The following is a 56807-nucleotide window of genomic DNA, read 5'->3' as shown; positions in this document are numbered from 1 at the left end:
ACCGTCGCGCCGCGCTCCTGGCCGCGACATCGTTCTGCCTGATCACCGCCGCAAGCGCCGCCCATTCACAAGACGCCACGACGTCCAGCGACAAGGCCAAGGCTCCGACGCCTTACAGAGAGACCGCCGGCGGCCAAAGCTGGGTCAGCGAGGTCCTCATCACTGGCCAGCGGCAGGGTTACGGCGCGCCGGTCGCCGCCTCGGGTGAATTCGGCGGCTATGTCGCTGCGGGGCGGCGCCTTTTCAACCGTGAACCCCACCCGCCGTTCAACGCCGGATCGATGCAGACGGCGCCGCCGGAGGTGAAGGCGCCCATGCTCAAGATGATGGTCGAGTTCAAAAACAAGGCCGAGGCCTTGGCGCGCGTCTCGCAAGCGCGAAGCTGAAGGTTCCTCTTGCCTCATGGCGTCTCGAACACATGACCACGTTGATCCCACATCTCCGCCAGGTGGGCGCAAGCCTGTTGGTGCGGTCGTGAGTTGCGTTTTCGCAAGGGTTCTCGGCCAACCCATCGCCCGCGCGGCCTCGGGAGTTCCATTGGCGAAATGACCGCCTTGATCCCCATGCTTGCTCGACTCCTGGCGCGAACGGCTTTCGTTCTGACGTGCCTGGCGCTGGCCGTGCGGATCCTGGCGCCGCCGGGGTTCATGATCGCGCCGACGGCCCAGACCGGCGCCATGTCGCCGATCGTGCTGTGCTCTGGCCAAGGACCGGTCACCAGGTTCATCGCCGCCGACGGTCGACTGGTGGATGGGCCTGCTCACAATCCCAAGGACGATGGCGAGACGCGCCATGGCGCGCACTGCGGCTTCTCCGCGACCGCGACGGGGCCGCTGCCGCCAAGCGCGCTTGGCGTGGCGCGGTGCGTCGTAATCGGCGCGACCGACAAGACGCCGCCACCAACAGGCTTGAGGCCGGGCCTTGGGCTCTGCGCGCCACCACCGCCCGCCACCGGTCCGCCTCTGACGCTCTGATCGCCTTCGCCGCGCCGGCGTCGCATTTTCGCGCGCTCGCGCCTGTCGTCAGACTTCATGCGGACGTTTTCCATGTCATCGCCATCCACGACCCCAGCACCCCCTCCCCTGCTTCACGTCCACCTGTCCCCCAGCCGCTCGCTGACACGTCAAGGCCAAGCCGTCGCCATCGGCGTGTTCGGCGCGGCCTCGCTCGCCGTCTCGCTGCTGTTCATCAGTCAGGGTTACTGGCCGATCGCCCCATTCCTGGCGCTCGATGCGGGTCTTCTCGCCTTCGCCTTCTTCGTCATCGCCCGCCGCGGCCGAGCCTATGAGGAGGTCGTCGTCGAACCCGACACCATCCGGATCCTGCGCGCCGACGGCATCTCGCAGATCGTCGAGGATCGCATTCCCACCGCCTGGACCCGACTGGAGCGCGATGATGATCCAGACTTCGGCTGCCAGGCCTTGCGCCTACGCCATCGGCGGCGCTCGGCCACCATCGCCGACATGCTCTCCCCGGCCGAACGCGACAACGTAGCGGCCCTGCTCGCCGAAGCCCTGGCGCGGGCACACCGTGGCGGCCTGGCCGCCCGCCAGCCCGTTCTCGTCCCCGCCGCCCTGTCTCCCTTCCCGTCACACACGCCTTTCAGGAGGATCCCATGATCCGCGTCCGTCTCCTCGCCGCCGCCTTCGCGGTCCTCCTTGGAACGATCATCGCGCTGGCCCTGCCCCTGCCTCGGAGCCAGGCCACGGCGGCGGCGGCGGCCCCAATCGCGACCAAGGCCTGCGTTTGTCCCGGCGCGGGTCGCGCTTCGAGCGCCTCCGTCACCGCGTTCCTGAACCACCGCGCCTAACGCCGATCTCCTGCTTCACACCTCAAAGGACCCTACCAATGAAGATCACCTCTGTTTTCTGCATCGCCGTCGCCGGAGCGATGGTCATCGCTCCCGCCTTCGCCGCGCAAAAGACGGCATCGCCCCTCGAGATCTCTCACCCCTGGAGCCGGGCGACCCCGCCCGGCGCGACGACGGGGGCGGGCTATCTGGCCATCACCAACCCCGGCAAGACGCCCGACCGTCTGGTCGGCGGTTCGACGCCCGTCGCCGCCAAGCTGGAAATCCACGAAATGTCGATGACCGGGGGCGTCATGCGCATGCGTCCCGTGGCCGGGGGCCTTGTGATCGGCGCGGGTCAGACCGTGACCCTGAAGCCCGGCGGCTATCACCTGATGCTGATCGGTCTCAAACGCCCTCTCAAGGCCGGTGAGCAGGTGCCGGTCACCCTGACCTTCGAACGCGCGGGCCCGGTCAAGACCGCCCTGGACGTGCAGGCGACCGGCGCCGCGCCGGCCGCGCCTTCCCATCACGACATGCCCGGGATGAAGATGTGAACCGGACCACAAAAGTCACCCTGGGGCTGACGGCGATCGGCGTGCTGGTCGTCGCCTTGCTGATCTTCTGGACAATGCGGCCACAGGGTTTGGCGCCGTCGTCGATCGGCGGCGCCTTCAGCCTGGTCGATCAGGACGGACGCGCCGTCACCGACAAGGATCTGCTGGGCAAGCCGACGGCGATCTTCTTCGGCTTCACCTATTGCCCCGAGGTCTGCCCCACCACCCTGGCCCAGATGACCCAGTGGCTGCAGGCCCTGGGTCCCAAGGCCGACAAGCTCAACGTGGTCTTCGTCTCGGTCGATCCCGGTCGAGACACCCCGGCGGTGATGAAGGAATATCTGTCCAACTTCGATCCGCACATCCGCGGGTTTTCGGGCACGCCCCAGCAGGTCGCCCAGGCCGCCAAGGCCTACCGCGTCTACTACGAGAAGGTGCCGATCGAGGGCGGCGGTTACACCATGGACCATAGCTCGGCGATCTATCTGTTCGACGCCAAGGGCCGCTTCGTCTCGCCCATAGGCTACGGCGGCCCGCCTGAAGTCGGCCTCAACGCGTTGAAGGCCCTGATACCCCCCTAGCTGTCCAGTCCCGTGGCGGCCTTCAGGGCGCGCCGGAGGGACGGGTCGACGCGGTAGTCGGCTGGAGACCGATGGCTATGTCTCCGGTCTGATCGGATCGGGGCGCTGGCGGGTCAATCCGCGCCGATCGCCGCCCCTGGCGCATGCGCGGAAACGCGTCGCTCACGGGGTCAACGCTTTGAGCTCTGCTTGGAAAGATCCGCGCCACGCAGAGCGACCAGCGCGAAAACCGCGTCGGTTTGAAGAATGCTCGCCCCCATCGACAGTAAGGCCCTGACGCCAACGTCGTCGCCCAAGACCAGACGCTGGTCGGCGTCGCCCAGGCTGTTCAGCCAGACGCGCGGACCGAGTCGCGCGATAGCGTCGCGGGCTTCAGGCGTCAGGCTTTCGGGATCAGCGTGAACCACTTGCGCCGGTCCAGTGATCCGCAGCAGGTCGGCCAAAGGCAGATCCGTGGAGAACCGAACCATCAGGCGCGCCGCGGGGTCCAGGGCCCGCACGCTGGCGAGAATGGCGGGATCGCTGTCGAAGTAGAGGCTGGTGGCGCGCATACCGGAGGCATTGACCGTCTCAACGATCGGCCTCAGACGATCGCTCTTCAGATCGAGATCGACCAGGATACGCCCGCAGGCCACCGCGAGCGCTTGCGCCAAGGTCGGCGGCGCCGCGTCGGCGGCGCGGCCATCGCGCTGTTTCAGCCGGAGCGCGGCGACCTCCGACGCGGTCTTGTCCTCGACCACGCCCTCGCCGGTCGTGGTCCGGTCGACCTTCCGGTCGTGCATCAGCACGGGTGTCCCGTCCTTGGTCACGGCGACATCGATCTCGACGATCTCGACCCCCGCCGCGATGGCGTCCTCGATCGCCGCCAAGCTGTTCTCGGGCGCGCGGCTGTGCGCGCCGCGGTGCGCGGCGATCATCAGTCCAGCGTCCGGCCTGGCGAGACGCGAGAGCGCCATCGCCATGGCCGGCGTCTGCGCGCAACGCTCCGGGGCCGTCGGCTCGGCCGCTCGCGCGGCGCTGGCCATGCCAAGGGCGAGCATGCCTAGAAGTGCGAGGCCACGGATCATGGCGCGCGCTTCAGGTCGAGTTCGGCGCTCTTCGGCGCCAGATCGATCAGTCGAGCGGGCTTGCCTGGCGCCGACTTGCTCAGGCGGAAGGCGTCGTAGAGCACGCCTGTGGCGGTGTAGGCCCTGTAGGTCAGCTCGGCGCCGTCGACACCAATCGCCTGGAGCAGCTGCACGCCGGTCGCCTTGCGCGAAGCCCAGTCGCGTTCGCCGCCGACATACTGCTTGGGGCCAGCCACCGACACCACATAGACCGGCGCGCCCTTGCGCCCCCGGGCATAGGTGTGGTCGTGGCCCTGGAGCACCAGATCGACGCCGTACTTCTGGAGCACGGGCTCGAGCGCCGAACGCAGCTCGGCGTTGTCGCGCCCCTTGGCGGTCGAATAGATCGGATAGTGCAGGAAGACGACCGTCCAGAGGTTCGGATTGTCGGTCAATCGCGCCTCCAGCCACTTCAGAGTCGCGTCGGCGAGGTCAGGAAAATCGGAGATGGCGTCGGCGTCGAGCGACAGGAACCGCACGCCCTGGTAATCGACCTGGTAGACGGTTTCCGACAGCGCCGCGACGCCCGGCGGACCGTTGCGCGGCAGGGTGAACTGCTGTCTCCACTGCGGGGCCAGACTCGGACGGCCTTCGATCTGCGGGCCATATTCATGATTGCCCGGGCTGGGCAGGGTCAGAAGCTCAGCGTGCAGGTCCGGCGCCATGTCGAACCACTCGCCCCATTCTCGATCGGCGTCCGAGCGGTTGATCAGGTCGCCGGCGTAAAGCGCCAAGGCCGCGTCCGGCGCCAGACGGCGCGCCATGCGCATGACCCGCGATCCGTGGCTCTCGACCTCGTTCTGCACGTCGCCGAAATAGAGGAAGCTGAACGGCTTGGCGGTCGCCGCCGCCGTGCGGATCTGCCGCCAGGCGCTGAAGGTCCGTCCATCGCCCACGCGATAGACGTAAAGCGTTTCCGGCTTCAGGCCCTGGACGACGGCGCTGTGGGCGGTCGCCGAGACCGGCCCGCCGTTGCGAGGGACGTACTGCATCACCTCGCTGTCGGCCATGACGGTCTGAACGGCGTCCTCGAAGGCGGGTCCGGGCGTCGCCTCGGCGTATTCGACCAGACCCTTGCCGGCCCAGGCCTCCATGCGCCAGGTCAGCGCGAAGCCGCGCGACGGATCCTCGGTCGGATTGACGATCAACCGCTGCGGCTTGCCGCCGGCGATCACCGGCTCGGCCGCGGGTCTCGCCTTGGCCGGCGCCTGGGCGGTCGCCGGCGCGGCGAGCGACAGAGCCGCCAGGGCGACGCCGCAAACGAGGGCCGCCGCCCGCTGGAACGACGCGCCAGGGGCGCGGGGCGGATTGAAACTCTGGGTCACGGTCGACCTCGCATCAAGCGTTCAGGGAAATTGGGGTCGGCGCGGCCAAGGGGAGCCGCGCCGACGTGGCGCGCCTGGGGCGGACCAGGCGCGCCGGCGCCGAAAGACCGCACGGAGGCGATCCGCCGGCGTAGCGGTCAGAGCTTCCAGTCGAAGCTGAGGCTGATGTAGCGGCCGTTCTCGATGTAGTCGCGAATGCCGCCCTTGGCCTTGCCGAACGTGTACCAGTAGGTGTGGCTGTCCAAGGCGTTCTGCACCTTGAAGGTCGCGGCCATCCGGTCGTTGAAATGGCGGCGGACCATCAGGTCGACGAACCTGTAGTCCTGCTCGTAGGGATCGTTGCCGTAGTCCTCGATGTCTTCGAGCGATTCCGACTGGTAGCTGTACGAGACATAGGCCTCCCAGCCGTTGCGCTCCCAGAAGACTTCCAGATTGGCCAGTCGAGCGGGCGTCTCCATCAGCGGCAGTTCCAGGCCCGCCGGGTGCCAGCTGATGCCGGTGACGGCGCGGGCGCGCTGGAAGGTCATGTTGGCCGCGACGCCGAGGCCGTCGAACGGGGCTGGCAGCCAGTGCAGGATCTGGCGGGCGTTGACTTCCACGCCGGTCACCTTGGCGGACTTGCCGTTCATCGGCGTCGAGATGTCGACGCCCGTCCCGTCCGTGTAGTTTTCCGTCGTGCCGTCCTGGATGACGCTGGACGAGGAGCGGAACAGGAAGTTGCGGATGTCCTTGTGGAACAGACCGATCGAATAGGCGCCGGTCTTGCCATTGTACCATTCCAGCGAGGCGTCGTAGTTCACCGCCTTCATCGGTTTCAGGTCGGGATTGCCCGTGGTGACGCTCTCGAGGATCCACTTGTCCTTGGGATCGGTCTTGCCGTCGCCGTTCGGATCGGTGTTGTAGCCGTAGGACTTGGCCGAACTCATGCGGTTGATGTCCGGACGCGAGAAGCTGGTCCAGACCGCGCCACGCAGGACCAGGTCGTCCCTGAACTTGTAGTTCGTGTGGATCGACGGCAGCACGTTGACGAAGTTGGACTTGTCGCGCGTGAAGGTGTCGCCCTTGAGCGGGTCTTCCAGCCAAGCCTGGATGTCGTTCTGGGTGCGCTCGACGCGAACCCCGGTGATGACCTCGGCCTTACCGAACTGGGCCTTGCCCATCGCGTAGCCGGCGAGGACGGTCTCCTTGTAGTTCCAGGTGTCTTCGTTGGAGACCTCCGCCGCGTCCGGCGACGTCGCCAGGCCGCTGAAGAAGGTGGACTTTCCGTCCTGGGCCTTGCGCAGCTCGGCCATCATGTTGTCGGTGTCGATCGTGACGCCCAGCCGATACTGACCCGAATAGACGCCGAACAGGCTGTCGACGGACTTGCCAAAGTACGGGGAGAAGTCGGCCATCGTGCCGCTGCGGGTCAGGTCGATGAAGCTGCCGCCCGTCTTGCGGCGCTCCGAGACGGACATCTTCAGGCCCGTCTTTAGCTCGCGCAGCCAGTCGCTGGACGGCGCGTAGGCGAGGTTGAACTGGGCCTGCTTGAGCGTCTCCTCGTTGTCGCCGAAGCCGGCCGTCATGCCCGAATACTTGAAAGCGGCCGGGTCCTGGACGGCGGCCATGCCGGCGGCGTTCAGCACCCACTTCGGAAAGCGCGGGTCGCCAGCGGTCGAGACGAACACGCCCTTGTTGCCCAGCCAGTCATAGGCGTCGGTGCGGAACTGCAGCTCGAACTCGTCTTTGATGTTGTCGCGCGAGTTGGAGTACGAGAAATCGTAGTCGACGGTCAGGTCGCCGAACCGGCTCTTGCCGCCCAGAGTCGCCGAGCCCAGCACGCCTTCGGTCGAGCCCCCTTCCCAATAGCGGCGCAGCCGAAAGCCTTGCGGGTCCCACAGGCCCGAAGCCCCGTCCAGACTGTAGAAGCTCTTGGTCTTGCGGTCGGCGTCGGTGATCCGCCCGTCCTTGTTCTGATCGACGATGTCGTTGACCGAATAGCCGTAGACGCGCGCGCCGTTCTCGACGCCGATGACCGCCTTGTCGGGCGTCATCAGGTCTGTGCGGGACTTGTCCTTCTGGACCAGGCGCTCGGAAATGCGGTCGGCGTAGTTGCGAAAGTTGAGCCGATTGCGGAATTCCGTCTCGTCATAGACGTTGTACTGTCCACGCAGGTGGACCTCGTGGTCGGCGCTTCGCCAATCCAGCGATGCGTTGACGCCCTTGCGCTCGACCTTGGTCTCGCCCGCCGAGAGCTCGACCCCAAGGGTCTGGAAGGTCGAGGTGTCGAAGTCGCGCGACTTGTTGGTGACGAACCAGCGCTGGGGCATGTCGTCGCCCGACCCGCCGACTTGCTCGAACTGTGAATTGCGGCGTGAAAAGCTGGCGGTGACGAACAGGCCAAGGTGCTCGTTGAACTGGCGGCCGAACGACAGCTGCGCCTCGCCCGACTTTTTCCGGTCGCGCTTGTCCAGCATCGTGCCTTCGAGCGACACCGCCAGGTGCGTGGGATCGAAGTCGAACGCGGTCGGCGTGCGGATCTCGACCGAGCCGCCCAGGGCGTCGCCGTCCATGTTGGGCAGGATCGACTTGAACACGGTGATCGAGTCGACGCCGGCGGCGGGCAGGAAGCTCAGCCGCACGCCGCGATAGAAGTTGTCGCCGGGCGAGCCCATGCCGCCCAGACGCACGCCGTTGACCGAATAGGTGTTGTACTCCGTGGCCAGGCCCCGGATCGAAATCCGATCGCCCTCGCCGGTCGTGTGGTTTCGCACGGCCGACACGCCGGGCAGGCGCGAAACCGCCTCGGTCAGGTTGGACGAGGGCAGCTTGCCCATGTCGTTGGCGCTGACCACGTCGGTGATCATGTCGGCGTCGCGCTTGGCGTCGAGCGACTTGCGCAGGCCGGCGGCGTAGCCGACGACGATCAACTCGTCGACCTCATCGGCGACGACCAAAGGGCGTTCACGCAGCACGACGGCCCCGTTGATGACCTCGACGGTAAGCGGCGCGGCCGACAGCATTTGCTTCAGCGCCGCCTCGGCCCGCAAGCGCCCGTCGACCGCCACCGACTGGCGGCCTCGCGTCAGCGCCGGATCGACCGAAATGGCGACGCCGGAAATCCGCGAGAACACCATCAGCGCCGCGCCAAGATCCTGCGCGGGTATGTCGAAGCGGGCTTCCACGGCCAGCGGCGCGGAAGAACCGGGTTCGGCCAGGGCCGCGCCGGCCCCCGCCGCCACCGAAAACGCCGCCACCGCGGCGAGAAGTCGAGATTTGTAACGCATCAAACGCCCCCAGAACCTTGAGCCCTTTTTCCGGGCCTCGAACGGGGTAGACGGAGCCATCGGCAATATCAGACAGGCGTCGCAAAACTTTTATTTTTCTAGTCCTTCAAGCCATCGCTCCACGCATCGGAAATATATCTCTCTATACTGATGATATACTTCCAATCCGATCCTCGTATGGAGATCAGATGATTTCTGACCGCCGCGCAGTCCTTCACAAAACTGCCGTACAGTTCGGCTAACGCCGCCGCTCATCGAGCCGCCTTCGGGGCGCGGCGAGGCCTGGAATCCGGGAATGGCGCAGAACGAACCCGTGCCGGTCTTCGAGACCGTGCGCGCGCACGAGACCCGGTTGAAGGCCTATGCGCGGCGACGCGGCGCGGACGGCCACGAAGCCGAAGACCTGTTCCAGGAAACCGTGCTCCGACTACTGCAGCGAGCGCGCCGAGCGCCCTTGCTCAATCCGCTAGCCTATGCGTTCCGCGTGCTCGACAACCTGATGCGCGATCACCGCCAGGAGCCAAGCTTCGAGGCGCTGGACGAAAGCGAACCGTGCGAGCAGCCGGGTCCGAGCGCCCTTCTTGAGGGACGCGAGCTGGCCGAGGCGTTCTCTCGCGCGATTGCCGCCATGCCCAGGCTTCGTCGGGAGGTTTATCTGCGACGCCGCCTGGACGGCCAGAACTACGACCGCATCGCTCTTGACCTCCGCCTGACGCCCGAGGCCGTCCAGAAGCATTACAGCCGCGCGTCGGCGGCCCTGCGCAAGGTCCATCAGGATGGATTTTCCGCGTTGGGCGAAGGATAGGCCGCATGCGCGATACGCATCTCGACAGGACCGACGATCATCTGGCGGCGCTTTGGGCCGACCGCCTTGCGACCGTCCCGCTGCCTCGCCACGACGCGCGGGAGCTCGAGGAATGGCTGGCGGCGGATCCGCGCCGCGAAGCCTTGTTGGCCGCGCACCGCGATCTGATCGCCTCGGCGTCCCTGCGCCGGGCCTTGATCGGCGCTCGCGCGGCGGCTCGTCCTGGGGCCAAGTCGCGCGGGCTGGGAATGCCGTCGTGGGCGCTGGCCGCCGCGGCCGTCGCCGCCACGGTCTTGGCCTGGCCCCGCCCCGCGCTGGAACTGAAGACCCCCCAGGGCCGGCAGCAGGTCCAGGTGCTGGCCGACGGCTCCAGGCTGACCTTGAACGGCGACTCCCAGGCCCGCGTGGCCTTGGCGCGACGGAAGCGGGACGTACGCCTGGACCGCGGCGAGGCCTTCTTCAAGGTCGCCCACGATCCGTCCCGCCCCTTCACCGTCCATGCGCGCGACGCCTCGGTCACCGCTCTGGGCACCGCCTTCAACGTCAATCGCCTGGCCGACGCAACCGAGGTCACCGTGCGCGAGGGCAAGGTCAGGGTCGTCGCCGCCATGGCCCCCGACCGGCCAGTCGTCGTCGTCGCCGGCGAGAGCGTCCGGGTTTCCGCACGGGGGATCGAGGGACGCATCCGCTTCAACCCCGCCGCCGCCGATGACTGGCGCAGCGGCTGGATCGAGCTGAACAACGGCCGGCTGGGCGACCTGGTGACCGAACTGAACCGCGCCAACGCCACGCGGCCGTTGAAGCTTGGCGGGACCGCCCTGGCCGACCTTCGCTTGACCGGACGCTTCCGCGCGACGGCGCCGCGCGAGACGGCGGAGCTCGTGGCGGCGACGCACGGCCTAGCTCTCCGCGAAGCCCCCGATGCGATCGTCCTGGCCCCGGGCCTCCAGGCCACAGACCCATGAACGGGCCGCCGCCTACAGAGGTTCAGGGATCAGCCTCGAGCGCTGTTCCGCGGGCGCGTTTTCGGCCCAGAGCAAGAGCGCGTCCAACGCCGGACATAGGGACTGCCCCCAATCGGTGAGATGATACTCGACCTTCGGCGGCGCTTGCGGGTGAACGATCCGGGTCACGACACCATCAGCCTCGAGTTGTCGCAGCTGCTGGATCAGCATCTTCTGAGACACGCCAGGGATAGCGCGCTCCAGGTCAGAGAACCGCTGCACTCGGCCCCCGAATAGCTGAAACAGGATTACCAGCTTCCACCGCCCCTCCAGAACCCGGATGACATTCTGGATGCTCAGAGACGCCGAGTCCGCCGTATAGGCCACACGCTTACTTTCGGGTGCGTGCCTTACTTTTTCGTCCGTTCTTGTCATTTCGGGAGGGTGTTCACAGGTTGTGGCGGACAGCAACCTTATGCCGGAGACCATCGGTGTCCACCAACCTCCCCCGCCCTATCGCCGACTATGTCGAGGCCAATGCCCGCCTTGACGTGGACGACATGCTTGCCGCCTTCGCCGCCGACGCCGTCGTGAAGGACGAAGCGCGCGAGCATCGCGGCCATGCCGAGATTAAGCCCTGGATTGAGTCAGCGACCATAGCCGCTCGCGCGATCTTCACGCCGAACGCCTGGCGCGAGGACGACGGCGCCGTCATCGTCGACGGGATCACCGTTGGCGACTTCCCGGGAAGCCCGCTTCCGTTCGCCTTCCGCTTCAGGCTGAACGGCGGGGCCATTTCGGCCCTGGAGATCGTCTGATGTCCGGCGAGCAACGTGAATTCGAAGGCGTCCGCGCCGTGGTCACCGCCGGCACCAAGGGCGCCGGCCGCGCGACGGTCGAACGCCTGCTGCGCGGCGGCGCCAGCGTCGTCACCGCGGCCCGGAGCGCCGCCAACGCCCCTGTCGGCGCCCATGTCGTGGAAGTCGACCTGACCAAGCCGGAAGGCGCCGAACAGCTGGCGCGGGCCGCGATCGAACACCTCGGCGGCGTCGATGTCCTGGTCCACGTCCTGGGCGGCTCGTCATCGCCCGGCGGCGGCTTCGCCGCGCTCACCGACACGCACTGGGCCGCGGAGTTGGATCTCAACCTGATGACGGCGGTGCGTCTAGACCGGGCGCTGCTGCCGCAGATGCTGGAACGCGGACGCGGCGCGGTCGTCCACGTCTCGTCCATCCAGCGGACGCTGCCGCTGCCGGAGTCCACGACGGCCTACGCCGCGGCCAAGGCCGCCCTCACCACCTACAGCAAGTCCCTGTCCAAAGAGATCGGCCCCAAGGGCGTGCGCGTAAACGTCGTGTCGCCGGGATGGATTCATACCGAGGCGGCCGACGATCTGATGCGCCGGATCGCCGACAACACGGGCGGAACGCTCGAAGAAGCGAGACAAAGCATCCTGGACGCGCTCGGCGGCATTCCGCTCGGCCGGCCGGCGAGGCCCGAAGAGGTGGCCGAATTGATCGCCTTCCTGGTCTCGGACCGCGCCTCGGCCATCCACGGCGCCGAATACGTCATCGACGGCGGCACGATACCCACCGTCTAACCTGGCGACGGTCTCCTACTCCCCGCGTAGCGCCGACCAGGAGAAAATACATATCGCGATAATTTTTCCCTGGACACACGATCGGCTCGCGACTACAAAATGATTATCGCAATAATCTTTATCGCAGAAATCACTAAACAGCCTTTGGGAGAACCCTATGATCCGCCAAGCTCGCAACATTCTCATCGCCGCCGCCCTGACCGGCCTGGCCGGCGCCGCCCATGCCCAGCCCGACGCTTCGCCGGCCGCGAGCGCTCCAGCGGTCCGCAACGTTGTCCTGGTCCACGGCGCCTTCGCCGACGGCTCGGGCTGGCGGGGTGTCTATGACCGACTGACCGCCAAGGGTTACAAGGTCAGCATCGTTCAGAACCCGCTGACCTCGCTGGCCGACGACGTCGCCGCCACCCGTCGTGTGCTAGCCCGCCAGGACGGCCCCGCGATCCTGGTCGGCCACTCGTACGGCGGCACGGTGATCACCGAGGCCGGCAATGATCCGAAGGTCGCGGGCCTGGTCTATGTCGCCGCCCTGGCGCCCGACACCGGTGAGTCCACCGGCGACCAGTTCGCCGAGATCCCCGCCCCTCCCGGCTTCGTGATCGAGCCGCAGTCCGACGGCTTCGGCTTCGTCAATCTCGCCAAGTTCAAGGCCGGCTTCGCTGGCGACATCAACGACGCCGACGCCGCCTTCATGCGCGACTCGCAGGTGCCGATCGCCATGTCGGCCTTTGGCGAAAAGGTCACCCGCGCCGCCTGGCGCGCCAAGCCCAGTTGGTTCGTCGTGGCGACCGAGGACGGCGCCATCGATCCGAAGCTGCTGCGCAAGACCGCCGCGCGCATCGGCGCCGAGACGGTGGAGGTGAAGGGCAGCCACGTCGTCTTCCTCAGCCAACCTGGAGCGGTGGCCGACGTGATCGACCAGGCCGCCAAGACCGCCCCGCGTAAGGCGAAGTAAGACCACGACAGACGCCAGATGGGCCGGCCGCCGACACGCCATGCGCGTCGGCGGTCGCATCGATTTTGTCCAACACGCCTGGGATGGTTCCGACGCCGACGATGCGATCACCGCGGCGCTCAAATCGCAGCGACTATTACCGCTGAAACCGCCCTTTGATTGCGGCGCCGCCCCGCAACGACGACACTCGGCCTCAAGAAAGCGCCGCTCTTTCGCCCCGCCGAGCATCGGGGCCAAGGCGCGCAAGGCGCTCGCCTTTCGTCCCATCCCCCCGACCTTAAGGGACATACCTTCGACGTGGCGTACTCCCCCCAACGCGCGTCCTTCCGGCCCAACCGGCGCGATCACGTCCCCCAAAGGCGCGCGCCTTGGTTTCCGGCGTCAGCCAGCCGAACGGCGGCGGGTCTGCAAACCCGCCGCCGGCCTTTCAGATCTTTTCCGGGCTCTCCGCATGCGCGCGGGTAAGAGCCGCTTCGGCCGCTTCGAGACGCGATCGGACGGCGGGGGATTTGAGCGGCTCGACCGAAACGATCACGACACCCCGCGCGTCCAGCACCTGGATCTTCAGCGGCGTCTCGAACCGGCTCGAGAGCTCACGCCAAGCCATGAGTTCGGCGAAGTCCTCGCCGGCCGATGCGGTGGAATAGAGCGACACGAACGGCGCCTGCGCCAGCGCCCGGTACAGCGTCGGACTTCGCGACAGGGGCAGCTTAGGTCCGCGCCGATAGACCGAATGGGCGATCACGCCGGTCGCATAGGGCTGCGCCAGGCTCCGGTAGTCGACCCAGACCGTCTTGAACGGACCGCCGGCCGTGGTGACGTCCAACGTGCGGTCGATCACGTGCGTGGTCTCATGCAGCAGAATGTAGGTCAGGGCGGAGGCCCTACCGGCTTCAACCTTCACGCTGTAGCCCGATCCGTCCGGGGAAAAGAGCATCGCCTCCTTCTGGGTGAGGAAGTCCGAAAGCGATGTCTCGAGCACATCGGCGCGTAAGGTGATGTCGAACAGCCGCTCGCCGTTGGGGCCCTCCGAGGACCGCGTCAAAGCCGTGCCCGCGCTGGACGGCGCGTCGATGAAACTGAGCCGCGCGAGACGTCGCTCCAGGACCTGTCGGTACAGCGCCGGAAGATCGGCGATGGCGCTTTCGATCAACGCCCATTCCCGGTCAGTAAGGACATGGGCCTTGGTCTCCTTGGCGCCCGCCTCGACATAGGCCTTGATGGTCTCGTCGTGAGGCGGGCCGATCCGCGCGCGGAGGGTCGAGGCGGTTTGATCGCCAATGGCCGCCGTCGACAGCGCAGCGGCCTTGGCAAGCCCGCCCCCGGGCCAGGCCAGCAAGAGCAAGCCCATGGCCAGCAGCGCGCCAAACTTGGGTCCGGGATGCGACGGGACTTCTGGCACGCGCTGTCTTCCTTTTCGATCATCGGGTCAGGCAAGGAACAGGTTTGTCTAGACGGACTTGTGTCAGACGATTTCGACCGGAACGGCAAGAGCGTATCCCGCCCCCCGCTCGGTGCGGATGATGCGCTGACCGCCAGGCCAGGCCGCCAGCTTGCGGCGCAACCGCAGGATCATCACGTCGATGCTGCGGTCGGTGACCTCGTCGGGATGCACGCGACAGGCGGCCACCAACTGCTGACGGCTGAGCACCTGGCTCGGCGCCTTGAGCAGGGCCGCCAGCAGGTTGAACTCGGCGGCCGTCAGCTTGACGGCGACGCCGCCTGGCGCGGTCAGACTTCGCCGCCGCAGGTCGGCTTCCCAGCCGACGAACCGCCAGCGGGTGTGTTGTCGCAAGCGCGTCGAACGCGCCGGCCCCGCGCGCCGCAACACGCTGCGGATCCTGGCCAGCAGCTCACGCGGGCTGACCGGCTTGCTCATGCAGTCATCGGCGCCCAGTTCCAGCGCCACCACCTTGTCCGGGCCTTCGCCGGGCGCGCTGGTCAGGCTGATGACGGGCGCCTCGTCGCGGTCGATGACGCCGCGCATCAGGTCCAGCCCGTTCTCGGCGCCCAGTTCGAGATTCAGAACCACAAGATCGACCGGCCGGGCAGCCATGATCCGCTTCATGGCCGCCCCGTCCGGGGCCGTGCTGACCTGAAAGGCGTAGGCGCTCAGATAGCCTTGAAATTCATCCCGGGTCCGGGGGTCGTCGTCCACCACGAGGACGTGCCTTTGGGCGTGCGGATACATCCGGCCCTCCTGGAAATTTGGATTCACGCGACGGACGCGGCCGCCGCCTCAAGGGGCGCGACCGCGTCGTCTTCTCGGACCTTTAGAGGCCGTGGGTTGCGCGGATGTACCGGGAGGCCTTTTCCCCGATGATCACGCAGGGGGCCATGGTGTTGCCCGTCGCGACCTTGGGCATGATCGAACCATCGGCGACGCGCAGCCCCTCAACGCCGTAGACGCGCAGGCTGGAGTCGACCACCGACATGGCGTCACGCCCCATCTTGGCCGAGCAGGTCTGGTGCCAGTAGGTCACCGCCGCGTCGCGCACATACTGCTCCATGTCCGTCTTGTTCAGCGGGCCCGGCATGGCTTCGCGGGTGACCAGGGGGGCGAAGGCCTGGGTGTTGCCCAGATCCCGGCAAAGCTCCACGCAGGCGATCGCCGCCTTCAGATCATCCGGGTGGCCGAAGGTGTTCAGCTCGATTCGTGGGGCGATCGTCGGATCGGCCGACGCCAGGCGCACCCTGCCCCGGCTTTTAGGATGGGCCAGGCCCGCGAACATGGTCCAGCCGTGCTCGGGAACACCGCGAACGGCGGTCTCGGGGCTGGGGACCGGGAACTCGACCTGGCAGAACAACAGGTCCGGCTCGGTGAGCGCCGCGTCGGACTTCCAGTAGAGCGTGGCTTCGCTGCCACTGTTTCGCGGCGCGATCGGCTCGCGGTACTCCCAGATGCAGCCGAACGAGACGTGGTCCTGCAGGTTCGCGCCGACGCCCGGAAGCTTGCTCAGCACCTTGATGTCGTGGGCGCGCAGCTCGTCCTCGTCGCCGATGCCCGATCGCATCAGGACGGTCGGCGTCTGGATCGCGCCCAGGCTGAGGATCACCTCGTGGGCGACGCCGAACCAATGCATCGCGCCGTTGCGGACCACCTCGACGCCGACCGCGCGTCCGTTCTCGATCAGCACCCGGTTGACGTGGGTGTGCGTCAGCAGCGTCAGGTTCGGCCGGTCAAGATACGGATAGGTGAAGGCGCGGAAGATGGAGTGGCGCTTGCCGTCGCGGATCAGCACGTCGCTGATGGCGCAGCCGCCCGCGCCCTCCATCATTTCGCCGTTCGGCGAGCCGTAGGTCGGAATGCCGAGCTCATGGGCCGCGTCGACCATGGCGTAGGCGGCCGGACCGGGATCCGGCGCCGATTGCACATAGACAGGGCCGCCCGTCCCGCGCCGCAGAGGATCGGCCGGACCCTGCCAGTTCTCGATCTTCCGATAGAGCCCCAGGACGGCGTCATAGCCCCAGGAGGCGTCGCCGCTTTCCGCGGCGAAGTGGTCCCAGTCGCTGCGGTGGCCGCGCGACCAGACCATGACGTTGATGCTGGAGCCGCCGCCGCAGACCTTGCCCATCGACATCGGCATGGACCGTCCGTTCAGCGCCGGATTGGGCTCGGCCACGAAGCCCCAATCGGTGTCGCCGCCCAGGTTGGTGGGCCAGGCGGCCGGCTCCATCACGCTGGCGCGCTCGTCGCTGCCGCCCGCTTCGATCAGCAGCACCTGCACGTCGGGGTTCTCGGCCAACCGCCGGGCCAGCACCGAGCCAGCGCTTCCCGCGCCACAGACGATGAAGTCGTAGGTCGCCTTGAGATCGCCAGCGCGCTCGGCCTGGTTGGCCGCCACACGGGCGGCGAAATCGGGATGATCGCTGGGAAGATTGTCGTTCATGCTCACGCTCCAAACTCGAAATGAGGTATCAAATCTATCAATTTCATCAAATGCATCGAATTTGGAGCTTGTCAAGGCGAGGGCCTGTGGGCATCTGTGCGACGCGGCCTGACGGCTTGGAGAGACAATGGACACGGCCGACAGGGACATCCTGACCACCACGGACGTGGCGAAGATCCTGGGCGTGTCGGTGCGCACCGCGCAGCTGCTGATCGAGGGCGGATCGATCCCGTCATGGAAGACGCCGGGCGGTCATCGCCGCGTCTATCGCTCCGACGTCCTGGCGCTGATGCCGGGCGAGACCGTCAGCGCCCTGCCGGTGTCGGCGCGGGTGATCGTCATCGCCGGAGCCGACGCCCTGCCGGCGCTGACGGCGCGCCTGGCGCAGGCCCCTTCCTGCTTCGTGGACGCCTATCCGGAGCCCTTTTCCGCTCTGCTGAACATCGGCGGACGCACGCCGGCGGCCGTGATCATCGACGCGGCATCATTGCCCATGGCCGCCGACCTGCTGCGGGCGCTGGCGTCAGATCCGGCTCTGTCGCAGACGGCGATCCTGCTCGTCGGCCCCAAGGCTCAGACCGCGGCCTTCGCCGGGCCCGCCAGCGGCAGGGTTGGTTTCGTCGAGGATCTGGACGCCTTGGCGCAAGCCGCCGAGACGGCGGTGCGAGGACCGGCGCCCGTTCCCGCCGCGCCTGAGGCCGGGGCGCTGGTTCCGTTGCCCGGCAACGAAGCCCAGCGCCTGCTGGCGCTCGAGCGCTCGGGCCTGGTCGACACCCCGCCGGAAGACGCCTTCGACAGGCTGACCTGGCTGGCCGCCCAGACGCTCGGCATGCCGATCTCGCTGATCACCCTGCTGACCCCGACCCGCCAGTGGTTCAAGTCGCGCCATGGCCTGGACATGGCCGACACGCCCCGCAGCTGGGCCTTCTGCAACCACACCATCCTGCAGCAGCGCTGCATGGTGTCGGAGGACCTGGCCACCGATCCGCGCTTCGCGGACAATCCGGCCGTCGCCGACGCGCCGCACTTTCGGTTCTACGCCGGCTGCCCGATCGTCGACCCCGACGGCTTCACGCTCGGTTCGCTCTGCGTGATCGACACCCGGCCGCGCACCCTGGACGACACCCAGCAGGCGATCCTCACCAACCTGGCGTCCCTGGTGTCGGACGAGATCAAGCTGCGCGTCACCGACGGGCGACTGCGACGCGCCATGGACGTCCTGGAGCGCAAGCCGCGGTAACGCGATCGGTCGCCACCCTCAAGGCCGGCGCTCCAGGATCACCGGCAGATGCCTGAGCTGACACATGGCGTGGTTGCCGATCCAGTCGTCGGCGTCGCCGGCCGCACGGACCTCGATCCGGCGTTCGATCAGGGCCTCCACCAGGCTCCTGGCGACCAGGCCGGCCACGAAACGCCCAGGACAGATGTGAGCGCCGCCGCCGAACGTGGTCGAGCCCTGCTGAGGGCGGTCCAGGTCGAAGCATTCCGGGTCTGGGAAAGCCTCGGGATCGCGATTGGCCGCGCCCCACATCATCATCACCCGGGTCCCCGCGGGGATGGTCCATTCATCATATTCGAGGTCGGCGCTGACAATGCGGTTTAGATGAATAACGGGCGGCTCCAAGCGCAGGCACTCGGATACCGCCGCGGCGGCCTTCTCCGGCTCCGCGCGCAACCGGTTCACCACCTCGGCATTGTCGATCAGTGTACGGATTGTGTTGGTGATGGCCAGAGCGGCCGTATGGAATCCATCGAACAGGTTTCCCGCGAGGAAGGCCCCCACCGTCTTGGGAACATAGCCGCCATGGTCGAGATCGTCGGCGATATCGACCATGGCGAGGTCTCGGGCCATGTCCGAGACGAACGGACAACCGCCCGCGCCCAAGGCGCGCTGGCTCGCGCCCTCGACCAGGCCGCGATAGGCCGTCGCGGCGGCGTCGGCCTCGACTATGCCATCCCCGTCCGGTCGCAGAAACAGCATGGGAGTCATCTTGCGCGCCTGCACGGCCGCGCTCAGAGCCTCCTCATCGGTCATCCCGATCAACCCGCCCCAGTAGAGGCCGATCAGCGGCTCGGCGATCCGCTCGACGAGATCGACGGTCTCGCCCAGCGGTAGATCTTCTAGGATCCGCCCGGCGATCTGGCGGGCGGCGTCGCCCCGCGCGGCGGTCGGCTTGGGTCCGATCTGGTTGAGAAGCACCTTGCGCAGGGTGGCGTTCAGAACGCCGTTGGCGCCGAAGAGCTGGTTCTTGATCAGGTCGGCGATGGCGAAGCCGACCGGCTTTTCCTCGAGCGGTTCGACGCCGAGCAAGCCCGGAAAGAGCTGGTTGGGCGCCAGGGCCGAAAGCTCGGGCCGGGCCGCCAGCGCGCGAAGATCGGTATGACGGAAGACCACGAGCGCGCCGCCGTCGCCCCGCAGGAAACGGGGGCCGCCGGGCTGGAACGCCCTGGCGCAGAACCGCCGGAACGCCATGCGGCCGCCGTCATAGCCATGGTCCTCGAGCGTCGGCAGCGCACCGATGTCCAAAACGTGCGGATGATCGGCTACGATGTCACCAGACATGATCTTCTCCTTCGCGACGCGCGGGGGCGTGGGTTGGTCAAGCCGCGCGGCGCGTCGGCTCTAGGGAGGCGGCGAGCGCGGACTTGGCCTGGCGCCGGACACGCGAAAGCCACAGCATCATCGCCAGGACGAACGAGACCACCAGGCAGGCGCCCGCGGCGACCAGGGCGCCGCGGACCTCGTGGGCGCCGACGAAGAACGAGCACAGCATCGGCCCGGCGGCCGCGCCGACGGCCTGGACGCTGGGCGCCAGCAGAACCGCCCGCCGCGAAGGATCCGATTCGATGACGAACGGCGCCTGCAGGGTCTGCAGGAAACCCCACGCCAGGCCGTGCAGGCCGGCGAAGGCGATGAACACGCCGGGCCCCGGCAGGCCCCACAGGCCGGCTAGCACCGACAGGAACACCGGCAGACAGACCAGGAACGCGCGGTGATAGGGTATCCGTTCGGCCACCACGGCCGCGAGGCCCGAACCGACGATGGAACTGCCCAGGGCCAGGGCGACGGCGAGCCCGCCCTGGACCGGCGTCAGACCCGCCTGGCCGGCCAACTGCTCGACATAGGCCAGGAACCCGATGAAGAACGAAAACAGGAGGAAGACGGCGGCCAGACTGACATAGGCCGCCTTCGGGATCGGCTCGGCCAGCACCGGCTCATCGCTCGTGTTTCCCGCCAGCGGCGCGAGACTGGCCGGCAGGACGAACGCGACCACCGCCGCCAGGACGGCGCTGGCGCCCAGGGTCGCGAAGCCCGCGTTGGCGCCGAGCGAGGGCGAGACCAGAAGCGGTATGCCGGCCGCGCACGCCACCTGCAGCACCGCCTGGCTGACCAGGAATATCCCGCTCCAGCGGCCGGGCGTCGGCGAGCGCACGATCATCAGCGTGGTCAGCCAGACGAGGCCGCCTTCGGCCAGGCCCGCCAGCGCCCGGATCACCAGGACCCCGAGCCCCGAGACCTCCAGCCCCGCGAGATTGACGCCGGCCAGGACGAGCGCGGCCACGAACCCGACCAGCTTGAGCCGGCGCGGCGGCAGGAAGGCGTCGGCCAGCCCGACGCCCAGTCCGATGGCGAGAAACTCGATCGTCACGCTCCAGCCCAGCTGGTTGACGTCGAGCCGGCCCGCATTGACCAGCCCCCCCAGCACGACCGGCTGAACGCCGGCCATGATCAAGGCGACCGATCCGACCGTCAGGAAAGCCGCGATCTGCCCGGCCGTCGGGCGGCGACCGATCCAGCCGTCGTCGGCTCGCGGGGCGCGCGCCTGGGTGTCCTCGAGCGACATGCATTTCCTCCAACGGGCTTTGGATCAATTCTTCGACGGGTCTTCGCCCGACAGCCCTAGGGTAGTTTTTGCTATCTCAAGAGTATCGTCAACCGGTCTCCCGCTTGATGGGTTCGACCGCGATGCCGCTTTGCTGGGCGCCGGCCGGCCGAGCTTGCGCGCGCCGCCACCACACCGGGTTCGACGCGAACACCCTCGCTAATAGGATAGTTTGAGCTACACTAAACCCACGCGGGCTATGGACGCCGCGCACGCGACGCACCCCGCGGCGGCGACAGGTTCTCTTGACGCAACCCAGTTGCTATTCGACAGCACGCCGCCGATCCGCGGCTCTCTTCAAGGACCCGTGGTGAGCACTCCAGAACTCGAAGCCAAGTCACGGCCGTCCCGGCGCAACGGCATCAACACCTTCGAAGCGATTCTGACGACGACCGGGGAGCTGTTGGCCGAGGTGGGTTTCGAGCGCCTGACGACCAATCTCGTCTGCGAAAGGGCGGGACTGACGCCGCCGGCGCTCTATCGCTACTTTCCGAACAAGTACGCCCTGCTGACCGAGCTGACCCGGCGGCTGATGGACGCCCAGGATCAGGTCGTCTTCGCCTGGGTGGAGTCGGGCGGCGCCCACTGGACCACCCTCGCCGCGGCCGTCGAAAGTCATATCCGGCTGCAAAAGGAGATCATCACCGTCACCCGCGCCTTTCCGGGCGGGCTCTGGATCCTGCGGGCCATCCGCGCCATGCCGCCGCTGCAGGACGTGCGCGTCCAGTCTCGGACGGCGGTGCTGGACCGGATCTTCGCGTTTCGCGTCAAGGACGGCCCCCCGGTCGACGAAGAGCGCCTGAAGCTGTCCATGCGCGTCTCCGAACTGATGAGCTACGCGGCGATGGAGATGCTGGTGGAGGATCCCGAGCTCGACGAGGACATGGTCATCGAGGAAGTCGCCTGGATGATCGGCCGCTACCATTTCGACCTCCCCCGCCGGTCACAGCTATCCAAGGACTGACCGCCCAGGCAGATCGGGCTTAGGCCTCGAGCGAAGCTTGATCGCCTTCCCGGGTCCCGAACGATCGGGCCCCGCCCCCAGCCTAAAGGCCGTGGCCCAGAGCCACGAGTCCCGGTGCGCCCGCCCGGGCCGGCGCCGTGACCGAAGGTCACGACAGGCCCACGGCCCGTCTCCCCCTTCCCTGGTTCTCGGTCGTCCTTCGAGCGGTTTGGCGCGGTTTCGCCCGCAAACCGGGCGCCTGGACCGCCGCGCCACGCCAAGCCGTCCGATCGCTTGCGCTACGCCCCCTTGCGTCGAGATAGTTTTTATTATCGTAATGGCCTGGACCGGTCGGAGTACTGGATAAACGGGGAGTAGAATATGAAAGCGGGTATGTTTCTGAGCTGCGCCGTGCTGGCTTTGTCGGCTGGCGTCGCGGCGGCCCAAACGCACGACAGCACGGCGATCGAGGAGATCGTGGTCACCGCCCAGAAGCGGTCGGAAAACCTTCAGGACGTACCCGTATCGGTCACCGCCCTGACCAGCGACGCCCTGGCCGCGCGCGGCGTCAACAACGTCTTGGCGCTGAACAACCTGGCCCCGGGCATGCGCATCAGCGCCGGCGACGCTGCCGCCAATCCCAAGATCTACATTCGCGGCGTGGGCCTCAGCGACTTCAACCCCAACGCCTCCAGCGGCGTCGGAGTCTATGTCGACGGCGTCTATGTCGGCTCGCCCCTGGCCCAGATGGCGGGGTTCTTCGACCTGGCCCAGGTCGAGGTGCTGCGCGGGCCACAAGGCACCCTCTATGGCCGCAACACCAACGGCGGCGCGATCAACATCACCACCAAGCGCCCTAGCCAGACGTTCGGGGCCGACGCCTCGCTGGAATACGGCAGCTTCAACGCCGTGACCGCCGATCTGGGCGTGGGCGGGCCGATCGTGGCCGACAAGCTGGCCTTCCGGGCAGCCGCCCAATACGTCGAGGACGACGGCTATACCCACAACCGGGTCACCGGCAACGATCTCAACGCGGCCAAACATTGGGCGGGACGGCTGTCGCTGCTCTACACGCCGAGCGAAGATTTCGAGCTGCTGACCCAGGTTAATCGCTACGTCAATCGCGGCGACGCCACCGCGCCCGGACATCGCGCTCTGTTCCCCGCGACGCCGGCGGCCGCCGGTTCGGACGGCTTCTGCGCGGCCAGCGCCTACGCCAGCGGCCAGTGCGCCGACCTGCTGGGCTATGCCGATACCGACAACAATCCCCGCGCCGTGGACGCCAACCTGGAGGGCAAGGACAAGGTCGACCTGTTCGGCGCCTCCAGCCAGGCGACCTGGAAACTGGGCGGCATGTCCCTGATCTCGGTGACGGCTTGGCAGTGGGCCCACCGCAACGACCTGGAAAACACCGACGCCAGCCCCCTGCGGATGATCGAGATCAACTATCGTTCCCGCCAACACCAGTTCACCCAGGAACTGCGCCTGCAGTCGAACGATCCTTCGGCGCGCCTCAACTGGGTCCTGGGCGTCTACTACATGGACGAGCAAGTACAGGACAACACGCGCCAGGACGTGCTGCGCGACCTGCGACCGCTGTTCACCACACCCAGCAATCCCACGGGCCTCAGCCTCGAAAACAGCGTCGCGACCTTCGGCTATCCCTACACCCAGACCACCAAGGGCTACGCCGTCTTCGGCCAAGCGGACTACAAGCTGACCGACAGGCTGACGGGTACGGTGGGCCTGCGCTGGTCGGCCGACGACAAGTCCATGGACTACCAAAGCCAGGCCGAAGACGGCCTGATCGTCATCCTGACCTCCAAGCAGAGCAAGACCTTCTCGGCGGTCTCGGGCCGGCTAGGCCTGCGCTATGCGCTGAGCGACGACGCCAACATCTACGCCACCTACAATCGCGGCTATAAGAGCGGCGGCTTCTTCGGCGGCATGGCCACGACGGCCCAGGAGATGGAGCCCTACGACAACGAGACCCTCGACGCCTACGAACTGGGCTTGAAGTCGGAGTTCTTCGACCGTCGGGTGCGCCTGAACGTGTCGGGCTTCTACTACGATTACAAGAACCAGCAGGTGTTCGCCCAGACCACGCGCAACGGCCTGACCGTGCTGGTGCTCGACAACGCCGCCAACTCCAAGGTCTACGGCGGCGAGGCCGAGGTCACCGCCCGGCCGATCCAGCCCCTGACCCTGAGCGCGGGCGTGTCGCTGCTGCACGCCAAGTACGGGGACTATTTCACCGAGGGCAAGGACTTCACCGGCAACTGGCTGCCGCAGTCGCCGAAGGTGACGTTCAACGCCGCGGCCAACTGGGTCGCGCCGCTGGCGAACGGCGCGTCGATCGTGGCCAATGTCGACGCCAACTATTCGTCGAGGGTCTATTTCGACAACTCCAACGCCGCGCGCCTGTCGCAGGACGCGGTATGGGTGGCCGGCGCTCAGGCCAGCTGGCGCTCGCCCGACCAGAAGATCGAGGCCGGCGCCTTCGCCCGCAACCTGTTCGACAAGACCTACGCCGTGTCGATCTCCAATATCGACAGCCTCGGCGTGGATCTCCTCAGCTACAACCGGCCGCGGAGCTTCGGCGTCTTCCTGCGCTACCACTACTAGCGGGGACGTTCCATTGGCGGCCCAGCCCCTTTCGGCGGCTGGGCTGCTTTGGCGCGGACGGCGCTCAGCGTTGTCCGTAGGACCTGAACCGCTGCAGGATGCGGCTCATCTCGTCCTCGGCCAGCAGATTGGGGCCGCCGATCGCCAGGGTTCCCCAATAGACCGCCGCCTGCTCCTCGACCTCCTCGGTGATGGCCAGGGCGAAGTCGAGATTGGGCGCGGCGACGATCTGGCCATGATTGGCCATCAGGGCGGCGTAGCGGCCGTCCAGCGCCTCGACCACGGTCGCGGCCAGTTCCTCCGAACCAAAGGTGGCGTAGGGCGCGACCGGCACGCTGCTGCCGCCGCTAACGGCGACCATGTAGTGCATGGGCGGGATTTGGAGGCCGGCGCAGGCGAGGATGGTGGCGTGGCGCGAATGGCAATGCACCACCGCCCCCACGTCGGGGCGCCGATCGAGAATCCCCTTGTGCATGCGCCATTCACTGGATGGCTTGAGCGCGCCTTCGGGCGACGAGCCGTCGGGACGGACGAGCACCATATGCTCGGCGGTCAGCCGCGCGGGCGGCACGCCGGTGGGCGTGACCAGCATGTCTTCTCCGCACCGGGCCGAAACATTGCCCGAGGTGCCCCTATTGAGGCCGCGCGCATCCATCGCCTGCATCACCTGCGCCATGCGCTCGCGCAGAGCCGCCTCCTGATTCGTCATGCCCATCACGCCGCCTCGCTCAGCGTCATCTGACGCATCGCGGCCTCGGTGGCCTCGAAGCTCTCGACCTTGCCCAGCGTGGCCAGACCCTGGGCGACCAGCGCGGCGGTGGCCGTGCCGAAACGCGCGGCGTCCAGCGGCGCCCAGCCGCGCGAGAGGGCGGCGATGAATCCCGCGCAATAGGAATCGCCGCAGCTGGTGGTGTCGACCGGCGTGATCGCGTGGGCCGGCAGGGTCGTGCTGACGCCGTCAAGGACCACCACCGAGCCTCGAGCGCCATTCTTGATGACGCAGCCCTTGGCGCCCCACGACCGGAAGGTCCCGGCGGCGGCGAAGAGGTCCTCCTGGCCTGTCAGGAACACCGCCTCGGCGGCGCTGGGCAGGAAGTAGTCGACATGCGGCAGCAGGCGCTTGACCTCGTCGACCGCCGAAGGCTGGGGCGCGATCAGGTCGCAGGTCACGATCGCCCCGGCCCGCGAGGCGGCTCGGACGATCGCCTCCCCCTCGCCGCCGTCGAGCTTGGGACCGCCGACGCCGCCATAGTGCAGAAAGCCCACCCCGGCGGCCGTCTCCAGCGCGCGCGGGGTGACGCGGGCCAGCATCCCCGCGCCCAGCGCGTGGAAGCCCGGGCGAACGCCGCTGGAGGAGACCGCCAGCAGGGTCGTGGAACTGGGCAGGCCCGGCAGAACCTCCAAGTCGGTGACGTCGACCCCGGCGTCAGCCAGGGCCGTGAGGATGAAGCGACCGATCAGGTCGTCGCCCACCGCCGAGATCAGCCGGCTCGGCACGCCGAGGCGAGCCGCCAGCAGGGCCGGAGCGGCCGCCGTGCCAGCCGGAGCGCAGGCGATCCCCTCGATCAGCCCCGTTCCCTCTTCCTTCGGCAGCACGTCGATGGCGCGCGCCACCACGTCCAGGGTCGTCAGCCCAATACACGCCAATCCATTCTTCATCCGACGTCCTCCCTACGCATTGACAGTCACTATGCCTCAGTCATTATAATAGTCAAAACTATCTTATAAGGGGCTGAACTTGACCTGGACGAACAGCAAGGATGCGGCGCTGCGGGAACGCGCCATGGCGGTGATCCCCAATGGGATGTACGGCCACCAGTCGGTCATGCTGCTGCCCGACGACTACCCGCAGTTCTTCGACCGCGCCGAAGGCGCCTATCTCTGGGATGTCGACGGCAACCGCTATATCGACTTCATGTGCGGCTACGGCCCGAACCTGTTCGGCTACGGCCACGCCGCCATCGACCAGGCCTATGTCGAGCGCATGAAGCGGGGCGACACCATGACCGGCCCCGGCCAGGCCATGGTCGAGCTGGCCGAGGCCATGACCGCCCAGGTCAGCCATGCCGACTGGGCGATGTTCTGCAAGAACGGCACCGACGCCACGACCATGGCGATGATGATCGCCCGCAACTTCACCCGGAAGAACACCATCGTCCTGGCCAAAGGCGCCTATCACGGCGCCGCGCCCTGGTGCACGCCGCTGAAGAACGGCGTCACCGAGGCCGACCGCGCCAATCAGGTGTTCTACGAATACAACAACGTCGAGAGCCTGGAGGCGGCGGTCAAGGCGGCCGGCTCGGACCTGGCGGCGATTTTCGCCTCTCCCATCAAGCACGACACCTTCGTCGATCAGGAGCTGCCTGATCCCGAATACGCCCGCCGGGCCCGGGCGCTGTGCGACGAGCACGAAGCGCTGCTGATCGTCGACGACGTGCGCGCCGGCTTCCGCCTGGCCCGCGATTGCAGTTGGTCGCTGGTCGGGGTCAAGCCGGACCTGTCGGCCTGGGGCAAGGCCATCGCCAACGGTCATCCGATCTCCGCCCTGCTGGGCGCCGACAAGGCCCGCTTCGCGGCCGCCACCATCTATGCGACCGGCTCGTTCTGGTTCTCGGCCGCGCCGATGGCCGCCTCGCTGGCGACGCTGAAGCTGATCCGCGAGACCGACTACCTCGAGCGCACCATCGCCTTGGGCGAGCGTCTGCGCGCGGGCCTGGACGAGGCGGCGGACCGCCACGGCTTCTCTCTGCGCCAGACCGGCCCTGCCCAGCTGCCGCTGATCATGTTCGACGAGGATCCGACCGGCGCCAAGGCCTACTTCTGGAACAACGCCCTGCTCAAGCGCGGCGTCTATTTCCATCCCTGGCACAACATGTTCATGACCACGGCCATGACCGACGCCGATATCGACCATACGATCGAGGCGGGCGACGAGGCCTTCAAGCTGCTGAAGGCCGCCGGTCCCCTGCCGCCGGTCGAGAAGCTGGCCTTCCTGCATTCCATGGTCGACTGACGGACCTCGCACCGCCTGGATGCGGCGCCGCCAGACTTGCCCTGGCGGCGCTTCCCGCAACCCATTCAGGCGCGGTTCGCACATCAGCCATGACAAAGGGCCCCTCTTGCCGAGGGGCCCTTCTTTTTAGATGGAATGTGTCGACGGCGCGGTTCAGGCCGGGGTGGCGCGGGTGACGCCAAAGCGCCGCAGGACGTTGTGGGTGATAACCTCGATGAACGGGTCGCGCGCGGCCAGGCCATGAGCCCATTCGGTGGTGCCGCTGTTGAACACCTCGCCCTTCCCGCGCTTGAAGCTGGCGACGACGGCATGACCGCGCAGGACCTTGGCCTGAGCCTCGGGACCGGAGTCTCCGAACATCACCTCGGCGACCACGTCCAGTTTCTCGGGCGGGATGATCGGGAAGTAACCCCGGCTGGCTTCCTCGCCGAAGGCGCAGGGCGCGACGCCGATGATCTCCAGAGTCTCGGGTACGCCCAGCATCGGCACGGCCTTGGGCAGGCCGTCGTCGCCGAACTGGAAGCGGCAGCCGTCGCTCTCGTAGCCGATCAGCGGCAGATCACCGCCGATCACGTCGCCGTAGAACAGATCCGAGCCCTCCAAGGCCCAGTGGCGGTCGTCATAGACCGTGAAACCGGCCTGGCCGCGCGACACGCACATGCCCAGACGATGGTAGCCGGCGAAGACGAAGCTCAGTCCCGTCAGCGCGGCCTCGGGCCGTTGGAAGGCCGGGTGCGACCACAGGTGCGTGGCCTTCTCGGGCGGAACGTCCTCGGCCTCGAAACCCTTCCATTTGTGGCAGACATAGGTCTTGCCGTCGTTCTCCCAGCGCACCTTCCAGAAGCAGCTGTTGCCCGACAGGATCGCGGCGTTGCCGCCCGCGTCGACGAAGCGCTCGACCTGGTCGCGCTGGCCTCCCGACCAGTATTCGCTGTGGCCCACGAACAGCGCAGCCGCGTAGCCTTCGAGGAGATCCTGTTCGGCGTCCAGGTCGTAGTCGGTGGCGAAGTCCAGCGCGTAGCCGTTCGATTCCGCCCAGGCCACGAAGGCGTGCTCCCACTTGTGCAGGAAGCCGGCCGAGCCGTCGTAGGGCGAGGCCCGATGCTCGACCATCCAGGCCATGTCCGAGGCCCAGGGGGTCTCCTCGAATCCACGCTTGCGCAGGTTGATCAGCCGAGGCGGGTTGGGCGGCGGCGCGACAATCAGCGGCGGAAACGGACGCTGGGTCGACAGGACGCCGATCGCCTCGTCCATGGCCTGGGCGAACGGAACCTGCCCGCTCATCAGGCCGGTGACGTTCGAATAGGCGTTGGCGCCGCCCCAGTAATTGTAGGCTTGGTAGGTGTTGGTCGACAGCACCATCAGGGCGCTCGAACGACGCACGCCGACCGGCGACTTGACGACCACGAAGTGATGGGCCTGCCCGCCGCTCGCGTCGGTCAGGACGATATCGTAGTAGCCCGAGGCCCATGCCTCGCCGACCTCGACCTCAAGGGCGACGGGCCAGCCGCAGCCGTCGCGGTCGGCGTTGGCCGGAACCGGATGGTGGTCGACGCTCACGTCGTCGCGCTCCAGAACCGTCAGGCGCTCGGCGCCGATCCGGGTGATCGACAGGCGGCACGGACCGTTTTCGGCGCTGGCATGGAGGGCGAAGCGCTCGCCAGGGCGCACGCTCAGGCGGTCGGTATAGCAAGCGAGCATTCGGTTCCCCCTTCAGACTCCGGCCAAGCCGCGCGGATCACGGGGCGCCTCTGGCCTACTGGTTTGTCGCGGCCCGTTCAGCGCCGGACCATGGAGTAGTTTTTACTATTCTATTTGCGGCGATCGCAAGCCACAACTCGCTTCCAGGACGGGAGCAAGGAAGGGCGCGCGCGACATCAAGCGCGGCGCGCGCTCTCGAGATCGTCGGCGTGGATGGCCGGGTCGGATCTGTGTCTTTGCCTGCTCCTCGAGCCAACCGAAGAAGGTCTCAATCTGGTCGCGCAGAAGACCGCAATCCAGAAAGGACGAAGGAACCGCCACGCCGCCCTCTTCCCGACCGCTGAGTAGATCAATGAACTTACTCGCGTCGAAAGATGCTTGGGCGGGCTTGGACTGGACGCTCGGGCCAAAGCCCATCGCCAGCGCTGAAAATTCGTCAGGGATCATTGGAGCCTCGCGAACGGCGGGGATCAAAATCCGTGTCGCCGTTTGCTGACGTTGGCATGGTGGCGAGCGTCGCTCGATATCTGAGGGACCTAGCGCGCCGCCTCAAAGATGTTACAAAGTAACAATGCACCCCTCCACTCTCCCCTCCGCTCACCGTTTCTTCGATCAGGACATGGCAGACGCCTATGACCGTCGAAACGATGCGCTCGCACCGATCTCGACCAATCTCCACTTTCTGCTCCGGCTAGTCCTGGCCGACCTTCCCGTCGACGCGCGAGTGCTTTGCGTGGGTGTGGGCACCGGAGCGGAAATCCTGTCGCTGGCCGCGGCCTTTCCGGGCTGGTTCTTCGTCGGCGTCGATCCGTCCGCGGAAATGTTGGCGGTGGGGCGACGACGCCTCGAACAGGCGGGTATCCTGCACCGTTGTGAACTTGTTCAGGGCTATGTCGAAGACGCTCCTCGCGAGGCGTTCGACGCCGTTGTAAGTCTGCTGGTCGCACACTTCATTAAAGGCGAAGGTCGGCCAGCATTCTACGGGGCCATCCATGATCGCCTCAAATCGGGCGGCCGTTTCGCAAGCGCCGAGATCAGCGGCGACCTCGACGCGCCGGAGTTTCCCGCGATGCTTGAGGACTGGAAGCAGGTTCAGACGCTCATGGGCGCGACGCCGCAATCACTAGAGAAGCTGGGCGACATGATGCGCGATGCCTTGGGCGTCCTGAGCCCCGACGAGACGCGGACCTTGGTTCGCGCTGCGGGCTTCGCCATGCCGATCCCGTTCTTTCAGGCCTTCATGATCCGAGGCTGGCACGCGGTGAGGCCTTAACGACGCAGAGACCAAGTCATCCCGCCGGCAGTCAAGGCCGCGCCATTTCCGGACGTTGGCCCCTTCCGAGAAGGCGATGCTCGCCACTGTCAGCGGTCAGGATTGAATCGCTCCATCCAGTCCGCCAGGTCTCCGGGACCGAGACCCGCCATGATATCGGCGTAGCCGTCATCGCGCTCATCCTGGCCAAGCTTGAAGCGGCCGTCCAAACGTTCGACATCGGCGCGAAACGCCATCACCCCACGGCCGAGACGGTGCAAGCGCTCCCCCATCTCGTCTGGCGACCACGCCTTTGGTCGATCGACCTCCATGGCGCTGGAAAGCCGATCAAGGGCCTCATCGACGGTGACGGCGCTTAACCGCACCCGAACTTCGATGCGCAGTACAGCGTAGTTCCAAGTCGGAGCCTGGGTTCGGTCAGACATCCAGGATGGCGAGATGTAGCCATGGGGCCCCATGAACAGCGCCAGCGCTTTCGCATCCCGCTCCAGCGCCTCGACCTGAGGGTTCGAGCGCGCCATATGTCCGGTCAGCGAGACCAGGCGCCCTTCCCCATCAAGATCGGCCAGCAACGGCAAGGGCGTGGCGTGGAAGCCAGTAGGGCCACTACTGACGATCCAAGCCAGGGGATAGGCGGCGATCAGGTCCGCGACGTCTTGGTTCGTCCACGTCGAAAAGGGATGGATCATCGATCGGAGGGTTTCAGGCGGAAGCACTGGTCGTCACCCGCGCGCGACGTCGTTTAGCGCGGCCGGCGGCGTTGCGGCGATCCAGGACGACGCCTGCTCGTAGGCGTGACCGAGCTTGAGCACCGCGAGGTCGGCGTGGTTGGGCCCGATGATCTGCAGGCCGATGGGCAGGTGTCGAGCTCCCCCAAAGCCGGCGGGGACCGCCAGCACCGGCAGTCCGGCCATGGTCGCCGGCAGGGTCACCTCCATCCAGCGGTGATAGCTATCCATCTGGACGCCGGCGATTTCCTTGGGCCAGCGCGTGGCGTTCTCGAACGGGAAGACCTGGGCCGTCGGCAGCACCAGGAAGTCGAAGCGCTCGAACGCCGCGCGGAACGCCTGGTAGATGCGCGCCCGCCCCGCCGAGGCCACGGCCAGTTGCGGGGCGGTCAGCTTCATGCCGCCCTCCACTTCCCAGATCGCTTCGGGCTTCATCAGCGCGCGCTTGGCCGGGTCGTCGTAGAAGCCCTGCAGATCCGCGCCGACGGACCAGTGGCGCAGCGTCACCGCCGTGCGCCACATGTCGGCCGCCGGCTCGGAGAGGCTGGCGGCCTCGACCTGCATGCCGATCGTCCTGAAGGCCTCCAGCGCCTTGACGCAGGTGTCTAGGACGCCGGCCTCCATCGGCAAGGCGCCGCCCAGGTCGCCCAGCCAGCCGATCCGCTTGCCCTTCCAGTCCTGATCCAGCGCCCCGGCGAAGATCGATGGGTCGTCGGCCAGCGAGAATGGCGAGCGCGGGTCCGAGCCCGCCTGGACCGAGAGAAGCAGGGCTAGGTCCTCGACGTGTCGCGCCATGGGGCCGGACGTGGCGAAATTCTGCCAGAACACGTCGCTATTGGGGACCGACGGCACGCGGCCAAACGAGGGGCGGAAGCCGAAGACGTTGTTCCAGCCGGCCGGGTTGCGCAGCGATCCGCCGAAGTCGCTGCCGTCGGCCAGGGGGACCATTCGCAGCGCCAGCGCGACCGCACCGCCGCCGGTGCTGCCGCCGGCCGAGCGGTCGGGCGCGTAGGCGTTGCCGGTGACGCCGAACAGGGGGTTGAAGCTGTGGGAGCCCAGCGCGAATTCCGGCACGTTGGTCTTGCCGATGAAGATCATGCCGGCCTTGCGCATACGCTCCACGACGAGGCTGTCGGCGGCGGGAAGGTTGTCGCGCAGGATCGGCGAGCCCTGGGTGCTGCGGATGCCCTTGACCGGGGCGGTGTCCTTGACCGCGTGCGGCAGGCCATGCAGCGGGCCGTGGAACCGGCCTGCGGCCGCGTCGTCGTCCAGCGCCGCCGCCTGCTTCAGCAGCACCTCGCTGTCGACACGCGAGACGATGGCGTTGAAGCGCGGGTTCAGGCGGTCGATCTGGGTCAGGTGGGCGGCCATGATCTCGCGGCTGGAAAGATCCCGGCGCCGGATCGCGGCGACCATTTCGCGCGCGCCCATGGCCACGATCCCCTGCCCTGCCCCGCTCGTAGCCTGGGCGAAGGTCGGTGTGGCCACGGCGGCGGTCGCGGCGGCCAGCAGCGTGCGGCGGCTCATTTCCAGGGGCGTACCGGACATTGTGTCGTTCCTCTTCGGGATCACAGATGCGCGTCGAACCAGGCCAGCACCCGTTCCTGGATGTCGGTCTGGTGGGCGGGCTCGTAGGTCCAGTGCGGCTCGCGCGGATAGCTGACCATGGTCGCGTCCTTCCCCAGCAGGCGCAGGCCCCGATAGAAGGACAGGCCCAGGGTGACGGGAACTCGGCGATCCTGCTCGCCGTGCAGCACCAGCACCGGGACCTTCACGCGGTCGATGAACCGCACGGGCGACGAGGCCTCCATTCGCGCGAGATTGCCGAGCGTGCGCCCGAAATAGCCGGCGACGAAGTCCGGCGTGTCAGTGGTCAGCAGCATGGGCGCGATATCGACCGGCGCGGCGCCGACGATAGCGGTCTTGAAGCGGTCGCTGTGGGTCACCGCCCAGGCCGACAGGAAGCCGCCGTAGCTCCAGCCGCCGATGCCGACGCGAGCGGGGTCGGTGATCTTCTGGGCCACCAGCATGTCCAGGCCGTCCAGCACGTCCTGGAAGTCGCCGCCGCCCCAGTCGTTGATCGGGCCCCGTGTGAAGCCGATATCCTGGCCATCCGAGCCGCGCGGATTGGGCAGCAGCACCGCATAGCCATGGGTGGCCAGCATCTGGGCCCACTCGTGCCAGCTGCCCAGCCAGCCCGACCACCAGAAGCCCTCGGGACCACCATGCCCCTGGATCACTGTCTTGATCGGCGCGCCAGCGACATAGCCCGGCGGCGTCACCAAGGTTCCGTAGACCTTGTGGCCGTCCTTGCTGCTGGTCCAGCTCACCTCGCGCACCTGGCCCAGGGTCCATTGGCGCACCTGAGGATTGAGGTCGGTCAGGGGTTCGGCGGCGGTCCGGCCCGGCGTCCACAGCCAGACGTCGTCGGGACGGGTCGGCGTGTCGCCGGCCAGGGCCACGCGTCCTCCCTCGGAGCTGAAGCCGCTCAGCCGGCCGTCGAAGGCCAGCAAGGTCTTGATCCGCCCGTCCCTGGCGTCGATGCGCACCAGCTTGGAGCGCGTAGTCTCGAACGACTGCGCCAGAAGCGACCGGCCGTCGGCGGCCCACTCCAGGCGCGTGAGGTGACCAGGATGGTCCTCACCGATCTTCAGCCGGCGGTCGCCGTCGACGTCGACGATCCAGGCTCGCAGGCCGATATACTGTTCGCGTAGCTGCGCGAAGGCCAGGCGCTTGCCGTCGGGCGACCACTCACCCGGCCCAGAGGCCTCGCGCAGCAGGGTTCGAGCCGCACCGGTGGCGGCGTCGATGATCACCACATCGGAATGATAGAAGTGGTCGTTCAGCCCGGTGCTGTCGGCCACCCGCGCCGACAGCCGCTTGCCATCCGGCGACCAGCGCGCCTCGGCGATGTTGCGGCCTTCGATCGCGATGCGACGAGGCTGGCCGCCGGCGGCCTCCAGCAGCCAGAGGCGGCCCAGATCACCGGGGTCGTCGATCGTCATCTGGTCGCGCTTGGCCGCGGCGTCGGCCTTCTGCTGCTCGGTCTTGGGATCGCCGGCGACATAGGCCAGGACCTTGCCGTCGGACGATCGCGAGAAGTTACGCACCTCGGTCACCGAAGCCGTCAGCCGCCGGGCCGGACCTCCGTCCAAGGACGCCGTCCACACCTGCCTGGATGCGATGCCGGTCACCGACGGATCCGCCTGGTTGGACAGGAAAGTGATATCTCGCCCGTCCTCCGACCAGCGCGGCGTGTTCTCGATCTGGGTCCCGGCGGTCAGGCGGCGCGGCGGCGCGCGGCGGTCGACGGGCGCGATCCAGATCGCCGACCGCGACGGACGCTGGGTCGAAAGCGTGGGCGTGACGACATAGGCCACGCGCTTGCCGTCCGGCGACAGTTGTGGGTCCGATGCGTCGGTCAGCCCCATGATGTCCTGCGGACGGATCGGCTGGGCCGGTGCGGCGGCAACGGGCCAGCCGCCCAGCAGCGCCACCGCGGTCAGCATCAGTGCAAATCGAAGTCCGCCGGCCATGCGCCCGCCTCAGGTCTTGCTGGGAAAGGAACTCGGCGCGCCGCCCGAAAGGACGGCGCGCCGAGGCGGGTCGGCTAGCGCAGCTTCCAGTTCACCGTCACGCCCACGGTGCGGGGGCGGATGATGAACTCGCTGAGGCCGGTGCCGGTGCTGGACAGGCCGTAACCGAACGCCACCGCCCGCTTGTCCGTGAGGTTGGTCGCGAACAACGCCACGTCGACATTGTCGAGGCTGACGTTCAGGCGCGCGTCGAACTGGTTGTAGCCGGCGACCTTGACGTTGGGTCCCTGCAGTGTCTCGGGCGCCTTGGCCAGATAGCGGTGGGACACCGTCAGCGTCGGAGTCAGCGGCGCGTCGAAGCGGTAGGTCGCCGTGTTCGAGATCTGCCAGGGCGAAGCGCCCGGCAGGCGGGTGCCATCGAGCAGCGGCGGCGAGGCCGTCGTCACCGTCTCGGTCAGCTTGGCGTCGAGATAGGTGATGTTGGAGGACAGCATCAGGCTGTTGGTCGGCCTGGCAACCACCGCCAGCTCCACGCCGCGGATCCGGGCCGAGCCGGCGTTGGTTCCGTAAGTGAGGTTGTCCCCCGGGCGGACCAGGCGGACCTGGATGTCGCTCCACTCGATATCGTAGACCGAGGCGTCGACCTGCAGCTTGCCGTCCAGCCAGGCGCTGTGCGCGCCCAGTTCGTAGTTCCACAGCGAGTCAGACGCCCAGGCCGCGGGCGTGTTGAAGCCGGCTAGGTCGACGACGGTGTTGGGGTTGCCGAACCGGAATCCCTTGCTGGCCAGGGCGTAGACCGTCAGGTCGCGGTTGGGGCGCCAGGCCAGCGAGACCTTCGGCACGAAGCCGTCATCGCCGGCGTTGCGGCGTGGCACCGTCTGGCCGGTCAAGCCGTAGCTGATGCCATACCGCTGGATCTCGACCCAATACTTGGTGTCGAACAGACGGCCGCCGACCGTGGCGGTCACCTTGGGCAGGAACTCGTAGCTGACCTCGCCGAACAGCGCCTTCTCCGCGCCCTCGCGGTGGCTGTAGGTGCGATTGAAGAGCTCGCCCTGCAGCTGGGCGGCGTTGTAGCGCGCGGCCAGGACGGCCTCGCCCTGCGGCAGGCTGCTGAGCGTAGCGACGTCGGTCTTGGTCTCCGAGTACATGCCGCCGATCAGCCACTTGAACGGACCGTCGCCGTCCGAGGCCAGCCGCGCTTCCAGGGTCTTCATGTTGGTGTGCATGAATTCCTGGGACAACACACCGTGCGGGGCGAAGGTGCGCAGGGCGCTCGATCGCGTCACGTCGCTGTCCAGCACGTGGTCCTTGGTGTTGGTCGAGGCCAGGATGGTCAGGTTGGCGAAGTCGAACTTGTGATCCAGGCGCAGCGAATGGATCTCGAAGTCGTAGTCGGTCGGCCCCGGCAGAATGGTCGACCGCGCGTACGGACCGAACGCGGTCTGCACCGTGGCGATCTCGTCCGACTTGTTCTGCTGGTAGAGGCTGAGCAGCGAAAGGGTCGTGCGGTCGGTCGGGGTGAACACGACCGAGCCGCGCACGCCGTTGACCCGCAGATTGTTGGTCGTGCCGGCGCCCAGGTTATCGATGTAGCCGGCGTCCTCGCGCGAGAAGCCCGCCACGCGCACCGCCAGCTTGTCCGCGATGATGGGCAGATTGATCATGCCCTTCACCGCGTAGCCCGCCTTGCCCGAGTGCGAGATCTTGCGAACCGTGGTCTCGGTCGCGGCGCCATAGCCCGAGGCGTCGGCGGTGTTGACGATGTAGTTGATCGCGCCGCCCAGCGAGGCCGAGCCAAACAGCGACCCCTGCGGACCGCGCAGCACCTCGACACGGTTCAGGTCGAAGGTGTCGACATCGGGAATGCCCGAGGCGTAGCTGGGCTCGGTCAGCGGGATCTCGTTAAGGAAGTAGCCGGTCGGCCCCTGCCCCTGGTCGATGCCCGCCGTCGCCCCGACGCCGCGAATGGTCACGGCCGACTGGCCCGAGGTGCCTTCGTTGAACACCACGCCGGGGATCCGGCCCAGATAGTCGGCGTTGCTCTGGGCGCCGGCCGCCTTCAGCTGCTGACCGGTGACCGCCGAGGCGCCGCCCGCCAGGTCCCGCAGGCGTTCAGCGCGCTTACCGGCGGTGACGATGATCTCATCGACGATGGCCGCCGGGCTCGTGAGGTCCCCGGCGGTTCCGGTCTGGGGGCGATCGGCCCCGCCTCCGGCCACGATGCTGAGGCCGCCGGAAGGCGTTCGGCGAACGCCAAGACCGGTCTCGCCCAGCAGCGCCTCCAGCGCGGCTTCATCGGTCAGCCGCCCGCTGACGCCTGGCGAGGTCCGGCCGCGCACCAGGCTCGGGTCGTAGATCACGTCCTGCCCGCTCTTCAGCGAATAGGTGCGCAGGGCCGAAGTAAGGTCCTGGCGCTGAATGGCGTAGTCCCGCACGTGCTGGGCCTGGGCCGCCGTCGCGGGGCCCGCCACCGCCAGCGCCGCGCAACCGGCCAGCAACAAGCCGCGTAGATCGATGGTCTTCATCCTTGCCCCCTCGAACTCAAGCGTTCAGTGACAGGGATGCAGCCGAGGGAATTCCCCCCCATCGCGCCTCGAACTTTTGTGACAGATAAATTCAGGCGCCGCGACAGCTAGCGGCGCGAAAGCACGATCTGGCCGTCGCCGCCGGTCGACGCCTTCACCGGAAACGCGGTCGAGACAGCCTCGGCGAAGGCCTTCGGCCGGTCGGTATGGAACACCCCGCTGATGGGCAGGGCCGTCAGGTCGGGGTCGGCCAACACCAGACGCGGCCCGCCATAGCGGTTGAACTCCTCCACGGCCTCGCCCAGCGGAGTCGACTCCAGAATGATCCGTTCGGTCCGCCAGGCCTGAACATGCGCCAGGTCGACGACGGCGACGGTCGGCGCGGCGGCTGGGACCAGGCGCGCCTCGTCGCCGGGCGACAGAATGACGGCCGGGGCCAAGGGGCCGGCCACCAGCTTGGACGACGCACCGCCAGCGACCGACGAAGCCGGCAGCGGCTGGCTGGACGCGTCGCGGAAGATCGCGACCTTCCCCTCCTCTAGCGTCACCGTCGCGCGCTCGCCGTCGCGGCGGACGTCGAAGGCCGTGCCCAGCGCCCGAACCTCGTCCTTGCCGACGAACACCCGAAAGGGCCGCTGGGCGTCCTTGGCCACCTGGAACCAGGCCTGGCCATAGTCCAGGAACAGACGCCGCTCCGCGCCGTCAAAGCGCACCCGCAGCTTGGACTGGGTGTTGAGCATGACTGTCGAGCCGTCGGCCAGCCTCAGGCGTCGCTGTTCGCCCGGCTCGGTGCGATAGGTCTTCCCCAGCACCAGGTCCGGTCCGACCACAGCCGCCGCGACCAGGGCCGCCGCCGCGGCGACACCGCCGCCAAGCAGCGCCCGGCGATCGAGGCGCGACGCCCGCGCGGTCTTGCCGCCCATCAGGATGGCGCGCGCCTCGGGGTCGTCGGTCAAGGCCCCGACCCCATTGAAGATCTTCGCGTGCTCATCGAACGCCGAGCCGTTGGCCGTGTCCGCCATCAGCCAGCGCTGCAACTGCTGGTCATCCTCGCGGGTGCACTGGTCGGAGGCCAGGCGCGCGACCCAGTCGGCCGCCCCGTCAGGGACGGCCGGCCCGGGCGACTTGGGCTCGCCGGCGAAAATCCAACTACGCTTACGCATCCTGATCCATCCGCGCCCGAATGTGACCGAGCGCTCTGCTCACCTGCTTTTCGATCGTGCCCACAGAGACCTCGAACCGCGTCGCGAGTTGAGTGTAGGTCAGACCGTCCATTCGGTTGAGCAGAAAAACTTCCTTCGTCCTCGCCGGCAGCTCCTCGAGGATCATGGCCAGCCGGACCAGGGCCTCCCGCCCCTCGAAGATGCGGGCGGGCGACTGCTCACTGTCGATCAGCTCGACGGTGTCGATGTGCACGTGCCGGTCCTCCCGCCGCGTCCTGGCCCGGCGGCCGCGCTCGAGGAAGACGTTCGAGGCGACGGTGAAGAGATAGGCCTCGGGGCTCACAAGGTCACCAGGATCGACCCGGCTCATGCGGATGAAGGTGTCCTGGGCGCCGTCCTCGGCGGCGGCGGGGTCGAGGCCCTTGCGCCGGAAATAGCGGACGACCGTGTCACGGTGGCGCGTGACCAGGTCCGACAAGCGCGCCCGACGCTCCTCCCCTGCCCTGGCCTCTCCTGCCCTGATGTCCGTCTTCATCGGCGCCGCGCCATCCCCGACAAGGGCCTAACCGGACGCAACGCCCCCGCGTGCGTCGCGGCGGTCGGGCCTCGTCGTTTCCGACGCAAGTCCCTCCCCGCCCGGCCGATCCCCTTTATTCTGATCGTTACGTCCAGTCCTCGGGCAAGCTCATCCGTCTGGCAACCAAAGTTTCCGAATTCTCAGGCGCCTTCTGCCCGTCGTCTACGCAGCCTCGCCGGCCGCCTTCGCCCGTAGGTTGGGTCGCTCGCGTCTACACCGCGACAGGCATCGCGGGGCGTTCCCGCGCGGTCAACAGGCCGAAGAGATCACGCGGGTCCGTCGGCGCGGCCAGCAGGTTGAGCCGCGTCCCGTTTCCCGCCTCGACCATGCGGTCGCGCAGGTAGCGCAGAGCCGAGAAGTCCTCGATCGCGAAGCCGACCGAGTCGAAGATCGTGATCTGGTCCGCGCCGCGACGCCCGGGCGCCTGACCGGACACCACCTGCCATAGCTCGGTGACCGGGAAGTCCGGCTCCAACTGCTGGATCTCGCCCTCGATACGCGTCTGAGGCGCGAACTCCACGAACACCTCGCCCCGGCGCAGGATGTCGGCCTGCAGCTCGGTCTTGCCCGGACAGTCGCCGCCCACGGCGTTCAGGTGCACGCCGGCCCCGACCATGTTGTCGGACAGAATGTGGTTGCGAGCCTTGTCAGCGGTGACCGTGGTGATGATATCCGCGCCTAGCACCGCCTCGGCGGCGGATTTCGCCACCGTGATGTCGAAGCCCCGGTCGCTCATGTTGGCGATGAACTTGCGCGTCGCGGCCGGGTCCACGTCGTAGACCCGGAGGCGGCGCACGCCCAGCACCGCACGGAAGGCATGGGCCTGGAACTCCGACTGCGCGCCCAGACCGACGATCGCCATCGTGCTGGCGTCGTCCCGCGCCAGGTGCCGCGCGGCCATGGCCGAGGTCGCCGCCGTGCGCAGCGCCGTCGTGATGGTCATCTCGGCGATCAGCTCAGGATAGCCGGTGCGCACCGAAGCCAGCACCCCGAACCCCACCACCGTCTGCAGCCCCCGGGCGACATTGGTCGGGTGCCCGTTGACGTATTTGAACGCGAAGGCCTCGCCGTCGCTGGTGGGCATCAGCTCGATCACGCCGTCCGGGGAGTGGCTGGCCAGTCGCGGCGACTTCTCGAACGCGCCCCAGCGCCGATAGTCCTCCTCGATATACCCCGCCATCTCGGTCAGGACGATCTCCAGGCCGATCCGATCGACCAGGTTCACGACGGCGTCGACATCCATGAAAAGCACAGGCAGTCCTCCGGTTTGAGCGTCGCAAGCAGTCTAGTTGCGCGCCGGCGCCGGACGGGATGATCAAAGAGCCTATCATTTCGACTGATATTTTGGCACTTTTGACATTGCGATCATGAGTTTTGCCAAATGCACCTCTTTGACGATCTGGACCGTCGCCTGATCAGCGCGCTGCGCGAGGACGGCCGCGCTCCGGTCTCGAAGCTGGCCGTCGTCTTGGGCGTCTCCCGCCAGACCATCGAAAACCGCCTGACGCGCCTCCTCGACAGCGGCGCCGTGCTAGGCTTCACCATTCGGGTGCGCCAGGACGCCGAAGACGGCGCGGTTCGGGCGATCATGATGATCGAGGTCGTGGGCAAGTCGACGACCGCGGTCATTCGCAGCCTGCGCGGCATGCCCGAACTGCACTCGCTGCACTCGACCAACGGCTCTTGGGACCTGGTGGCCGAGATCCGGGCGGCCAGCCTGCAGGATTTCGACCGCGTCCTGCGTCACGTGCGCGAAACCCCCGGTGTCCAGAACAGCGAGACCAGCCTGTTGCTCAGCAGCGTGTAAGAAGAGGCGCGCCAAGAACGGAGCTTGGACCGCCTCCAGGACCATGACGTTCATGAGCCAGGCGCGCCGAGAGCGCCCGCAGCGCGAGAACTGGGCAGCCCAGCTGGCGGTCAAAAAGGGTTCAAAGGCCATACACCCTCGCCGCGTTGTGGTGCAGGAAGGCGCGGCGCTCGTCGTCATCAAGGAAGTCGGCGGCCTCGCGGGCCATCTGTGTCTTCTCGGGATAGGTCCACAACATGCTCTGACCCATGTCCGAGCCCCAGATCAGGCGATCCGGACCGAAGCTGTCGGCCAGCCGCCGAACGATGCGCGCCGCGCGGACCTTGGCGGCGACACAGCGTTCGAAATTGATCTCGGTGATCTTGAAATAGACGTTGGGCGTGTCCTCGAAAATCCTGATCGTATGGTCGATGCCAAAGTCCGGGGCCGGCGGCATGACGACCGCCTCCCCCGCCTCCTGGGCCAGCTTGACCTCATATTGCGTCATGCCGAACGGCATGGCGCCGTGGTCCAGCAGGATCGGCAGGCTTGGGAACTGCTTGGCGATGATCTTCACCAGCGGCAGCAGGTACGGCAACTGGTTCATGAACATGATCATGGTCATCGGCGTGCCCAGATCGGCGCAGACCTTCCAGACCTCCATGGCCGCCGGCGAACTCATCCAGGCGGTGTCGAGCAACCAGGGTCGGGCATTGGCCATCCGGAAGCCGCGCGTATGGCGGTTGCGGACCATGTCGCGATAGACCGCCGGGGTCCGCGGGTCCTGGGTGTCGAGGATGACCACCGGATGCAAGCGACCGGGGTTCTGCTCCGCGCAGTCGAGGATGTAGCTGTTGTCGTAGCCGTAGACATGGCCGCGCTGGACCAGGCAGGCGCGCTCGACCTTGTGGGCGTCCATCAGATCGATCAGGGCCTCGCCGGTGACCGTGAAAGGCGGCCGATCCGGCATCGGCAGATCCGGCGTGAAGGGCCGGGCCTTGTAACGTTCCCAGTCGTCGCCGATCAGGTGGGCGTGGGTGTCGAAAAGAAGATCGGTCATGGGCTCGGACGCTAGGCCTGTTCGTCGAAAGCTTTACGCGCCGCCAGCGCCCCCTGGCGCAGGAAGCCCTGGTCGGAGGCGACCAGGAAGCCGCTGACGCCGGCCTGGCTCAGGCGAGCGATGTCGGGGTCGGCGCCGGAGCCGACGTGGGCGATCAGCGGAATCCCGCGCCGCCGAGCGGCCTCGGTGATGCGATCGACAACGGCGGTGATCACCGGATCACTGACATGGGGCGCGCCCAGCCGCGCCGAGAGATCGCCGCGGCCGATGAACGCCGCCGTCAGACCTTCCACCGCGAAGATCTCGTCCAACCGGTCGACGGCTTCGGGGTCCTCGATCATGGCGATGATCGAGGTCGAGGCGTCGGCGTTGGCCATGTGATCGGCGAAGCCGCGCGCCCCGAACTCGCCAGCGCGCGGCGAGTTGGAAAAGCCCCGCGCGCCGCCGCGATAGCGGCAGGCCGAGATGATCTCGCGCAGCTTGGCGGCGCTGGTCACGTGCGGCGCCAGCACGCCGGCCGCGCCACAGTCCAGCGCCTGCAACAGATGCGACTCGTCGCTGGACGCCACCCGCACGACGCTGGGGATCCCGGCGGCGCGGGCCGCCAGCATCAGCAGGTCGATGTCGCCGGCCGAAAACGGCGCGTGTTCAGCGTCCACCACCACGAAGTCGAAGCCTGCCCCGCCGAGAATCTCGGTGGCGTGGCCGGTGGCGGTCTTCAGGAACGTGCCCAGGAGCCGCTCCTTGGCGGTCAGGCGAGCGCGGAATCGACGTTGGATCTCACTGTGCGGATGCATCAGGCCTCCTGCGCCGGCGCGGGATAGTCCTCGGCGTTCAACACCCAGCCGGCCATGTCCGAGAAATCCCGGCGCGGCGGCGAGAAGATGTCGACCAGCAGATTGCCGTCGCCCGGCGCGATCGAGGCCGAGGTGTGGATCGCCTTGGCCGGGATCACCGCCACCGACGGCGCGGGACAGGTCACGTGCTCGTCGTCGCGCCATTCCGCCAGCTTGGCGGTCCACGGCCAGCGCAGATGGTGGACGTAGGATCCGCCCATGGCCAGCGAGCATTGCTCGAAGTCATCGTGATGGTGCGGCGACAGCTTGTTGGGATCGCGCGGCGCGGCGGGTTCGAACACGTTGACCATGAAGGTCGTGCAGCGCCAGATCCGCCCGAACCGGCCTTCCTGCGCCGGGACGTTCAGCGCGTATTTCCGGATCTTGAAGCCGCCCGGCGGGTCGGGCCAGCGCACCAGCGGCGGGATGTTCGGCGCGCCGTGAGCGTAGGTCTCGGCGTTCGAGCACAGCGCCGCCAGGTCGGCGGCGCCGGTGGTGAACAGCCGCACGACCTCGCCGCCATCGGGCAGCTCGATGCGGCTGTCGCCTGGCGGGACGAAGGCGATGTGCTCGCCGCCGACCTCGACGGTCTCGCCGCCGGCGGTGACCCGCGCCCGAGGCTCGGGGGCCTCGATCAGCAGGACGTACTCGTCGACCTGACCCTTGCGCTCCAGCGCCGCGCCGGGCTTGGCCAGGGTGTAGGCGACGACGAAATTGGCGCCGCGCACCAGCCAGGTCCGGCCGGTCTCGTCGTCGATCTGCGGCGGGGTTTGGCCAAACAGCGCATACGAGGACGCGCCGAAGCCGCCAGCGGCGGCCGAGCCGCCGCCGGCCTTGGCGGTCGACAGCCGTGAGCGGGGATCGGCGTCTGCGTACATGGTGGACATGGGTCTGCCTCTCGTCAGTCGGTCGTCAGGCGCGGTCTAGAGCTTGGGATTGGTGATCGGGGTGTCGCCCTCGAACCAGTGCTCGAACCGGCGATAGGTGCAGAGCCAGCGATCGCCGACCCGCTTGTACTTGTCGGTGGCCATCGAGATCGAGATCGGCGGCGCGCTGGGCAGGATCTTCTCGCCGTTGGCGGCGTAGAGGAACAGGTAGCAGCTGCTCTCGGCCGTATCCTCGCCGGTGAACCAGGCGCGGAAGTTGGTGAAACTGTGCACGGCAAGGCGCGGCCCTTGGGCGATGCGCCAGTCGTAGAACGCCTGGATCTTGTCCTTGCCCTCGTACGAGGCCTTCTGGCCGTGGAAGACGGCGTCGTCAGTATAGTAGCTGTGGGCCTCACGGCCGCCATTGGTGTCGATTTCGTGCCAGTAGTCAGCGAGCTGCTGCTGCAGTTCGAAGGTCAATTCGGCAAGCTTGGGATCGTACATCTAGAAGGTCCTCGAAAAGGGCTCAGCCCACCGTATTGGCCGCGCTGGCGGCGTCTTGCTCGATCTGGCGCCGAAGCTTGCCTTCCTGGCCGGCGGGCGAGTTCGTCGCCTCCTCCGCGTCAAGGTCGCTCAGACTGTGCAGTTCGCGACCGGCCGTCTCGGGCAGCAGCAGGGTGGCGATGATCGAGCAGCCCATGGCGATAATCGCCAGGGTCGCCATCGCCACGCTCAGCGGCAAGGTCTTGGCCACCAGGGCCACGCCGGTGATGAACAGCGCCGCCCCGCCGCGCCCCAGATTGTAGGCGAAGGCCTGGCCAGTCGCTCGCAGTTCGGTCGGAAACAGCTCGGTGAAATAGGGGCCGAACGAGGCGTAGATGCCGAACTGGAAGAAGCCGTAAACGATGCCCGCCGGGATCAGGAACGCGGCGTTGTCGCCCAGCGGCGCGAACAGATAGATCGCCGCGCTGAGGATGAAGCCCGCACCGAACAGTCGGAACGCGCCGCGCCGCCCGACCGTGTCGGAGATGTAGGCGTTGACCAGGAAACCGAAAAAGCCACCCAGGCTGTTGAGCATCACGCTACTGCCGGCCATGGAGACGGACATGCCGCGCTCCACATGCAGGAATGTGGTCAGGTAGTTGCTGATCGCGAACGCCGCGCCCTGGGCGCCGAGCGAGAGCAGCGAGGCCAGCATGGTGATGCGCAGCATGCGCCTGCCGAAGATGTCGGCGATCCTGGGTCGTTCGCCGGTCTCGGCCGCGCGCTGGACGGCGGCCTTGTAGATCTCGGGATCGTCCGAACCCCGGCGCACGAAGAACACCAGCACCGCCGGCAGCAGGCCGATGAAGAACACCACGCGCCAGCCGATGTCGGCCGGGAACAGGGCCGCGACCGGACCGGCCAGCAGAGCCGCGATCCCGGAGCCGATCGCCGCGCCGCTGTGCACGACGCCCAGCGCCTTGCCGCGATGCTTGGGCGCGATCATCTCGCCCAGCAGGACCGCGCCGACCGCCCATTCGGCGCCGAAGCCGATGCCCTGCAACACCCGCGCGGCGAACAGCTGCTCGTAGTTCTGGGCGAAACCCGACACGAACGAGAAGACCGAGAACCACAGGATGGTCAGCTGCAGGATCCGCGCGCGCCCGAACCGGTCACTGAGCCAGCCGCCCAGCCAACCGCCGATCGCCGCGGCGATGTAGTTGGCGCTGGCGATGTAACTCGCTTGCGTCAGCGTCATGCCGAACGCGGCGATCAGGACGGGGATCAAGTACTGGAAGACCAGCCCGTCGGCGCTGTCCATCGCCCAGCCGGCGCCGCACGTCCAGAAGACCCGGCGGGTCTTGGCGTCCGCCTCGCGGTACCAACCCATCATTGACGTTCCATCCTCTGTTCTCGCGCGGGCGGACCCGCGTCTCTTGATTGTTCAGCCTAGCCCGCGCCTGCCCGACGACTTGTCCCGGCGGGCGCCGAAAGTTGCCCGCGAGATCGACCGCCGGCTCAGGCGAAGTAGAACCGCAGCGCCGTGTCCGAGAGCGCCCGGCGAACGCCAGGTTGCGGCGCCCAGCGATCCAGGTGGGCCAAGGCCCGCTCGTAGGTCATTCGGCCCTCGTAGCCGACGAACGGCGCATCGCTGCCCCAGAGCAGGCGCTCTGGCCCGGCCTTGGCCAGCAACTGGGCGGCGACCGTCTCGGCGATCGCTTCGGAGCGGGTGATGTCCGGCTCGCGCCAGGTCTCCGGTCCGGCCAACCGGAAACCGGCCGCCAGCTTGATCCAGGTCCGACCCCGCTGCACCGCGGCCAGCGCCGCCTGGAAGCCTTCGCAGGCCGGGCCCCTGGCCGGATCGGGATGGGCGAAATGGTCGAGCACCAGCTTGACGCCCGAGGCCTCCAGCGCCGGAAGGACGGCCTGCAGCCGCTCGCCCTCCAGCGCCACGTGGACGTGCCAGTCCAGATCGCGCACGCGCCGCAGCAGCAGCCGATGCGCCTCGTCGGCGAAGTCGGGCAGGACCGCGCGGCGCACCAGCTGGAAGCGGATGCCGACCACCCCATCGTCGCGCATCCTGCGCAGCGTGTGGGGATCAGTGTCCGGCGCGACGATGGCCGTCGCGCGCAGGCGCGGGCTCAGCCGCGCCGCCGCGATGGTGTATTCGTTGTAGGTCCCGGAAATGCTAAGGCCAGACAGCACGCCGAAATGGATGCCGTGGCGGTCCAGGTCGGCCAGATAGTCCTGGGGCGTGTAGTCGTAGGCCGGCGCGGTCCAGGCGTCGCCAACCAGCGGCAGGTCTTGCGTGAAGACATGCGCGTGGCAGTCGACGATGGGCGCGTTGGCCTTGCCTTGGATGTCCGAGCCCCCGCCTGTCACCTTGCCCCGGCGACCTCGATATTGGCGCCGGCGACGTAGGAGGCCGCGTCGGACACCAGGAACATCACGGTCGCGGCGACTTCCTCGGCCGTACCTTCGCGCTTCATCGGTAGGGAGTCACGGATCGCCTCCAGTCGGCCCGGGGCGTGGATCTCGGTGGCGATCGGGCCGGGCGAGACGCAGTTGACCCGGATTCCCTCGGCCGCGACCTCCTTGGAGAGGCCGATGTTCAGGCTGTCGACCCCACCCTTCGAGGCCGCGTACCATAGGTGCTGGTTCGGCGAGCCCAGGCTCGCGGCCCTCGAGGACAACAGCACGATCGAGCCGCCCTGCCCGCCCAGCCGCGTCGACATACGCTTGACCGCTTCGCGGCTGGCGATCAGCGCGCCGGTCAGGTTGACGGCGATGACCTCGGCCAGGGTCGCGTCCGACTGGTCGGCCAGCCGGCCCACGCCGCCGGTGATGCCGCCATTATAGACCAGGGCCGAGAGCCGGCCGAGCTTGTCGGCGGCCGCGAACATGCGCGCGACATCCGCCGGGACGCCCGTGTCGGCCTGGACCGCCTCGGCCTCGCCGCCTGCCGCGCGGATGGCGTCGACCACGGCCTGGGCGCGATCGGCCCGGCCGGCATAGGTCAGCAGCACGCGATAGCCTTGCGCCGCCGCCGAGCGGGCGATCGCCTCGCCGATCCCTCGGCTGCCGCCCGTGACCAGGAAGACTCCCTTGTCGCTCATGATCTTTTCTTCCCTTTGTCGCTTTTATCGTTGTCAGCTTGGATGGGCTCAGAAGCCGACCGCGTCGGCGCCCTTCAGATCGAGCATCTGCCGGGCTTCGTCGGGCGTGGCGATATCCAGGCCCAGGGCCTCGATGATCCCCCGGATCTTGGTCACCTGGTCGGCGTTGGACTTGGCCAGTTCGCCGCGCCCGATATAGAGGCTGTCTTCCAGCCCGACCCGGACATTGCCGCCGAGCAGCGCGCTCTGAGTGCAGAACGGCAGCTGGTGTCGTCCCGCCGCGAAGGCCGAGAAGACGTAATCGTCGCCGAACAGACTGTCAGCGATCGTCACCATGTGGGCCAGGTTGCGCGGATCCGCGCCGATGCCGCCCAGGATCCCGAACACCCCTTGGATCAGGAACGGCGGCTTGATCAGCCCGCGCTCGGCGAAATGGGCCAGGGTGTAGAGGTGGCCGATGTCGTAGCACTCGAACTCGAAGCGCGTGCCGAGACCCTGACCGATCTCGCGCATGATGCGCTCGATATAGACGTTGTCGTTGTACATGATCCGGCCGCGCGAGGTTTCGACGTACTCGCGCTCCCACTCATGCTGCCAAGTTTCGACCCGCGCCCCCGCGCCGCTGAAGTCGAAGATCAGCGGACCCATGTTCAGCGAGCAGACCTCCGGCTTGAAGGCGAAGGCCGCCTCTAGTCGGGCGTCCAGCGACATGGTCGAGCTGCCGCCGGTCGAGATGTTGATCACCGCGTCGGTGGCCTGCTTGATGCGCGGCAGGAAGGCGCCGAAGTGTTCGGCCGAGGGGCTGGGCCGCCCGTCGATCGGATCGCGCGCGTGCAGATGCAGGATCGAGGCGCCGGCCGCGGCGGCCTCGATCGCGGCCTCGGCGATCTGGTCGGGCGTGATCGGCAAATGCGGCGACATCGACGGCGTATGGATCGAGCCGGTCGGCGCGCAGGTGATGATGATCTTCTTGGAATGACGCATCTGACGATCCCTACAGGCCGGCGTGACACAGGTATTTGTAGTTCAGATATTCGGCCAGGCCGTGGTGGGAGCCTTCGCGGCCGATGCCCGACTGCTTGACGCCGCCGAACGGCGCGGCGGCCGTCGAGATCAAGCCGGTATTGACCCCGACCATCCCCGTCTCCAGGTCCCGGCCGGCTCGTGCGATCGTCTGGCGGTTGGTCGAACAGACATAGGCGGCCAGGCCGAACGGCGTGTCGTTGGCGAGCGCGACGCCCTGCTCGTAGGTCTCGAACGGGATCACCCCGGCCAAGGGGCCAAAGGTCTCCTCGCGCGTCAGCAAGGCGTCGGGGGCCACGTCGCCCAGCAGGGTCGCGGGCGACAGCAGGCCGCCGTCGCTCTTGCCGCCGGTCAGCAGGCGCGCGCCGCCGGCCAGGGCCTCGTCGAGATGGCGTTCGACCTTCTCGACGGCGCGGGCGCTGATCAACGGTCCGATGTCGGTCTCCGCATCCAGGCCGTCGCCCACCTTGAGCGCGGCGATCCGCACCTGGAAGGCCGACAGGAACGCTTCGTAGATCCCGCGCTGGACGTAGATCCGATTGGCGGCGATGCAGCTTTGACCGCCATTGCGGAACTTGGCGACCATCGCCGTCTCGACCGCGACGTCCAGGTCGGCGTCGTCGAATACGAGCAGCGGCGCATTGCCGCCCAACTCCAGCGACAGACGCTTGATTGTCGGAGCCGAGGCCGCCATCAGGCGCGCCCCGACAGCGGTCGAGCCGGTGAAGGTGATCTTGCGCACGGTGCTGGAGGCGGTGACGATGTCGCCGAACAAGGCTGGGGCGCTGACCACGACGCTGAGCACGCCCGGCGGGATGCCGGCTTCCTCCGCCAGGGCCGCCAGGGCCAGGGCTGTCAGCGGCGTTTCGCTGGCCGGCTTGCAGACGATCGTGCAGCCCACCGCGAGAGCCGGCGCGATTTTGCGCGTCAGCATGGCCATCGGGAAGTTCCACGGCGTGATCGCCGCGCAGACCCCGATCGGCTCGCGCTCGACCATCAGGCTGCGGCCCGGCATGTTGGGCGGAAGGATCTCGCCCAGGATGCTCCCCGCTGCCTCGGCGTAGACCTCAACGAAGGCTGCTCCATAAGCGACCTCGCCGCGCGCTTCCTTCAGCGTCTTGCCGTTCTCCAGCGTGATCAGCCGGGCCAGGTCTTCCTTGTCGCGTTCGATCAGCGCCAGCCAGCGGCGCAGCAACGCGCCGCGCTCGCGCGACAGCGTGCGCGACCACTTCGGAAAGGCCGACTCCGCCGCCGCGATGGCGACATGGATCTCGTCTTCGCCGATCGAGGCGACGTCGGCCAGGGTCTCGCCGGAGAACGGATCGACCACGGCGATGGTCTCGCCGGATGCTGCATCGGCCCATTTGCCAGCATAGTGAGCCTGCGCGCGCAGCAGGTCCGGGCGGGCGAGAGTCGCCCGTCGGGCGTCCGTGATCGTCAAGGCTATCCCCATGGGTTGGTGCGCCGAACTCCGGCGATGTGTTCGTGCTCAGGCCGCGGCGGGCAGGCCGGGCCGGAAGGCGCTGGCGCCTTCGCCCAGCTTGAGCCGCCGGTATTCGCGCGGCGGCAGGCCGAAACGGTCCCGGAAGGTGCGGGTAAAATGTGGAGCGCTGTTGAAGCCCCAACCGAACGCGATCTCGGTCATCGAGTGGCCGCGCCAGGCCGGATCGGCGATCTGCCGCGCGCACTGCTCCAGGCGACGGCGCAGAATGTAGGCCGACACCGTCTCGTTCTCGCTGGCGAAGATCATCCGCAGATAGCGCGACGACAGCTTCATCCGGGTGGCGATCGAGCAGGGCGTCAGCTCCGGGTCGCGCAGGTGCTGCTCGATGAACAGCTTCACGCTGGCGCAACGGCCGGTGACGATCGACGACCGGGCGCTGGAGGTGTCGAGGGCCAGGGCATAAGCGGTGGCGACGATGTCCAGCAGGTGCCGGGCGACACGGTCCTGGTAGTGCGGCGACAGGTCCGCCTCGAGTCGGCCGAACAGGTTCAGCGCCATGGCGGCGGCGGCGGCCGTCAAACCCTCGTCGGCCCGCAGCGCCCGGCCGCAGAAGCCCTCCGGCGACGGCAGGTGCTCCCTCAGCGTCGCGGCGCCGACCTTGAGGAACAGGATCTCGATCTCGTCGGACATGCGGATCTTCAGTGGCGCACCGCTGTCGCACAGCACGAAATCACCTTCGGTCAGGTTGACCGTGTTGCCATAGTGGCTGACCTCGGCCTCGCCCCGGACCTGCAGCATCAGGAGGTAGCTGGGCGCGCCCTTGTGGGCGAGCTGGGCGTCGCCGCGCTCGACCGTAGCTTTTCCGCAGGCCAGACGCGCGATGTACAGCGGCCCCAGATCCGCGCCCGCAAGCTCGGCCACGAAGGCTTCAGGCTTCGGCAGTTTGAAATCCATGGCTTCGATGTGGCTGGCGAATAGCCCCGTCCAGCCGGATCGGCCTGTCAGATCATTCGTGCTGAAGACGTTCATGCGCGCCTCCCCAAGACCAGGAGTGTGCCCTCCTTGAGTCATTTCCTATATCATATAGGAAATATGAAAAGCGAAAAATCTCGGTTTCGGATCTCGCTGTTCGATTTTGTTTGAATGGCGATCCTGTGGCTCAGGGCTTGTCGCGCCCGAGCGGCAAAGCGCAATCGGGGGACAGCAAGACACTCAGCGCCTCTCGCCGGGCGGGATGGCCGCGCCGCGCGTTTCTCCGGAAGACGGTGCTCAGGCTTGGTCGAACCTACGCGTCGGCGAAGGGGACCACGCGCGCGTAGGAGCGCTGGATATGCTCGCGCATGGCGGCCTCGGCCGCATCGGCGTTACGCGAGGTCAGGGCCTCGATCAGCGCCGCGTGCTCGTTGACCGCCTCGGTCGCCACCTCGCTGTGGAAGCGTAGGCGGAAGATGTGCAGGTGCGAGTGCAGGCGCGCCAGCGTCTCGCGAATGATCGGATTGCCGCTGCCCGCGGCGATCAGGTCGTGCAGGTCCGAATCCTGGTCGGCGAACTTGTCGTAGGAATGACGCGACTCGCCCGGTGTCATGGCCTGGGCCAGGGCCACCAGCTCGGCCATGGCCACGTCGTCCATCCGCTCGGCTGCATGGCGCGCGGCGAAGGGCTCGATCAGCAGGCGGGCCTCGTAGAGCTGGTCGAGCTGCCGGCGATTGAGCTGCGGCGCGCTGCAATAGCCGACGAAGTGGCGTTTGGTCACCAAGCCGATCGCTTCGAGCATGCTCAGCGCTTCGCGGATCGGCGTCTGCGACACCCCTAGCTTCCGCGCCAGGTGGTCGATCGAGATCCGCGTGTCGGGCGGGATGGCCAGCGACATGATGTCGGCCCGGATCACCTCGAAGACCTCTTCGACGAAGCCCTGCGAGCGCTTGATGCGGCGATCCGCGCCGACGGGATCGGAGAGATCGCCCTCGGGCGCTTCGCTGCCGTGACCTTGCGGGACGGTGGATCGGCGAGCCACACGGGCCTCCTCGTTGGATCGCCGCGCTCCGATGGCGACGATCAGCCTCTTGCTCGCAGTATCATGCCTGCAACGTCCTCGCGAGAGAACAGGCGTCCAGCCTAACCGACCGACGCGCGAGGGCCTTGCCTCCAGCGGCGCGATTACTTTCCCGGCGCTTGGTTCCGACCCGCCGAGCATGGTGCAAGTCGCCCTGCCTCCCTGAGCAAGTCCCTCCCCCTCCCCGGTCCTAGTCATGGCCACAGACGACTCAAGGAAAGCGAGCGGAATGGACGCGGGCGGACAAAGGCTGATCAGCATGGTGAACGTGGGCGCGCTCACGTTCGGGCCGGGCGCCTTGGCGCGCTGCGCCGACGACCTCATCGTCCGACGGTCGCGATCGGTGTTCATCGTCACGACGCAGCCGACGCTGTTCCTGTGCCGGCCGCTGGTCGAGGCGCTCGAGGCCGCCGGCGTCCAGGCGACCCTGTGGCATGACCTGCTCGGCGAGCCGACCCTGAAGGAATTCGAGACCGCCTTGTCGGTCGCGCGCGCCTGCCAGGCCGATGCGGTCGTGGGCCTGGGCGGCGGCAGCGCCATGGACGTCGCCAAGCTGGTCGCGGCGTTGTTCGACGGCCGCCAAGGCGTCATGGACGTCCTTGGGACGGATCTCGTCGCTCGCCGCTCCCTGTGGCTGGCCTGCGTCCCGACCACGGCCGGCACCGGCAGCGAGGTGACGCCGATCGCCATTCTCGGCGACGAGGACGAAGACCTGAAGAAAGGCGTCGTCAGCCCCTACCTGGTGCCCGATGCGGCCTATCTGGATCCAGCCCTGACCGCGACCATGCCGCCTTCGGTGACGGCCGCGACCGGCCTGGACGCGCTGACACACTGCATCGAGGCCTATGCCAACCGCTTCGCCCATCCGCTGATCGACGTCTATGCTCTGGGCGGCATCCGGCTGATCGCCGAGAACATCGAACGCGCTTGCGCGCATGGCGACGACCTGGACGCCCGTCTGGCGATGATGATCGCCAGCTACTACGGCGGGCTATGCCTGGGTCCAGTCAACACCGCGGCCGTGCACGCCCTGGCCTATCCGCTGGGCGGCGAATTCCACATCGCCCACGGCGTGGCCAACGCCCTGCTGCTGCCCCACGTGCTGCGCTTCAACATCGAGACGAAGCCGGAGCGCTACGCCGCGATCGCGCGGGCGCTGGGCGCGGACTGCACCGGCGACCATGCCGCCGACGCCCTGGCCGGCGTGGAGCGGGTCATAGCCCTGGCCAAGGCCTGCGGAATCAAGCGCCGCCTGTCGGACTTCGGCATCGCCCAGGACGCGATCCCGCGCATGGCGACGGCGGCGATGAAGGTCACGCGCCTGCTGGATCGCAATCCGCGGACGCTGACCGAAGCCGACGCGCGCGCGATCTACGAGGCGGCCTGGTAGGCCGAGCCCCCGAAAAGCCGCGAGCACGAAGCACATGGCGTGGTCGCTGACCATCGCCATGTTTTCGTTCAGTGATCGATGCGGAGGCAGGCCACGCCGCATGCTCGTCAAGCCATGGAAAATCCGAGCCGCGATGACGGCCTCAACGAAAGACCTCGGCGCCCCTTCATGCCGGGCATGAGAGATCTTGCGAGCGGCGAGGCTGGCTGAAGAGCCGGCCCAACGCCGGCGACGTGGCGGCGCGCATAAAAAAATCCCGACGCGTGGGGCCCCGGCCAGGCCGGACCACGCATCGGGATGAAAGAGAAGCTCGGCGCCGTCCGGGGAGGAAACGAACGACGCCGTCTTCTGTACGGACGAGCGCTACCAGGCGGCCCGGACGCCCAGCCGGAAGGCGCGGCCGACCGTGTCGTACTGCAGCGGATTGCCGAACAGGCGCAGCTCCGGCGGTTGGTCCTTGTCGAACACGTTGGTGATCCCGCCGTAGAGCTCGGTCTTGCTTGAGCCAAACAGCGACGGCAGTTGGGCCGACGCGGACAGGTCCATGTAGAACCGGGCGCTGACCGTGTTGATGCTGACGCTGGTCGGCAGGTTGATGTTGTAGCCAGCCTGGTCGGGACCGATCTTGGTCGGGTCCAGGATGCTCTTGGGGATGTAGCGCAGGTGCGCCGCGACCATCCAGGCCGGTCGGGTGTAGGCCACCAAGCCGTCGATCTTGTACTTCGGCACGCCCGCGATGCCAGCCAGCGAACCGGCGTTGCCGGTCACCCCGTTCATGCGGGTGATCAGACCGGTGCCCCCGATCGACTTGAGGTCCTTCACGTAGTTGGCGTTGAGCTGAAGGCTGACGGCGCCGTCCCAGACGTCGGGGATGGTGTAGTCGGACTGGAACTCGTAGCCCTCGGCGTGGACCTGAGCGACGTTCTGGAAGTTGGACAGCACCGTCGTGACCGCGCTGGCCTTGGCCGCGCCGCTGAAGGTGATCAGGTTGCACAGCAGATTCTTGGTGGCGCAGGCTGACAGGATGTTCGGCGCCGACACCGAGTCGATCGCGTTCTTGACGGTGATGTCATACCAGTCGACCGAGGCGTGGAAGCCGGGAAGGAAGTTGGGCTTCAGCACGATCCCGGCGGTGTTGGTCTTGGCCGACTCCAACTCCAGGTTCGGATTGCCGCCGGCCAGGGCGCCGACCAGATGGTTGGAGCCGCTGAAGGGATCGTTCAGGGGCAAGAAGGTCTGGACCGTGTTGGGGTTCGACTCCGCCGCCGTCGGCGCGCGGATGTCGGACGAGCGGGTGACGCGGACCAGGATCTGGTCGTTGGGCTGATACTCGACGCCGACCTTCCAGGGCTTGGCGTTGCCGAAGCCGCTGTAGTGGGTGTAGCGGCCGGTCAGATCGACCGACAACGACTTGGCCAGCGGCAGATCGGCCAGCAATGGGATGTTCGCCTCCGCATAGCCTTCCGTCACCTTCTGCGTGACCTGCGGCAAGGCCGTCACCTGCGGCGCGGCGAACAGCCCCGCCTTGGTCAGGGCGTCTACGTCCCCCGAGACGCTGTCGTGGCGATACTCGCCCCCGAACGCGGCCTGGACCGCCCCGGCGGGCAGTTCGAACAGCGTGCCCCGGAAATTCACCATCAGGTCGTGCTGCTTGATGGTGCGGGTCTGGAACTCGTCCTTGAAGTACTTGTTCAGCACCGCCGGAGTGATGTTCTGGCCAAACAGATCGACCGGCAAGCAGCCGTCGCTGGGATTGGCCACGGACGAGGCGCAGATCACCGGGGCGCCGGCGGGCGTGGTGTAGATCGTGCCCGCATAGCCCGCCGGCGGGGTGATCGCGTTGGTCGCCTGAGTGTCGAACGACGCCAGGCGGGTGTTCTTCACGTCCGTGCGGCTGTCGGTCTGGCCGTATTCGTATGAGGCGTCCCAGCGCCAGTCCTTGAACAGGTCGCCCTTCAGACCGGTGACGAAACGGTAGATATTGTTGGTGCTGGAGGCCACCACGGTGTCGCCGCCCTGGGCCACGGCCACATTGACGTTGATGGCCGTGATGTTCGGATTGGCCGCCAGGATCTGCGCCCTCACCGCCGGGGTGATGAAGGGATTGTTGATGTCGATGCCGGCCGAACCGCCGGCCGGGGCCTGCAGCAGCACCGAGGTGCGCACCGGTCCGCCCTGCGTGCGGCTGTAGATGAACTCGCCGAAGGCCTGGGTCCTGGGCGTCAGGTCATAGTCGACATGGATGATTCCCGAACCGTGCGAGGTCGGCGTGACCAGCGGCGGATTGCCCCAGCCCCAGTTGTTGCTGGCGGCCGCGTCGCCGCCTTGCATGAACGTGCCGCTCAGATAGTTGCCGAACTGGAAGGGCACGAGGGCGTTGCCGGCGGCATTGAACTGCAGGCCGCGCAAGGCGGCGGGCAGAGCCGTCGCGCCGGTGTTATTGACCTGCTGGCCCAGGGTCGTCTTGACCCCGCCCACCGTCTGGACGGCGCTGAGCAGGACGCCGCTCGCGGTGTAGACGAAGTTGACATTGTCGAGCACCAGTGTGGCCGGCAGGCCATTGGTGCTGACCCCGCCGATATAGCCCGGGTTGGGGACGAAGTTGGTCAGCTTGGCGCACCACTCGCGCTGGAAGCAGTTGCCGACACCCTTGTCGTCCCGGTACTCGAACCCGGCGATGACATGGCCACGATCACCGGCGAAGCCGCGTCCGCCCGCCACCGACAGGAAGTAGTTCTTGCCGTCGCCGCGATCGCTGACGCCGGCGCTGGCGTCGATCTTCAGGCCGTTGAACTTGGTGTCGAGGATCAGGTTGACCACCCCGGCCACCGCGTCCGCGCCATAGGCGGCCGAGGCGCCGCCGGTGACGACCTCGCTGCGCTTGACCAGGGCGTTGGGCACGCCGTTGAGGTCGACGCCGCCGGAGTCGACGCTGGGGACGAAGCGCCGGCCATCGACCAGCACCAGGGTGCGGCTGGTGCCAAGACCCCGCAAGTCCGGCGTATTGCCGCCGATCGCGCCGTTGACCCGAAAGAGGATCGTCGAGGCCGAGGTGGTGGCGCGGAACGACGGGATCTGGTTGAGCGCGGTGGCCACATCGGGAATGGCCAACTGCTGCATGCGTTCGGCGCCGACGACATTGACCGGCGTGGGCGAATTATAGGTCGTGCGCACCCGGGAGCCGGTGACGATAACCTCTTGAACCGCGACGGATTCGGCTTGCTCTGAAGCCGCTGACGCGGCGGGCGCGGCCTGAGCCGAGGCTGTCGTCGCCGCCGCAAGCGCGATCAACGACGTCGAGACAAAACTAGCGATCTTCACCAACGTCCCCTCCTTTTATGTTTATCTGACGGAAGGGTTAGGCGAGACGACCCTACTGCACTTGCTTCCAGCGGCACGACGTTTTTCCCGCTCGGCTCTCCCCCGCGGCCGTATGCCGTACCAGGACAAGTATTCGTGCCGAACACGTCAATCCATATCGATCGCTTACTATGCAACACGAGCCCGCGTCGCGCGGAGGACTCCACTCCTAGGCCGGACATGGCCGTGGCCCGTGGCTAGATGTGTAGTCCCGGAATGAGGTGGTGCGGGTTGATCTTGAAGATTGACGGGTCTTTCGTCCAGGCGTCGCAGATGGCTTGGTAGGGCGTGCGCCATCGCAGAGCCTTGAGATGCTTTGCGAAGTTGTAGGCGGTGACGAAGGCCTGGACATGGGCCTTGAGGCTTTCCAGGTCGTCGTAGTGGAAGACCTTGACCGTGGCGTCCTTGATGGTGCGGTTCATCCGCTCGGCCTGGCCATTGGTCCAAGGGTGGTAGGGCTTGGTGAGGCGGTGCTCGATCCCGTGCTGGATGCAAACGCGGTCGAAGATATGTGGGCCGAGGTAGCGGCGGGTCATGTTGGTCTTGGCCCAGGTCTCGTCGATGAACACCAGGCGGCTGGGATCGAGCCTACTCTGATGACGCC

Annotated in this window: 51 protein-coding genes (1 of these 51 running past the window's edge); 18 read left to right on the top strand and 33 right to left on the bottom strand. The window is 67.5% G+C overall.

What is annotated here, in order from left to right:
- The 6 genes from AC1RJ9_RS25285 to AC1RJ9_RS25260 form a co-directional block, all read left to right on the top strand.
- Positions 1-386 carry the 3' portion of a hypothetical protein gene (locus tag AC1RJ9_RS25285; protein ID WP_492840963.1) on the top strand. 16 nt of this gene lie to the left of the window's left edge, so only the last 386 of its 402 coding nucleotides appear in the window; its start codon lies beyond the left edge, outside the window; it ends in the stop codon at positions 384-386.
- 159 nt (positions 387-545) lie between these two features.
- The gene (locus AC1RJ9_RS25280) at positions 546-974 is read left to right on the top strand and encodes a DUF2946 family protein (RefSeq protein WP_492840965.1); all 429 of its coding nucleotides are present in this window, start codon (positions 546-548) and stop codon (positions 972-974) included.
- 72 nt (positions 975-1046) lie between these two features.
- Positions 1047-1619 (top strand): DUF2244 domain-containing protein, encoded by a 573-nt coding sequence (locus AC1RJ9_RS25275; RefSeq protein WP_492840967.1) that lies wholly within the window; start codon positions 1047-1049, stop codon positions 1617-1619.
- Positions 1616-1810 (top strand): hypothetical protein, encoded by a 195-nt coding sequence (locus tag AC1RJ9_RS25270; RefSeq protein ID WP_492840969.1) that lies wholly within the window; start codon positions 1616-1618, stop codon positions 1808-1810. The genes AC1RJ9_RS25275 and AC1RJ9_RS25270 overlap by 4 nt, the downstream gene beginning before the upstream one ends.
- A gap of 38 nt (positions 1811-1848) precedes the next feature.
- Positions 1849-2346 carry a copper chaperone PCu(A)C gene (locus AC1RJ9_RS25265; protein WP_492840971.1) on the top strand — a complete coding sequence of 166 codons (498 nt, stop codon included), beginning with the start codon at positions 1849-1851 and terminating at the stop codon, positions 2344-2346.
- Positions 2343-2927, top strand: a complete 585-nt coding sequence (locus tag AC1RJ9_RS25260) for an SCO family protein (RefSeq protein ID WP_492840973.1) — start codon at positions 2343-2345, stop codon at positions 2925-2927. The genes AC1RJ9_RS25265 and AC1RJ9_RS25260 overlap by 4 nt, the downstream gene beginning before the upstream one ends.
- A 170-nt stretch (positions 2928-3097) precedes the next feature.
- On the opposite strand, the gene AC1RJ9_RS25255 is transcribed toward AC1RJ9_RS25260, so the two are convergent.
- The 3 genes from AC1RJ9_RS25255 to AC1RJ9_RS25245 form a co-directional block, all read right to left on the bottom strand.
- A complete protein-coding gene (locus AC1RJ9_RS25255) occupies positions 3098-3994 on the bottom strand; it encodes a glycerophosphodiester phosphodiesterase family protein (protein ID WP_492840975.1) in 897 nt (298 codons plus the stop codon).
- Positions 3991-5358 (bottom strand): purple acid phosphatase family protein, encoded by a 1368-nt coding sequence (locus AC1RJ9_RS25250; protein ID WP_492840977.1) that lies wholly within the window; start codon positions 5356-5358, stop codon positions 3991-3993. Before AC1RJ9_RS25250 ends, AC1RJ9_RS25255 begins: the two co-directional genes overlap by 4 nt.
- A gap of 137 nt (positions 5359-5495) precedes the next feature.
- A complete protein-coding gene (locus AC1RJ9_RS25245) occupies positions 5496-8624 on the bottom strand; it encodes a TonB-dependent receptor (RefSeq protein WP_492840979.1) in 3129 nt (1042 codons plus the stop codon).
- A gap of 313 nt (positions 8625-8937) precedes the next feature.
- Here AC1RJ9_RS25245 and AC1RJ9_RS25240 point away from each other — a divergent pair, with 313 nt between their 5' ends.
- Together AC1RJ9_RS25240 and AC1RJ9_RS25235 are read left to right on the top strand one after the other, a co-directional pair.
- Positions 8938-9429 (top strand): RNA polymerase sigma factor, encoded by a 492-nt coding sequence (locus tag AC1RJ9_RS25240; protein ID WP_492840981.1) that lies wholly within the window; start codon positions 8938-8940, stop codon positions 9427-9429.
- 5 nt (positions 9430-9434) lie between these two features.
- Positions 9435-10394, top strand: a complete 960-nt coding sequence (locus AC1RJ9_RS25235; protein ID WP_492840983.1) for a FecR family protein — start codon at positions 9435-9437, stop codon at positions 10392-10394.
- A 12-nt stretch (positions 10395-10406) separates the two neighbouring features.
- Here AC1RJ9_RS25235 and AC1RJ9_RS25230 read toward each other — a convergent pair whose 3' ends face one another.
- On the bottom strand, positions 10407-10808 hold the full coding sequence (locus AC1RJ9_RS25230) for a winged helix-turn-helix transcriptional regulator (protein WP_492881710.1): 402 nt from the start codon (positions 10806-10808) through the stop codon (positions 10407-10409).
- A gap of 56 nt (positions 10809-10864) precedes the next feature.
- On the opposite strand from AC1RJ9_RS25230, the gene AC1RJ9_RS25225 reads away from it, so the two are divergent.
- The 3 genes from AC1RJ9_RS25225 (at position 10865) to AC1RJ9_RS25215 (ending at position 12925) form a co-directional block, all read left to right on the top strand.
- Entirely contained in the window at positions 10865-11191 is a 327-nt protein-coding gene (locus tag AC1RJ9_RS25225) for a nuclear transport factor 2 family protein (RefSeq protein WP_492840987.1), read from the top strand.
- Entirely contained in the window at positions 11191-11973 is a 783-nt protein-coding gene (locus tag AC1RJ9_RS25220; RefSeq protein WP_492840989.1) for an SDR family oxidoreductase, read from the top strand. Before AC1RJ9_RS25225 ends, AC1RJ9_RS25220 begins: the two co-directional genes overlap by 1 nt.
- 157 nt (positions 11974-12130) lie before the next feature.
- The gene (locus tag AC1RJ9_RS25215; protein ID WP_492840991.1) at positions 12131-12925 is read left to right on the top strand and encodes an alpha/beta fold hydrolase; all 795 of its coding nucleotides are present in this window, start codon (positions 12131-12133) and stop codon (positions 12923-12925) included.
- Between the two features lie 427 nt (positions 12926-13352).
- Here the strand turns inward: AC1RJ9_RS25215 and AC1RJ9_RS25210 are convergent, their stop codons facing one another.
- The 3 genes from AC1RJ9_RS25210 to AC1RJ9_RS25200 all read right to left on the bottom strand — a co-directional run bounded on the left by AC1RJ9_RS25210 (position 13353) and on the right by AC1RJ9_RS25200 (position 16815).
- Positions 13353-14327 carry a hypothetical protein gene (locus AC1RJ9_RS25210; RefSeq protein WP_492840993.1) on the bottom strand — a complete coding sequence of 325 codons (975 nt, stop codon included), beginning with the start codon at positions 14325-14327 and terminating at the stop codon, positions 13353-13355.
- Between the two features lie 63 nt (positions 14328-14390).
- Positions 14391-15116, bottom strand: coding sequence for a response regulator (locus AC1RJ9_RS25205; RefSeq protein WP_492840995.1), 726 nt, complete (start codon positions 15114-15116; stop codon positions 14391-14393).
- Positions 15117-15198: 82 nt separating this feature from the next.
- On the bottom strand, positions 15199-16815 hold the full coding sequence (locus tag AC1RJ9_RS25200) for a GMC family oxidoreductase (protein WP_492840997.1): 1617 nt from the start codon (positions 16813-16815) through the stop codon (positions 15199-15201).
- 127 nt (positions 16816-16942) lie between these two features.
- Here AC1RJ9_RS25200 and AC1RJ9_RS25195 point away from each other — a divergent pair, with 127 nt between their 5' ends.
- Positions 16943-18055, top strand: a complete 1113-nt coding sequence (locus AC1RJ9_RS25195; protein ID WP_492840999.1) for a GAF domain-containing protein — start codon at positions 16943-16945, stop codon at positions 18053-18055.
- An 18-nt stretch (positions 18056-18073) separates the two neighbouring features.
- On the opposite strand, the gene AC1RJ9_RS25190 is transcribed toward AC1RJ9_RS25195, so the two are convergent.
- Both AC1RJ9_RS25190 and AC1RJ9_RS25185 read right to left on the bottom strand, forming a co-directional pair.
- Positions 18074-19378 (bottom strand): cytochrome P450, encoded by a 1305-nt coding sequence (locus tag AC1RJ9_RS25190; protein ID WP_492841001.1) that lies wholly within the window; start codon positions 19376-19378, stop codon positions 18074-18076.
- A 37-nt stretch (positions 19379-19415) separates the two neighbouring features.
- On the bottom strand, positions 19416-20660 hold the full coding sequence (locus AC1RJ9_RS25185) for an MFS transporter (protein WP_492841003.1): 1245 nt from the start codon (positions 20658-20660) through the stop codon (positions 19416-19418).
- A gap of 349 nt (positions 20661-21009) precedes the next feature.
- On the opposite strand from AC1RJ9_RS25185, the gene AC1RJ9_RS25180 reads away from it, so the two are divergent.
- Together AC1RJ9_RS25180 and AC1RJ9_RS25175 are read left to right on the top strand one after the other, a co-directional pair.
- Positions 21010-21663 carry a TetR/AcrR family transcriptional regulator gene (locus AC1RJ9_RS25180; RefSeq protein WP_492841005.1) on the top strand — a complete coding sequence of 218 codons (654 nt, stop codon included), beginning with the start codon at positions 21010-21012 and terminating at the stop codon, positions 21661-21663.
- Between the two features lie 360 nt (positions 21664-22023).
- Positions 22024-24267, top strand: coding sequence for a TonB-dependent receptor (locus AC1RJ9_RS25175; protein ID WP_492841007.1), 2244 nt, complete (start codon positions 22024-22026; stop codon positions 24265-24267).
- Between the two features lie 64 nt (positions 24268-24331).
- Here AC1RJ9_RS25175 and AC1RJ9_RS25170 read toward each other — a convergent pair whose 3' ends face one another.
- The gene (locus tag AC1RJ9_RS25170; protein ID WP_492841009.1) at positions 24332-24982 is read right to left on the bottom strand and encodes a class II aldolase/adducin family protein; all 651 of its coding nucleotides are present in this window, start codon (positions 24980-24982) and stop codon (positions 24332-24334) included.
- Positions 24982-25926 carry a carbohydrate kinase family protein gene (locus AC1RJ9_RS25165; RefSeq protein ID WP_492841011.1) on the bottom strand — a complete coding sequence of 315 codons (945 nt, stop codon included), beginning with the start codon at positions 25924-25926 and terminating at the stop codon, positions 24982-24984. The genes AC1RJ9_RS25170 and AC1RJ9_RS25165 overlap by 1 nt, the downstream gene beginning before the upstream one ends.
- A 79-nt stretch (positions 25927-26005) precedes the next feature.
- On the opposite strand from AC1RJ9_RS25165, the gene AC1RJ9_RS25160 reads away from it, so the two are divergent.
- Positions 26006-27280 carry an aminotransferase class III-fold pyridoxal phosphate-dependent enzyme gene (locus tag AC1RJ9_RS25160; protein WP_492841013.1) on the top strand — a complete coding sequence of 425 codons (1275 nt, stop codon included), beginning with the start codon at positions 26006-26008 and terminating at the stop codon, positions 27278-27280.
- A 153-nt stretch (positions 27281-27433) separates the two neighbouring features.
- Here AC1RJ9_RS25160 and AC1RJ9_RS25155 read toward each other — a convergent pair whose 3' ends face one another.
- Both AC1RJ9_RS25155 and AC1RJ9_RS25150 read right to left on the bottom strand, forming a co-directional pair.
- Positions 27434-28981, bottom strand: coding sequence for a N,N-dimethylformamidase beta subunit family domain-containing protein (locus tag AC1RJ9_RS25155; protein ID WP_492841015.1), 1548 nt, complete (start codon positions 28979-28981; stop codon positions 27434-27436).
- 105 nt (positions 28982-29086) lie between these two features.
- Complete coding sequence (locus AC1RJ9_RS25150) at positions 29087-29428, bottom strand: hypothetical protein (protein ID WP_492841017.1); 342 nt, start codon at positions 29426-29428, stop codon at positions 29087-29089.
- A 172-nt stretch (positions 29429-29600) separates the two neighbouring features.
- Between AC1RJ9_RS25150 and AC1RJ9_RS25145 the strand changes: the two genes are divergently transcribed.
- Positions 29601-30254, top strand: a complete 654-nt coding sequence (locus AC1RJ9_RS25145) for a class I SAM-dependent methyltransferase (RefSeq protein ID WP_492841019.1) — start codon at positions 29601-29603, stop codon at positions 30252-30254.
- Between the two features lie 89 nt (positions 30255-30343).
- On the opposite strand, the gene AC1RJ9_RS25140 is transcribed toward AC1RJ9_RS25145, so the two are convergent.
- From AC1RJ9_RS25140 to ocd, 7 genes are all read right to left on the bottom strand, one after another.
- Positions 30344-30943, bottom strand: a complete 600-nt coding sequence (locus AC1RJ9_RS25140) for an FMN-binding negative transcriptional regulator (RefSeq protein ID WP_492841021.1) — start codon at positions 30941-30943, stop codon at positions 30344-30346.
- A gap of 33 nt (positions 30944-30976) precedes the next feature.
- The gene (locus AC1RJ9_RS25135; RefSeq protein ID WP_492841023.1) at positions 30977-32530 is read right to left on the bottom strand and encodes an amidase; all 1554 of its coding nucleotides are present in this window, start codon (positions 32528-32530) and stop codon (positions 30977-30979) included.
- A 20-nt stretch (positions 32531-32550) separates the two neighbouring features.
- Entirely contained in the window at positions 32551-34518 is a 1968-nt protein-coding gene (locus AC1RJ9_RS25130) for an alpha/beta fold hydrolase (RefSeq protein WP_492841025.1), read from the bottom strand.
- 74 nt (positions 34519-34592) lie between these two features.
- Positions 34593-37046 (bottom strand): TonB-dependent receptor, encoded by a 2454-nt coding sequence (locus tag AC1RJ9_RS25125; protein ID WP_492841027.1) that lies wholly within the window; start codon positions 37044-37046, stop codon positions 34593-34595.
- A gap of 107 nt (positions 37047-37153) precedes the next feature.
- Positions 37154-38209, bottom strand: coding sequence for a FecR family protein (locus AC1RJ9_RS25120; protein WP_492841029.1), 1056 nt, complete (start codon positions 38207-38209; stop codon positions 37154-37156).
- A complete protein-coding gene (locus AC1RJ9_RS25115; RefSeq protein WP_492841031.1) occupies positions 38202-38744 on the bottom strand; it encodes an RNA polymerase sigma factor in 543 nt (180 codons plus the stop codon). The genes AC1RJ9_RS25120 and AC1RJ9_RS25115 overlap by 8 nt, the downstream gene beginning before the upstream one ends.
- 253 nt (positions 38745-38997) lie before the next feature.
- Positions 38998-40029, bottom strand: coding sequence for an ornithine cyclodeaminase (ocd, locus tag AC1RJ9_RS25110; protein WP_492841063.1), 1032 nt, complete (start codon positions 40027-40029; stop codon positions 38998-39000).
- Between the two features lie 138 nt (positions 40030-40167).
- Between ocd and AC1RJ9_RS25105 the strand changes: the two genes are divergently transcribed.
- Positions 40168-40593, top strand: coding sequence for an Lrp/AsnC family transcriptional regulator (locus AC1RJ9_RS25105; RefSeq protein ID WP_492841033.1), 426 nt, complete (start codon positions 40168-40170; stop codon positions 40591-40593).
- A gap of 121 nt (positions 40594-40714) precedes the next feature.
- Here AC1RJ9_RS25105 and AC1RJ9_RS25100 read toward each other — a convergent pair whose 3' ends face one another.
- The 11 genes from AC1RJ9_RS25100 to AC1RJ9_RS25050 form a co-directional block, all read right to left on the bottom strand.
- Positions 40715-41632 (bottom strand): amidohydrolase family protein, encoded by a 918-nt coding sequence (locus AC1RJ9_RS25100; RefSeq protein WP_492841035.1) that lies wholly within the window; start codon positions 41630-41632, stop codon positions 40715-40717.
- Positions 41633-41643: 11 nt separating this feature from the next.
- The gene (locus tag AC1RJ9_RS25095; protein WP_492841037.1) at positions 41644-42429 is read right to left on the bottom strand and encodes an HpcH/HpaI aldolase family protein; all 786 of its coding nucleotides are present in this window, start codon (positions 42427-42429) and stop codon (positions 41644-41646) included.
- Positions 42429-43355, bottom strand: a complete 927-nt coding sequence (locus tag AC1RJ9_RS25090; RefSeq protein ID WP_492841039.1) for a cupin domain-containing protein — start codon at positions 43353-43355, stop codon at positions 42429-42431. The genes AC1RJ9_RS25095 and AC1RJ9_RS25090 overlap by 1 nt, the downstream gene beginning before the upstream one ends.
- A 36-nt stretch (positions 43356-43391) precedes the next feature.
- Positions 43392-43838, bottom strand: coding sequence for a nuclear transport factor 2 family protein (locus AC1RJ9_RS25085; protein WP_492841041.1), 447 nt, complete (start codon positions 43836-43838; stop codon positions 43392-43394).
- A 22-nt stretch (positions 43839-43860) separates the two neighbouring features.
- Positions 43861-45210 (bottom strand): MFS transporter, encoded by a 1350-nt coding sequence (locus tag AC1RJ9_RS25080; RefSeq protein ID WP_492870920.1) that lies wholly within the window; start codon positions 45208-45210, stop codon positions 43861-43863.
- A gap of 125 nt (positions 45211-45335) precedes the next feature.
- The gene (locus AC1RJ9_RS25075) at positions 45336-46199 is read right to left on the bottom strand and encodes an amidohydrolase family protein (protein ID WP_492841045.1); all 864 of its coding nucleotides are present in this window, start codon (positions 46197-46199) and stop codon (positions 45336-45338) included.
- Complete coding sequence (locus tag AC1RJ9_RS25070; protein WP_492841047.1) at positions 46196-46933, bottom strand: SDR family oxidoreductase; 738 nt, start codon at positions 46931-46933, stop codon at positions 46196-46198. Before AC1RJ9_RS25070 ends, AC1RJ9_RS25075 begins: the two co-directional genes overlap by 4 nt.
- 48 nt (positions 46934-46981) lie before the next feature.
- Entirely contained in the window at positions 46982-47917 is a 936-nt protein-coding gene (kce, locus tag AC1RJ9_RS25065) for a 3,5-dioxohexanoate:acetyl-CoA acetone transferase (protein WP_492841049.1), read from the bottom strand.
- Positions 47918-47927: 10 nt separating this feature from the next.
- Positions 47928-49397, bottom strand: a complete 1470-nt coding sequence (locus AC1RJ9_RS25060) for an NAD-dependent succinate-semialdehyde dehydrogenase (protein ID WP_492841051.1) — start codon at positions 49395-49397, stop codon at positions 47928-47930.
- A 48-nt stretch (positions 49398-49445) separates the two neighbouring features.
- On the bottom strand, positions 49446-50429 hold the full coding sequence (locus tag AC1RJ9_RS25055; RefSeq protein WP_492841053.1) for an AraC-like ligand-binding domain-containing protein: 984 nt from the start codon (positions 50427-50429) through the stop codon (positions 49446-49448).
- Between the two features lie 256 nt (positions 50430-50685).
- Positions 50686-51414, bottom strand: a complete 729-nt coding sequence (locus tag AC1RJ9_RS25050) for a GntR family transcriptional regulator (RefSeq protein ID WP_492841055.1) — start codon at positions 51412-51414, stop codon at positions 50686-50688.
- Positions 51415-51682: 268 nt separating this feature from the next.
- Between AC1RJ9_RS25050 and AC1RJ9_RS25045 the strand changes: the two genes are divergently transcribed.
- A complete protein-coding gene (locus tag AC1RJ9_RS25045) occupies positions 51683-52843 on the top strand; it encodes an iron-containing alcohol dehydrogenase (RefSeq protein ID WP_492841057.1) in 1161 nt (386 codons plus the stop codon).
- Positions 52844-53206: 363 nt separating this feature from the next.
- Here AC1RJ9_RS25045 and AC1RJ9_RS25040 read toward each other — a convergent pair whose 3' ends face one another.
- Both AC1RJ9_RS25040 and AC1RJ9_RS25035 read right to left on the bottom strand, forming a co-directional pair.
- Positions 53207-56164, bottom strand: a complete 2958-nt coding sequence (locus tag AC1RJ9_RS25040; RefSeq protein WP_492841059.1) for a TonB-dependent receptor domain-containing protein — start codon at positions 56162-56164, stop codon at positions 53207-53209.
- A gap of 236 nt (positions 56165-56400) precedes the next feature.
- Positions 56401-56807, bottom strand: a 407-nt coding sequence (locus AC1RJ9_RS25035; protein ID WP_492841061.1) for an integrase core domain-containing protein, incomplete at its 5' end; no start/stop codon positions are given.

It is taken from the genome of Caulobacter sp. GW822-FHT07D08 (genome assembly GCF_058798735.1).
This window is presented reverse-complemented; position numbering and strand designations above follow the sequence as displayed.

Bases quoted from the DNA above. Each gene is read 5' to 3' on its own strand.
- AC1RJ9_RS25215 (WP_492840991.1), top strand. From the start codon at position 12,131: ATGATCCGCCAAGCTCGCAACATTCTCATCGCCGCCGCCCTGACCGGC.
- AC1RJ9_RS25090 (WP_492841039.1), bottom strand. From the start codon at position 43,355: ATGTCCACCATGTACGCAGACGCCGATCCCCGCTCACGGCTGTCGACC.
- AC1RJ9_RS25145 (WP_492841019.1), top strand. From the start codon at position 29,601: ATGGCAGACGCCTATGACCGTCGAAACGATGCGCTCGCACCGATCTCG.
- AC1RJ9_RS25165 (WP_492841011.1), bottom strand. From the start codon at position 25,926: ATGAAGAATGGATTGGCGTGTATTGGGCTGACGACCCTGGACGTGGTG.
- AC1RJ9_RS25135 (WP_492841023.1), bottom strand. From the start codon at position 32,530: ATGTCCGGTACGCCCCTGGAAATGAGCCGCCGCACGCTGCTGGCCGCC.
- AC1RJ9_RS25185 (WP_492841003.1), bottom strand. From the start codon at position 20,660: ATGTCGCTCGAGGACACCCAGGCGCGCGCCCCGCGAGCCGACGACGGC.
- AC1RJ9_RS25120 (WP_492841029.1), bottom strand. From the start codon at position 38,209: ATGCGTAAGCGTAGTTGGATTTTCGCCGGCGAGCCCAAGTCGCCCGGG.
- AC1RJ9_RS25140 (WP_492841021.1), bottom strand. From the start codon at position 30,943: ATGATCCATCCCTTTTCGACGTGGACGAACCAAGACGTCGCGGACCTG.
- AC1RJ9_RS25115 (WP_492841031.1), bottom strand. From the start codon at position 38,744: ATGAAGACGGACATCAGGGCAGGAGAGGCCAGGGCAGGGGAGGAGCGT.
- AC1RJ9_RS25275 (WP_492840967.1), top strand. From the start codon at position 1,047: ATGTCATCGCCATCCACGACCCCAGCACCCCCTCCCCTGCTTCACGTC.
- AC1RJ9_RS25280 (WP_492840965.1), top strand. From the start codon at position 546: ATGACCGCCTTGATCCCCATGCTTGCTCGACTCCTGGCGCGAACGGCT.
- AC1RJ9_RS25220 (WP_492840989.1), top strand. From the start codon at position 11,191: ATGTCCGGCGAGCAACGTGAATTCGAAGGCGTCCGCGCCGTGGTCACC.
- AC1RJ9_RS25130 (WP_492841025.1), bottom strand. From the start codon at position 34,518: ATGGCCGGCGGACTTCGATTTGCACTGATGCTGACCGCGGTGGCGCTG.
- AC1RJ9_RS25070 (WP_492841047.1), bottom strand. From the start codon at position 46,933: ATGAGCGACAAGGGAGTCTTCCTGGTCACGGGCGGCAGCCGAGGGATC.
- AC1RJ9_RS25205 (WP_492840995.1), bottom strand. From the start codon at position 15,116: ATGTATCCGCACGCCCAAAGGCACGTCCTCGTGGTGGACGACGACCCC.
- AC1RJ9_RS25150 (WP_492841017.1), bottom strand. From the start codon at position 29,428: ATGATCCCTGACGAATTTTCAGCGCTGGCGATGGGCTTTGGCCCGAGC.
- AC1RJ9_RS25175 (WP_492841007.1), top strand. From the start codon at position 22,024: ATGAAAGCGGGTATGTTTCTGAGCTGCGCCGTGCTGGCTTTGTCGGCT.
- AC1RJ9_RS25100 (WP_492841035.1), bottom strand. From the start codon at position 41,632: ATGACCGATCTTCTTTTCGACACCCACGCCCACCTGATCGGCGACGAC.
- AC1RJ9_RS25245 (WP_492840979.1), bottom strand. From the start codon at position 8,624: ATGCGTTACAAATCTCGACTTCTCGCCGCGGTGGCGGCGTTTTCGGTG.
- AC1RJ9_RS25095 (WP_492841037.1), bottom strand. From the start codon at position 42,429: ATGCATCCGCACAGTGAGATCCAACGTCGATTCCGCGCTCGCCTGACC.
- AC1RJ9_RS25195 (WP_492840999.1), top strand. From the start codon at position 16,943: ATGGACACGGCCGACAGGGACATCCTGACCACCACGGACGTGGCGAAG.
- AC1RJ9_RS25235 (WP_492840983.1), top strand. From the start codon at position 9,435: ATGCGCGATACGCATCTCGACAGGACCGACGATCATCTGGCGGCGCTT.
- AC1RJ9_RS25125 (WP_492841027.1), bottom strand. From the start codon at position 37,046: ATGAAGACCATCGATCTACGCGGCTTGTTGCTGGCCGGTTGCGCGGCG.
- ocd (WP_492841063.1), bottom strand. From the start codon at position 40,029: ATGGATGTCGACGCCGTCGTGAACCTGGTCGATCGGATCGGCCTGGAG.
- AC1RJ9_RS25200 (WP_492840997.1), bottom strand. From the start codon at position 16,815: ATGAACGACAATCTTCCCAGCGATCATCCCGATTTCGCCGCCCGTGTG.
- AC1RJ9_RS25080 (WP_492870920.1), bottom strand. From the start codon at position 45,210: ATGATGGGTTGGTACCGCGAGGCGGACGCCAAGACCCGCCGGGTCTTC.
- AC1RJ9_RS25105 (WP_492841033.1), top strand. From the start codon at position 40,168: ATGCACCTCTTTGACGATCTGGACCGTCGCCTGATCAGCGCGCTGCGC.
- AC1RJ9_RS25265 (WP_492840971.1), top strand. From the start codon at position 1,849: ATGAAGATCACCTCTGTTTTCTGCATCGCCGTCGCCGGAGCGATGGTC.
- AC1RJ9_RS25255 (WP_492840975.1), bottom strand. From the start codon at position 3,994: ATGATCCGTGGCCTCGCACTTCTAGGCATGCTCGCCCTTGGCATGGCC.
- AC1RJ9_RS25190 (WP_492841001.1), bottom strand. From the start codon at position 19,378: ATGTCTGGTGACATCGTAGCCGATCATCCGCACGTTTTGGACATCGGT.
- AC1RJ9_RS25045 (WP_492841057.1), top strand. From the start codon at position 51,683: ATGGACGCGGGCGGACAAAGGCTGATCAGCATGGTGAACGTGGGCGCG.
- AC1RJ9_RS25055 (WP_492841053.1), bottom strand. From the start codon at position 50,429: ATGAACGTCTTCAGCACGAATGATCTGACAGGCCGATCCGGCTGGACG.
- AC1RJ9_RS25270 (WP_492840969.1), top strand. From the start codon at position 1,616: ATGATCCGCGTCCGTCTCCTCGCCGCCGCCTTCGCGGTCCTCCTTGGA.
- kce (WP_492841049.1), bottom strand. From the start codon at position 47,917: ATGCGTCATTCCAAGAAGATCATCATCACCTGCGCGCCGACCGGCTCG.
- AC1RJ9_RS25085 (WP_492841041.1), bottom strand. From the start codon at position 43,838: ATGTACGATCCCAAGCTTGCCGAATTGACCTTCGAACTGCAGCAGCAG.
- AC1RJ9_RS25170 (WP_492841009.1), bottom strand. From the start codon at position 24,982: ATGGGCATGACGAATCAGGAGGCGGCTCTGCGCGAGCGCATGGCGCAG.
- AC1RJ9_RS25230 (WP_492881710.1), bottom strand. From the start codon at position 10,808: ATGACAAGAACGGACGAAAAAGTAAGGCACGCACCCGAAAGTAAGCGT.
- AC1RJ9_RS25155 (WP_492841015.1), bottom strand. From the start codon at position 28,981: ATGCTCGCTTGCTATACCGACCGCCTGAGCGTGCGCCCTGGCGAGCGC.